The following is a 56,001-nucleotide window of genomic DNA, read 5'->3' on the forward strand; positions in this document are numbered from 1 at the left end:
GTGTCACTTTCGCTTTGGCAGCAGTGTCTTGCCCGATTGCAGGATGAGTTACCAGCCACAGAATTCAGCATGTGGATACGCCCTTTGCAGGCGGAGTTGAGCGATAACACGCTGGCACTGTATGCGCCAAACCGTTTTGTGCTCGATTGGGTAAGGGATAAATACCTCAATAATATCAATGGACTCCTCAATGATTTTTGCGGTGCGGATGCCCCACAGCTGCGGTTTGAGGTAGGCGCTAAGCCAGCCGTTCAGATGCAGAGAGGTACGGTAAGCGTTGCGGCCGCAGCGCCCGCGCAGCAGATCCAGACGGCGCGCGTTGCGCCGACGATCGTGCGTCCGGGCTGGGATAACGTTCCGGCGCCGGCAGAACCGACCTACCGCTCTAACGTCAATGTAAAACACACGTTTGATAACTTCGTCGAAGGTAAATCCAACCAGCTGGCTCGCGCGGCGGCGCGTCAGGTTGCGGATAACCCCGGCGGCGCGTACAACCCGCTGTTCCTTTATGGCGGCACCGGCCTGGGTAAAACCCACCTTTTACATGCGGTTGGTAACGGAATTGTGGCGCGTAAACCCAATGCGAAAGTGGTTTACATGCACTCCGAGCGCTTTGTACAGGACATGGTAAAAGCCCTGCAAAACAACGCTATTGAAGAATTTAAGCGCTATTACCGCTCCGTTGACGCCCTGCTGATCGATGACATTCAGTTTTTCGCTAATAAAGAGCGCTCGCAGGAAGAGTTTTTTCACACCTTTAACGCCCTGCTGGAAGGCAATCAGCAGATCATCCTGACGTCGGATCGCTATCCGAAGGAGATCAACGGGGTTGAGGATCGTCTCAAATCACGCTTCGGCTGGGGGCTGACGGTCGCGATCGAGCCGCCAGAGCTGGAAACCCGCGTGGCGATCCTGATGAAAAAAGCCGATGAAAACGACATTCGCCTGCCGGGCGAAGTGGCTTTCTTTATTGCTAAGCGCCTGCGCTCTAACGTACGTGAGCTTGAAGGGGCGCTGAACCGCGTTATCGCCAACGCCAACTTTACCGGCCGGGCGATCACCATCGATTTCGTGCGCGAAGCGCTGCGCGATCTGCTGGCTTTACAGGAAAAACTGGTCACCATCGACAATATTCAAAAGACGGTGGCGGAGTATTACAAAATTAAGGTAGCGGACCTGCTGTCTAAACGCCGCTCCCGTTCGGTGGCGCGCCCCCGCCAGATGGCGATGGCGCTGGCAAAAGAGCTGACCAACCACAGTCTGCCGGAAATCGGCGACGCGTTTGGCGGCCGCGACCATACCACCGTCCTGCACGCTTGCCGCAAGATTGAGCAACTGCGTGAAGAAAGCCACGATATCAAAGAAGATTTTTCCAATTTAATCAGAACATTATCCTCGTGACGCTATGAAATTTACCGTAGAACGTGAACATTTATTAAAACCGCTGCAACAGGTGAGCGGTCCTTTAGGTGGTCGTCCGACGCTACCGATTCTTGGCAACCTGCTCCTACAGGTTACCGATGGCGCGCTGTCGCTGACCGGTACCGATCTGGAAATGGAAATGGTCGCGCGCGTTGCGCTGATTCAGCCGCACGAAGCGGGAGCTACAACCGTTCCGGCGCGTAAATTTTTTGATATCTGCCGCGGCCTGCCTGAAGGCGCGGAGATCGCGGTCCAGCTGGAAGGCGAGCGCATGCTGGTGCGTTCCGGACGCAGCCGCTTTTCGCTCTCGACGCTGCCTGCGGCGGATTTCCCGAACCTCGATGACTGGCAGAGCGAAGTTGAATTTACCCTGCCGCAGGCGACCATGAAGCGCCTGATCGAAGCGACGCAGTTTTCGATGGCGCACCAGGACGTTCGCTATTACTTAAACGGTATGCTGTTTGAAACCGAAGGTAGCGAACTGCGCACCGTGGCGACAGACGGCCACCGCCTGGCGGTCTGCTCGATGCCGCTGGAAGAGTCCCTGCCCAATCATTCGGTGATCGTGCCGCGTAAAGGCGTGATTGAGCTGATGCGTATGCTCGACGGCGGCGATACGCCGCTGCGCGTGCAGATCGGCAGCAATAATATTCGCGCTCACGTTGGCGACTTTATCTTCACTTCAAAGCTGGTGGATGGTCGTTTTCCTGACTATCGCCGCGTACTGCCGAAGAATCCGGATAAGCATCTGGACGCCGGCTGCGATATTCTCAAGCAGGCCTTTGCCCGCGCGGCGATTCTTTCTAACGAAAAATTCCGCGGCGTGCGCCTGTACGTCAGTGAAAATCAGCTGAAAATCACCGCCAATAACCCGGAACAGGAAGAAGCGGAAGAAATTCTTGATGTCACCTATGCCGGGACCGAGATGGAAATCGGCTTTAACGTCAGCTATGTGCTGGACGTCCTGAACGCGCTGAAGTGTGAGAACGTGCGCATTCTGCTGACCGATTCCGTTTCGAGCGTGCAGATTGAGGATGCGGCCTCCCAATCCGCAGCATACGTCGTCATGCCTATGAGGCTGTAGAAAATATCGGGCTATCTTACTTGTTATTCTGGCTCCGGGCAGTGCTCGCAATCCTCACGTACTTTAGTACGCTCCGGTTGCTGCGCGCTGGCCGTGACCAGACTAACTGCGCCGATAACGCCCTGCTTATGAGCTGATATGTCGCTATCCCGACTTCTAATCAAAGACTTCCGCAATATTGAAAATGCGGATCTCGCCCTCTCTCCCGGCTTTAATTTCCTGGTTGGCGCCAACGGCAGCGGCAAAACCAGCGTACTTGAAGCTATCTATACGCTCGGCCATGGTCGGGCGTTTCGTAGTTTGCAGATTGGCCGCGTGATTCGTCACGAACAGGAGTCCTTTGTCCTGCACGGTCGCCTGCAGGGTGAAGAGCGTGAAGTATCTATCGGCCTGACGAAAGATAAGCAGGGCGACAGCAAGGTGCGTATCGACGGTACCGACGGGCATAAAGTGGCTGAGCTGGCGCACCTGATGCCGATGCAGCTGATTACGCCGGAGGGGTTTACTTTACTCAACGGCGGCCCCAAATACAGAAGAGCGTTCCTTGACTGGGGATGCTTTCACAACGAAGCCGGATTCTTTACCGCCTGGAGCAACCTGAAGCGCCTGGTGAAGCAGCGCAACGCCGCGCTGCGTCAGGTCAGCCGCTATGCCCAGCTGCGGCCATGGGATCTGGAGCTGATCCCGCTGGCAGAGCTTATTAGCCGCTGGCGGGCCGAATATAGCGCCGCTATCGTCGAAGACATGGCGGATACCTGTCGGCAGTTTTTGCCGGAGTTCGCTCTCACCTTTTCTTTCCAGCGCGGCTGGGAGAAAGAAACGGATTATGCCGAGGTGCTGGAGCGAAATTTCGAACGCGATCGCATGCTAACCTATACCGCCCACGGCCCGCATAAAGCGGATTTCCGCATTCGTGCCGACGGCGCGCCGGTAGAGGATACATTGTCACGCGGGCAGCTTAAGCTGCTGATGTGCGCCCTACGACTGGCGCAAGGCGAGTTTCTGACCCGCGAAAGCGGGCGGCGGTGCCTGTACCTGATAGATGATTTTGCCTCGGAACTTGACGACGCGCGGCGCGGGCTGCTTGCCAGCCGCTTAAAAGCCACGCAGTCGCAGGTTTTCGTCAGCGCCATTAGCGCTGAACACGTTATGGACATGTCGGACGAAAATTCGAAGATGTTTACCGTGGAAAAGGGTAAAATAGCGGATTAACCTAAGATAAAATGAGCGAGAAACGTTGATGTCGAATTCTTATGACTCCTCCAGTATCAAAGTCCTGAAAGGGCTGGATGCGGTGCGTAAGCGCCCGGGTATGTATATCGGCGACACGGATGACGGCACCGGTCTGCACCACATGGTATTCGAGGTTGTGGATAACGCTATCGACGAAGCGCTCGCAGGTTACTGTAAAGACATCGTTGTTACTATCCACAGCGATAACTCCGTCTCCGTCCAGGATGATGGTCGCGGTATTCCGACCGGTATTCACCCGGAAGAGGGTGTGTCGGCGGCGGAAGTGATCATGACCGTTCTGCACGCGGGCGGCAAATTCGATGATAACTCGTATAAAGTTTCCGGTGGTCTGCACGGTGTAGGCGTTTCCGTGGTTAACGCCCTGTCGCAGAAGCTGGAACTGGTCATTCAGCGCGATAACAAAATTCATCGTCAGATGTATGCGCACGGCGTGCCGCAGGCGCCGCTGGCGGTGACCGGCGAAACCGAAAAAACCGGCACCATGGTGCGTTTCTGGCCGAGCTACGAAACCTTCACTAACGTGGTCGAATTCGAATACGAGATTCTGGCAAAACGCCTGCGCGAGCTGTCGTTCCTGAACTCCGGGGTGTCGATTCGCCTGCGCGACAAGCGCGACGGTAAAGAGGATCATTTCCACTACGAAGGCGGTATTAAAGCGTTCGTAGAATATCTGAATAAAAACAAAACGCCGATCCACCCGAATATCTTCTATTTCTCCACCGAAAAAGACGGCATCGGCGTTGAAGTTGCGCTGCAGTGGAACGATGGTTTCCAGGAAAACATCTACTGCTTTACCAACAACATTCCGCAGCGCGACGGCGGTACCCACCTTGCAGGCTTCCGTGCGGCGATGACCCGTACCCTGAACGCCTACATGGATAAAGAAGGCTACAGCAAGAAAGCGAAAGTCAGCGCCACCGGCGACGATGCCCGTGAAGGCCTGATCGCTGTGGTCTCCGTGAAGGTGCCGGATCCGAAATTCTCCTCGCAGACCAAAGACAAGCTGGTCTCCTCTGAGGTGAAATCGGCGGTCGAACAGCAGATGAACGAACTGCTGAACGAATACCTGCTGGAAAACCCGTCTGACGCCAAAATCGTGGTCGGTAAAATCATCGACGCGGCGCGCGCGCGCGAAGCCGCACGTCGCGCGCGTGAGATGACCCGCCGTAAAGGCGCGCTGGACCTGGCGGGCCTGCCGGGCAAGCTGGCGGATTGTCAGGAACGCGACCCCGCGCACTCTGAACTGTACTTAGTGGAAGGGGACTCGGCGGGCGGTTCTGCGAAGCAGGGGCGTAACCGTAAGAACCAGGCGATTCTGCCGCTGAAGGGTAAAATCCTCAACGTTGAGAAAGCGCGCTTTGACAAAATGCTCGCGTCTCAGGAAGTAGCGACGCTGATTACCGCGCTGGGCTGCGGCATTGGCCGCGATGAGTACAACCCGGACAAACTGCGCTACCACAGCATCATTATCATGACCGATGCGGACGTCGACGGCTCGCACATTCGTACGCTACTGTTGACCTTCTTCTATCGCCAGATGCCGGAAATCGTCGAGCGCGGCCACGTCTACATCGCCCAGCCGCCGCTGTATAAAGTGAAGAAAGGCAAGCAGGAACAGTATATTAAAGACGATGAAGCGATGGATCAGTACCAAATCTCCATCGCGCTGGATGGCGCAACCCTGCACACCAACGCCAACGCGCCGGCCTTAGCCGGCGAGCCGCTGGAGAAACTGGTTGCCGAGTATAACGCCACGCAGAAAATGATCGGTCGTATGGAGCGTCGCTTCCCGAAAGCGCTGCTGAAAGAGCTTGTCTATCAACCGACGCTGGCGGAAGCCGACCTGAGCAACGAGCAGGCGGTGACTCGCTGGATCAATACCCTGGTGAGCGAGCTGAATGAGAAAGAGCAGCACGGCAGCCAGTGGAAATTTGATATCCGCGAGAACGCAGAGCTGCAGCAGTTTGAGCCGATTGTTCGCGTGCGTACCCATGGCGTGGACACCGACTACCCGCTGGATCACGAGTTCATTACCGGGCCGGAATACCGCCGTATCTGCGCGCTGGGCGAAACGCTGCGCGGCCTGATTGAAGACGATGCCTTTATCGAGCGCGGCGAGCGCCGCCAGCCGGTTGCCAGCTTCGAGCAGGCGCTGGACTGGCTGGTAAAAGAGTCCCGTCGCGGCCTCTCTATCCAGCGCTATAAAGGTCTGGGCGAGATGAACCCGGATCAGCTGTGGGAAACCACTATGGACCCGGATAGCCGCCGCATGCTGCGCGTGACCGTGAAGGATGCGATTGCCGCTGACCAGCTGTTCACCACCCTGATGGGTGACGCCGTTGAACCGCGCCGCGCCTTTATCGAAGAGAACGCCCTTAAAGCGGCGAACATCGACATTTAATCGTTGTTACACCGCCAGACTCAGGCCGCGCGTTTAGCGCGGCTTTTTTATGGGCGCAGGCATATCCAGCGACATCGCGGACGGTAAACGGCTGGCGAGCGTATCGACGGCAATTCGCACCCTCAGCGGTAGATGCGGCGTCTGTTGCCAGACCGCGTGAATGTCGAAGCGCACATCCGGCGCCTGCTTTAACAGCGGGACGAGTTTTCCCTCATGAATGTCTTTGCTGACCATCCAGCAGGGCAGCCATGCAATGCCGTGTCCGGCCAGCGCAGCGTCGCAGATCGCCTGCAAATCATCCATATTGAGCGATGAATGGGGTGTAAAGGTATGCGAGGCACCTTCGTTATCCATCAGCTGCCAGGATAGCACTCTGCCTGCCTGCAGATAGTTAATGGCCGCATGATGGGGCAAATCATCAACGCTTTGCGGGGTACCCTTCTTCTGCAGATAATCCGGCGCGGCGCACAGTACCATGCGGTGTTCTCCCAGCCTTCTGGCGACCAGAACGCTGCTGTCCTGAAGCGTGCCGTTACGTACCGCCATATCAAACCCTTCCTCGACGAGATCCACGACCCGGTCGCTGAATGACATCTCCAGCTCAAGGCCTGGATGTTCCTGCGCCAGCGCGATCAGCAGCGGGGCGACGCACTGGCGACCAAACAGCACCGGCATGGCAACGCGCAGGCGGCCGCTGACCTGCTGTTTGCCCGTTTCCAGCAGCGATTCTGCGCCCCGAATTTCCTCCAGCGCCCGCAGGCAACGTTCATAAAAAAGGGCGCCGTTGTCGGTCAGGCTTTGGCTGCGGGTCGTACGTTGAAACAGACGTACCCCCAGTCGTTCCTCAAGGCGAGCGATGCTCTTTCCCACCGCCGAGCGCGACAAATGTAAACGGATTGCGGCCTGCGCAAAACTGCCCGCCTCAACGGCGGCTACAAAAACCGGAATATCCTTCAGCGTATTGGACATAGATTGTTTCTTTTCTGGCGTCAATAGTGGGAAAAGTTATCGCCACTGGTGACGCTGAGTCAACGGTAGACTGTCGATACTGAAGCTTATTTGATGCCAGGAGAAAAAAATGACAGAGACAATGCAGCGCTGGTCGATGAACGCCCTCGGGCGCGAGAATCTCAAACTCACCCAGGCGCCCGTGCCGCAGCCAGGGCCAGGAGAAGTCCGCGTACGGGTGAATGCCGTTGCGCTCAACTACCGCGATAAAATGGTTATCGAAGGCTCCATGCCGATCGCGCTTTCCTTCCCGTTTACCCCGGCATCCGATATGGCAGGCGTGGTGGAAAGTACGGGAGAGGGCGTCACGCGTTTTAAACCCGGCGCTCGCGTCATCTCGACCTTTTTCCCTGAGTGGATCGACGGTAGGCCAACAGCGGACGCCCGCACTTTGCCCTATAAAACGACCGGCGGTTACTTTCAGGGGATGCTGGCTGAGTACGTGATTGTGAATGAAAACGGGCTGGTGGCCGCCCCGGAAACCCTGGATGACGCAGAGGCCAGCACCTTACCCTGCGCCGGGCTTACCGCATGGTTCGCGCTGGTGGAGCGCGGTCATTTGCGCGCCGGACAATCGGTGCTGGTGCAGGGCACGGGCGGTGTGGCGATATTCGCTTTGCAAATTGCCAAAGCGCAGGGGGCGGAGGTTTTTGTCACGTCGGGAAGCGATGAAAAACTGGCGCGGGCCAAACAACTCGGCGCCGATTATGGCATCAACCGGCTTAAAGGCGACTGGGCTGAAGGGATATACGAACTGACAAACGATCGCGGCATTGACCATATTATTGAAACCGTTGGTGGGGAGAACCTGAGGCATTCCCTGCGCGCCGTGGCGGTTCATGGGCGTATTTCGGTCATCGGCGTGCTGGCCGGCAGTGAAATCTCGCTGTCCGCGGGCGAACTGTTGCTGAAATCCCCCGTGATTCAGGGGATTGGCGTCGGGCACCGTCGTGCGCTGGAAGATTTCGTTCGCGCCGTTGACGTGACCGGGTTGAAACCTGTGATCGAGCACCGTTACCGCTTTAACCAGCTTGAACAGGCGCTAGAACACCTCGATCGCGGCGCGTTTGGTAAAATTGTCCTCACCCGCGAGTAATATCTCGTCCCCGGGTTTTGCCTAAAAGGGGGGATTCTGCTGTGCAATGTAGCTCTATTTTTGTGGGCTTAATCGCGTTAGCATGAGTAAGGACTCATCTTACCCGGGGATTTCATGGCTATTAAACTGATTGCAATCGATATGGACGGCACGCTGCTGCTGCCTGACCATACTATCTCTCCTGCGGTGAAAACTGCGATTGCCGCAGCCCGTGAACGCGGCGTCAACGTGGTACTGACCACCGGCCGCCCTTACGCTGGCGTGCACAGCTATCTGAAAGAACTGCATATGGAGCAGCCAGGAGATTACTGCATCACCTATAACGGCGCTTTAGTGCAGAAGGCGAGCGACGGCAGTACCGTTGCGCAGACCGCGCTGGGCTACGACGACTACCGCTATCTGGAACAGCTGGCCCGCGATGTCGGCTCCCACTTCCACGCGCTCGATCGCAACACTCTGTACACCGCGAACCGCGATGTGAGCTATTACACGGTACATGAATCCTATGTGGCGACGATCCCGCTGGTTTTCTGCGAAGCCGAAAAGATGGATCCGAATATCCAGCTGCTGAAAGTGATGATGATCGATGAGCCGGCGATTCTGGACAAGGCTATCGCCCGCATTCCGGCTGAAGTGAAAGAGAAATACACCGTGCTGAAAAGCGCGCCGTACTTCCTTGAAATTCTTGATAAACGCGTCACCAAAGGCACCGGCGTGAAATCGCTGGCCGATGCGTTGGGTATCAAAGCGGAAGAGGTGATGGCGATTGGCGATCAGGAAAACGACATTGCGATGATTGAATACGCTGGCGTCGGCGTGGCGATGGACAACGCGATTCCGGCCGTCAAAGAAGCGGCAAACTTTATCACCAAATCCAACCTGGAAGACGGTGTGGCATATGCTATTGAAAAGTATGTCTTAAACTAAAGATCTCTTTCTGAAAAACCCGCGTTTATCGCGGGTTTTTTTATGCGCTGAGTTTACCCCACCGCAAAATCCCCAAACCGGATTGTCGTTTTTGTGATCTAAATTGTAGTACAACATGTTTGTATTGTACTACATTGTGTCCATGGCGATGACGAGTGGTATCACGTTAGTACTACAAAGTTGCGGTTAAATCCGCCGGTCGCGGTAAAGTAGAGGGAGATATCCAGAGCACAAGGACTCTCCATGACTCTCAATAAAACCGATCGCATCGTCATCACGCTGGGCAAGCAGATTGTCAGCGGCAAATACGTTCCCGGCTCTGCGCTGCCCGCGGAAGCCGACCTGTGTGAGGAGTTTGCCACCTCGCGCAATATCATTCGCGAAGTGTTCCGTTCGTTGATGGCTAAGCGGCTGATTGAAATGAAGCGCTATCGCGGCGCGTTCGTTGCGCCGCGTAACCAGTGGAATTATCTCGACACCGACGTTTTACAGTGGGTGCTGGAGAGCGATTACGACCCGCGGCTGATTAGCGCGATGAGCGAGGTACGTAACCTGGTTGAACCCGCGATTGCCCGCTGGGCGGCCGAGCGCGCGACGTCGAGCGACCTGGCGCAAATAGAAGAAGCGCTCAACGACATGATCGCCAACAACCAGGACAGGGAGGCGTTTAACGAAGCGGATATTCGCTATCACGAGGCGGTGCTGCAGTCGGTGCATAACCCGGTTCTGCAACAGCTCAACGTGGCGATCAGTTCGCTACAGCGGGCGGTATTTGAAAGGACCTGGATGGGCGATGAGGCCAACATGCCGAAAACGCTCCAGGAACATAAGGCGCTGTTTGACGCCATCCGGCATCAGGACAGCGAAGCGGCGGAGCAGGCGGCGCTCACCATGATCGCCAGCTCGACACGAAGGTTAAAGGAAATCACATGACATCTCGCTACATCGCAATTGACTGGGGATCGACCAACCTGCGCGCCTGGCTTTATCAGGACGACCAGTGCCTGGAGAGCAGGCAATCGGCAGCAGGCGTCACGCGTTTGAACGGAGAATCCCCCGCGGCGGTGTTTAGCGAAATAACCCGGGGCTGGCGCGACGGCGCGACCCCGGCGGTGTTGGCAGGAATGGTCGGTAGCAACGTCGGCTGGAAGGTGGCGCCCTATTTGCCCGTTCCCGTTGATTTCTCCGCCATTGGCCAACAATTGACGTCCGTTGGCGACAAAGTCTGGATTATTCCCGGGCTGAGCGTCTCCCGCGACGCTAACCAGAATGTGATGCGCGGCGAAGAGACTCAGCTCCTCGGCGCGCGGATGATTGCCCCTTCTTCCATCTACGTGATGCCCGGCACCCACTGCAAATGGGTGCAGGCCGACCGCCAACAAATTAACGACTTTCGCACGGTGATGACCGGCGAACTGCATTATCTGCTGCTGCGCCACTCGCTGGTCGGCGCCGGGTTACCAGAGCAGGTCTCCGCTCCCGGCGCGTTTAACGCCGGGCTTGAGCGCGGCCTGCATTCGCCAGACATCCTGCCGCGGCTTTTTGAGGTGCGCGCTTCGCACGTGCTGGGGTCGCTGCCGCGCGAGCAGGTCGGCGAGTTTCTGTCGGGGCTGCTGATTGGCGCGGAAGTCGCCACCCTGAGCGAACGCTTTCGCGACCCGCAGGTCACCATTGTCGGCGGCGAGGCGCTGGCGAACCGCTATCAGCAGGCCCTGAGCGCCATTGGCCGTCAGACCACCGTGGTGTCAGGTGATAACGCATTTCAGACAGGAGTAAGGAGCATCATCCATGCAGTGGCAAACTAACTTACCGCTTATCGCTATCCTGCGCGGGATTACGCCGGAAGAGGCGCTGGCGCATGTGGGGGCGGTGATTGACGCCGGATTTGACGCCGTTGAAATTCCGCTCAACTCACCGCAGTGGGAAAAGAGTATTCCCGCCGTTGTTGAGGCTTATGGCGATAAAGCCCTGATTGGTGCAGGCACCGTGCTTAATACAGAACGGGTGGACCAGCTTGCCCAAATGGGCTGCAGGCTTATCGTCACGCCCAATATTCAGCCCGAGGTCATTCGTCGTGCGGTGAGCTACGGCATGACGGTTTGTCCGGGATGCGCGACGGCGACGGAAGCGTTCGCCGCGCTGGACGCCGGGGCTCAGGCGTTGAAAGTCTTCCCTTCTTCGGCTTTTGGCCCTGACTACATCAAAGCGTTAAAAGCCGTTTTGCCGCCGGAGGTTCCCGTTTTTGCGGTGGGCGGCGTGACGCCGGAAAATCTGGCGCAGTGGATAAAAGCAGGCTGTACCGGCGCCGGGCTGGGCAGCGATCTTTATCGCGCCGGCCAATCCGTAGAGCGTACCCAACGGCAGGCGGCAGCATTTGTTAAAGCGTATCGAGAGGCAGTGCAATGAAAATAACCAAACTCACCACGTATCGTTTACCCCCGCGCTGGATGTTTTTAAAAATTGACACCGACGAAGGCGTGGTTGGCTGGGGCGAGCCCGTGATTGAAGGGCGCGCGCGCACCGTAGAGGCGGCGGTGCATGAGCTCGGCGATTATTTGATAGGCCAGGATCCGGCGCGGATTAACGACCTGTGGCAGGTGATGTACCGCGCGGGCTTTTACCGCGGCGGTCCGATTTTAATGAGCGCCATCGCCGGTATCGATCAGGCGCTGTGGGATATTAAAGGCAAAGTGCTGAACGCGCCGGTCTGGCAGCTGATGGGCGGCCTGGTGCGCGACAAAATCAAAGCCTACAGCTGGGTTGGCGGCGACCGTCCGGCAGAGGTGATTGATGGCATCAAGAAGTTGCGCGGTCTTGGTTTTGACACCTTTAAACTCAACGGCTGCGAAGAGCTGGGGCTTATCGATAACTCTCGCGCGGTGGATGCGGCGGTGAATACCGTCGCGCAAATTCGCGAAGCGTTCGGCAATGAAATTGAGTTCGGCCTCGATTTCCACGGCCGCGTTAGCGCGCCGATGGCGAAAGTACTCATTAAAGAGCTGGAACAGTATCGTCCGCTGTTTATTGAAGAGCCGGTGCTTGCCGAGCAGGCAGAATATTATCCCCGGCTGGCGGCGCAAACCTCGATTCCTATCGCGGCGGGCGAACGCATGTTCTCGCGCTTCGAGTTTAAACGCGTGCTGGAAGCCGGTGGGCTGGCTATTCTGCAACCCGACCTGTCGCATGCCGGCGGTATTACCGAGTGCTATAAAATCGCCGGAATGGCCGAAGCCTACGACGTGGCGCTGGCGCCGCATTGTCCGCTGGGACCCATTGCGCTTGCCGCCTGCCTGCACGTCGATTTTGTCTCTTATAACGCTGTCTTCCAGGAGCAAAGTATGGGTATTCACTATAACAAGGGCGCGGAATTACTCGACTTTGTGAAAAATAAAGAGGACTTCAATATGGAAGGCGGTTTCTTTAAACCATTAATGAAGCCCGGACTTGGCGTAGAAATAGATGAAGCGCGGGTTATGGAATTAAGTCAGAACGCGCCGGACTGGCGTAATCCATTGTGGCGTCTGGAAGACGGTGTTGTTGCTGAATGGTAGTATCTTAATTAGTTCATTAGTTTCTCAATATCAATCTCTGCCTTCTGTCAGAGGGATTCTTACTGCTGAAGGCAGGATGATGAGGTAATAATTTATGAGCATTGAACTCTATACATCTACACTAAAAAAACTCAATAGCAAAATAATACCTTTTGTGATTATTTGCTATTTTGTTGCAAACCTTGATAAAACCAATATTTCTATTGCGGCCTTACAAATGAATGCGGATTTAGGTCTGACAGCCAGCATGTATGGTCTCGGGGTGGGAATGTTCTATATCTCCTATATTATTTTTGAAATTCCCAGTAATGTTATTATGACCCGCATAGGTGCCCGTATTTGGATTGCGAGAATAATGATAACCTGGGGTATTGTAAGCGCAGGGATGTCGCTGGTACATACCCCAACGCAGCTCTATGTGATGCGCTTTTTGTTGGGAATGGCAGAGGCTGGGTTTACCCCCGGGATTATTTATTATATTTCCTGCTGGTTCCCTAAAAGTAATCGAGCTCGCGCTATGTCATTCTTTTATATGGGGTCGGTTCTGGCATCAATTATTGGTTTACCAATATCCGGGTTTATTTTGAATATGCACGGTATTGCTGATATCGCTGGTTGGCGTTGGTTATTTGCGATAGAAGGAATCCCGGCTATTATCCTTGGTGTGATGGTTTTATGGTTGCTGCCATCGAGTCCTGAAAAAGCACACTGGTTAACGGGTTCAGAAAAAGAATGGTTAGTATCACAATTAGAGGAAGATAATCGAAATGTAATGGTCAATAAAAATCATTCGTGGCTGAGCGCTTTGAAAAATAAAGTTGTGCTCTTATTAAGTTTGGTGTGGTTTTTACAAGCTTTCGGTTCTATTGGTATTACCTTGTTTTTACCTTTGATTCTAAAAAGCATCGCCAGCGAGCAAAGCAATTTTGTTATTAGCTTACTATCCGCGGTGCCGTTTATTTTTGCCTGCTTATTTATGTATCTTAACGGCCGGCATTCCGATCTCACCAAAGAGCGATCGTTGCATATGGGGTTACCATTGATTCTTGCCGGCGTATCGCTGGGGGTGGCTATCTATTCAGATAACCTACTGATCTCTTATATCCTGCTGGTGCTTACCGTTGGGTTCAACTTTGCTCTGACCCCCGTTTTTTGGGCGGTCACCACTGAAAAGCTTGCTGGCGTTGCAGCAGCAGCCTCAATTGCTTTTATTAACACTATCGCGAATTTTGTTGGCTTAGGCCTGCCTCCTGTTTTAGGCAAGATTAAAGATGTGACCCATAGCTATCACTACGGCCTGCTTATTGTTGCTATCGCACTGGTATTAGGAGGAATTATCGGTATAGCCGTTTCGCGTACTGGTAAAGATACCTCCTTAAAGCACTCTGCCCACTCTTCCTTATAAGCGAATAGATAAGTATGAAACTGAAAATATTAAAGCAAGCATCATTGCCTGACCAACTTACGGCGGAGCTGAACAGTCTGTATGAAGTTTATGAATATGAGGCGCTTACAGGCGAAGAGTTGGCAGTCCTGGCTGAACAATTCACTATTATGATCACCAATGGTGAGGCCACCGTAACGCGCCAGCTGATTTCCAGCCTACCCTCTCTGGAGCTTATTGCTGTGTTTGGCGTGGGTTATGATGGGGTTGATGTTCGTGCTGCGGCAGATCATCGTGTGGCTGTCAGCCATACGCCGGGCGTATTAACGGATGATGTTGCTGATTTAGCGATGGGGCTGATGTTGGCGACATCGCGACAAATCGTTTCTGCACAGAAGTTTATTGAGGCGGGAGGCTGGCGTCAGGGGGGCTTTCAGTGGACGCGTAAGGTCTCGGGCTCGCGTGTTGGGATCGTTGGGATGGGGAGAATTGGGCAGGCAATAGCCCGACGCTGCGAAGGGTTTGCGATGCAGATTGCTTATAGCGATCGGAAAGCAATACCGGGGCTGGATTATCCGTGGATTGAGGATATTTCAACACTGGCGTCACAAACAGATTTTTTAGTGATATGTACGCCAGGAAGTGCGGAAAACCAGGCGCTTATTGATGAACGGGTACTCTCGGCTCTGGGCGCGAGCGGCATTTTAATCAACATTTCTCGCGGCAGCGTTGTTGATGAATTTGCTCTGATAAAAGCCCTCGAACAAGGAATTATCGCCGGAGCAGGATTGGATGTTTTTAGCCGGGAGCCAGAAGTGCCGCAGGCGCTCCTGCGCCGCGCGAACGTGGTGGTCACGCCACATATGGCAAGCGCGACCTGGAGTACCAGGGAGGCTATGTCCAGGTTAGTTCTTGAAAACGTGTCGGGATGGGCAAAAAATAAGACTTTGGTTACGCCTGTTCCCGCGCTTGAACCATAGTCATTTTTTGGCGGATCAACTACTCTGAAGCGCAACTTAGGCTTCAGAGTTTATCTCCCATGAAACAAGTCACCTTTGCTCCCCGCCATCATCAGCTTACCAACACCCGCACCTGGACGGCGGACAGCCGGTGGCTGGTTTTTGACGTTCGCCCCTCTGGCGCCTCCTTTACCGGCGAAACGATCGAGCGGGTGAATGTCGAGACGGGAGAGGTTGAGATCCTCTACCGTGCCGGACAAGGCGCGTACGTTGGCGTGGTGACCGTTCATCCATCGGTAGATAAATATGTCTTCATCCACGGTCCGGAAAACCCGGATGAGCGCTGGCATTACGATTTTCACCATCGCCGCGGCGTGGTGACGTATCAGGGGGAAACGCGCAACCTTGATGCGATGGATATCACTCCGCCCTATACCCCCGGCGCGCTGCGCGGCGGCAGCCATGTGCATGTTTTCAGCCCGAACGGCGAGCTCGTCAGTTTTACCTATAACGACCACGTGCTGCATGAACGCGATCCGGCGCTGGATTTACGCAACGTTGGCGTGGCGGTTCCCTATGGCCCGGTAATACCCCGTGGGGATCATCCACGGCAATACGGCGGCAGCCACTGGTGCGTGCTGGTCAGCCGCACAACGTCGTCCCCCGCGCCGGGCAGCGACGAGATTAATCGCGCCTATGAAGAGGGCTGGGTCGGTGACCGGGCGCTGGCGTTTATTGGCGATACGCGAGCGATAAACGGCGACAAAGTGCCGGAGCTGTTTATTGTCGAGCTGCCGCAGAGCGAGCAGGGCTGGAAGCAGTCTGGCGAGGCGCCGCTTGCTGGAACGGACGACACGATGCCGGCTCCCCCCGCCGGCGTGGTCCAGCGCCGCTTAACGTTTACCCATGAACGTCGTTACCCGGGGCTGGTGAATACGCCGCGACATTGGGTGCGGGCCAACCCGCAGGCAACGGAGATTGCTTTTCTGCTGCGCGACGATGCCGGGGTGGCGCAAATGTGGCTTATCTCGTCGCAGGGTGATGGGCTGCGGCAGCTGACCCACAACCGCTCTGATATCCAGTCGGCGTTTAACTGGCATCCGTCGGGGAAATGGCTGGGCTTTGTGCTGGAAAACCGAATCGCGCTTTGTGATGCGCTGAGCGGGGACATCCTCTTTTTGACCGACGAACATGCCAATCCGCCATCGGCCGATGCGATCGTCTTTTCGCCAGACGGCAAACAGCTTGCCTGGATGGAGGAGGTAGACGGTTACCGCCAGCTATGGGTAACCGCAACGGGGCGCTAAATTACTGATTAGTCATCCGCGCTGGCGGGATCACGGAGTTGGTCGCCAGCGTCTCTTTCTCGCTCTTTTCAACGCGCGATTTGACCGAGCTGTCGGTGCGGAACATATCCCACGGCAGCAGCAGCGTGTCCATTACCGCCGTAAGGGGCATATCCAGCGCCACAAGGGATTTCGTTCCCCAGTTGGCATCGCTATCTCCCAGCATTTGCGCGCTGGCGCGCGTTCCCGGATAGGTTCCTTCCTTACCGCCGGTATGTGACATCACGCTGGAGCAACCGCCTAAACTTATCATCCCGCTAAACAGGACCAGCTTTAACAGACCGTTTTTCATCATTTTTCCGTCATCGTTACGGGCGTTGATAGAACCTTCAATGTACAAAAATTTCAGAGCGCCGCCGGTAAAGACGCGGTCTGAAGAATGGCGTACATATCGGTTATATCGGGCCATTCCATGGATGCATAGTGCGATTGCGCCGCACTGTGGCAGGCGTCGCACTTTGCCTTTTGTGCTGTCACTCCAGTCTAAGCAATAGACCGCAAACTGCAAAAAAAATTGCCCTCTTCACCTTGAAAAGGGCATGGATATACCCATTTTAGGAATGTGTCACTCAGAGAATACGCCGAATGGGTATTCCGCTTAATAACGACCTGTCCATGATGGAAGGTCAGATAATTCTCGCTGATTTCAGGAGCTATGTATTATGCGTAATTTCGATCTCTCCCCGCTGTATCGTTCTGCTATTGGTTTCGACCGCCTTTTCAATCTGTTAGAAAATAATCAAAGCCAGAGTAATGGCGGCTACCCTCCGTACAACGTTGAGTTAGTAGACGAGAACAACTACCGCATCGCGATTGCGGTGGCCGGTTTTGCCGAGAGCGAACTGGAAATTACCGCTCAGGATAATCTGCTTATCGTGAAAGGCGCCCATGCCGCCGAACAGAAAGAGCGTACTTACCTCTATCAGGGCATCGCTGAACGCAATTTTGAGCGTAAATTCCAGCTGGCGGAAAATATCCATATTCGCGGCGCCAACCTGGTAAACGGCCTGCTGTATATCGACCTCGAGCGAGTGATTCCCGAAGCGAATAAACCGCGCCGTATCGAGATCAACTAATTTCCTTGGGCCGCCAACGCGGCCCGGTATTAATGCAAAAATCTGCCTGCCGTCAGGGGGCAAATGCGAATCCGCAGGATTTGCAGCTAACCACTCGCTTCTTAGAAGGAGAAACACAATGCGTAACTACGATTTATCCCCGCTGCTGCGTCAATGGATCGGTTTTGACAAACTGGCCAACGCGCTGCAAACCGCCGGTGAAAGCCAGACCTTCCCGCCTTATAACATCGAAAAAAGCGACGATAACCACTATCGCATTACCCTTGCGCTGGCCGGTTTCCGTCAGGAAGATTTGGATATCCAGCTTGAAGGCACGCGCCTGACGGTAAAAGGCGCGCCGCAGCAGCCGGAAAAAGAGACCAAATGGCTACACCAGGGGCTGGTTAACCAGGCGTTTAGCCTGAGCTTCACGCTCGCCGAAAATATGGAAGTCTCCGGGGCTACCTTTACCAACGGCCTGCTGCATATCGATTTGACCCGCAACGAGCCGGAACAGATCGCCCCGCAGCGCATCGCCATCAGCGAGCGCCCCGCGTTAGATAGCTAATTAAGCTAACCACTCATAAAGCCCCGATTTTCGGGGCTTTTTTGTGCGCGGGAGCGCATTAAATCCCCTTGCTGCAACGGATGTTTCAGTTTGAAAAATAATCAGATTTTATAGGCTCACTGAAACAAAGGATCTGTAATGAACGAACAGCAGCCATTCGAAGCGATCAAAAATAGAGATGAGGCGGGGAGAGAATATTGGTCTGCCCGAAACCTTGGCCATTACTGGACTATAAAGAGTGGAGAAATTTTCAAAAGGTAATCTCAAAAGCGATAATTTCATGTGAGGCGAGCGGTCAGCTACCCTCAGACCATTTTGTTGAGTCCAACAAAATGGTCGAATTGGGTTCCGGTTCCAGCAGGAATCTTGAAGACATTCATCTATCCCGCTACGCCTGCTATCTGGTTGTGCAAAATGGCGATCCGTCGAAACTGGTCATTGCCGCGGGGCAAACCTACTTTGCGTTGCAAACCCGGCGTCAGGAACTGAAGGACGATCAAACCTTTAAATCTCTACGAGAGGATGAGAAGCGGCTATTTTTGCGCAATGAGCTGAAAGAACATAATAAACACCTTGTTGAAACGGCCCAGCTAGCGGGCGTACAGACAACGCTGGATTTCGCTATTTTCCAGAACCATGGCTATAAAGGCCTCTACGGTGGTCTGGATCAACAAGCGATTCATGAGCGTAAAGGGCTAAAGAAAAGCCAAAAAATTCTCGACCATATGGGGTCTACTGAGCTTGCAGCCAACCTTTTCCGCGCTACCCAAACGGAAGAAAAACTGCGCCGGGATGAGGTCGATACGGAGCAGCTGGCCAATCAAACCCATTATGAAGTTGGCCAAAAAGTGCGTCAGACGATTAACGATCTTGGCGGTACGATGCCTGAAGCGCTCCCTTCCCCGGAGAAAAGTATTCAGCAGCTGAAAATTGCGGCGAAAAATAAAGGCGTGCCTGAATAGCAAACCCGATCCCGTGATTATTGTGCGCCAGGCGGCATACAGCCTGGTCGCTACCGGTCATAATCCTCTTTATTCGTAATGTTATTCACAGGGAAGAGACGATGAGTGATATAGCATTGACCGTTAGCGTATTGGCGCTGGTGGCGGTCGTCGGATTGTGGATCGGCAATGTAAAAGTGCGCGGCGTCGGCTTCGGTATCGGGGGCGTGCTGTTTGGCGGCATCATCGTCGGCCACTTTGTGGACCAGGCGGGCATTACGCTCAGCAGCCCAATGCTGCACTTTATTCAGGAATTCGGCCTGATTCTCTTTGTGTATACCATCGGTATCCAGGTCGGGCCGGGCTTCTTCGCCTCGCTGCGCGTCTCCGGCCTGCGGCTGAACCTCTTCGCTATTCTGATCGTCATTCTCGGCGGCCTGGTCACCGCGGTCCTGCATAAACTGTTCGATATCCCTCTTCCCGTGGTGCTCGGTATCTTCTCCGGCGCGGTAACCAACACGCCTGCGCTGGGGGCCGGACAGCAGATCCTGCGCGACCTTGGCGTACCGCTTGATACCGTCGATCAGATGGGGATGAGCTACGCCATGGCCTATCCATTCGGCATCTGCGGCATTTTGCTGACCATGTGGCTGGTGCGACTGTTTTTCCGCATTAACGTCGAGAAAGAGGCCCAGCAGTTTGACGAGATCAGCGGCAACGGCCATGCGCATCTTCAGACCATCAACGTGCGGGTCGAAAACCCGAACCTGAACAATATGGCGATTCAGGATGTGCCGATGCTCAACAGCGACAAGCTGATCTGCTCGCGCCTCAAGCGTGAGGAGATGCTGATGGTGCCCGCGCCAAATACCCTGATTCAGCTTGGGGACCTGCTGCATCTGGTCGGGCGGCCGGAGGATTTGCACAATGCCCAACTGGTGATTGGCAAGGAAGTTTCCACTTCGCTCTCCACGCGCGGTACCGATCTGAAAGTCGAGCGCGTGGTGGTCACCAACGAAAAAGTGTTAGGTAAAAGGATTCGCGATCTGCACTTTAAACAGCGCTATGACGTGGTGATCTCGCGCCTCAATCGCGCCGGGGTTGAACTGGTGGCCAGCAGCCATGCCAGCCTGCAGTTCGGTGATATTCTCAACCTGGTCGGCCGTCCGGAGGCGATTGACGCGGTGGCCGCCGAGCTTGGCAACGCCCAGCAAAAACTGCAGCAGGTGCAGATGCTGCCGGTATTTATCGGCATTGGCTTAGGCGTGCTGCTGGGCTCTATTCCGCTGTTTATTCCGGGGTTCCCGGCGGCGCTGAAGCTGGGTCTGGCCGGAGGGCCGCTGATTATGGCGCTGATCCTCGGGCGTATCGGCAGCATCGGTAAGCTGTACTGGTTTATGCCGCCCAGCGCCAACCTCGCGCTACGCGAGCTGGGTATTGTGCTGTTCCTGGCGGTGGTTGGGCTGAAATCCGGCGGCGACTTTGTGGCGACGCTGATTGAAGGCGATGGTATGAGCTGGATTGTCTACGGCATTTTTATCACCGCGATCCCGCTGCTGGCGGTCGGTATTCTGGCGCGCATGTTGGCGAAGATGAACTACCTGACCCTGTGCGGCATGCTGGCCGGTTCAATGACCGACCCTCCGGCGCTGGCTTTTGCCAACAACCTGCATGCCACCAGCGGCGCGGCGGCCCTTTCATACGCGACGGTTTATCCGCTGGTCATGTTCTTACGTATTATCACGCCGCAGCTACTGGCGGTGCTGTTCTGGGGGATAGGTTAACGGATTCTCCGCGCGGACGCGCCGCAGGTGGTAGTCCACCTGATAGACGCTGGCGTTACGGAACATCACCGAATAGTTAAGAAACTCGCCGCTGTCGCTGTAGGAAAGAGAGGTAATACGCAGCAGCGGCGTCTGTTCCGGCACGTTCATCGACTGCGCCAGCTGCCTGTCCGCCAGCACCGGCGACAGCGTTTCATAGTTACCGCTGATGGTTAACCCGCACTCCTTCTCGATGTAATCGAACTTCGATCCCTCCAGATGCGCCAGCGACAGATTGCGAAACAGCTTTACCGGCATATAGCTGTCTTCGAGCATGAGCGGCTTGCCATCGACATAGCGCACCCGGCGCGAGAAGTAGATCCGTTCATCAATTTGTATCCGCAGCAGGCTGGCGATAGCCGGAGGGGCGGGCATGACCTCGAAAACCAATACCCGGCTGATCACCTCTTTACCCTGCTTGCGCAGCACTTCGGCCAGCCCGGTCAGATTGGTGGTTTCATGATGCAGGTCTTTACGGGCGACATAGGTGCCGGAGCCGTGCCGACGCACCACCAGCCCCCAGGCGACCAGCAGATCTATCGCCTTGCGGATGGTCATGCGCGCGACGCCAAACTCTTCCGCTAGTTTTTTTTCCCCAGGAAGCGGGCTGCCGACCTCGAAATCGGAGGAATTCAGCCGCAGACGCAATCTGTCGGCGATGGATTTGTAGATCACCAGTAGACCTCTATTCACTCAGTTGAAAACGATTGAGCATGAATTATTCACTATAAAAATACAGTAAATACATGTGAATAAAGACTATTCGTTATAGCGCCTTAAACAGCGCAATTCATCATGTCTAATTTTTAATTAAAAAGTAGACAACATTGGCGTAATTAAAACCATGAAAGCGATCACGAATCGCAACGGCGCCGCATGTTGTTGGAGGGGCAAATTTCTATTCTCATCTCAGGCCAGTACAAATAGTTACCCTGAATAATTCACCGCGGCAGGTGAAGCATGGCGGGTATGAATAAGGCCACTCACCCTATGAGTTGTTACATGAGGATTATCAAATGCTCAGTCAAATACAACGCTTTGGCGGCGCCATGTTTACCCCGGTTTTACTCTTTCCTTTCGCCGGGATCGTGGTGGGTATCGCCATTATGTTGCGCAACCCGATGTTCGTCGGCGAAGCGCTCACAGCACCCGACAGTTTATTTGCTCAGATCGTTCACATTATTGAAGAGGGCGGCTGGACCGTCTTTCGTAATATGCCGCTGATTTTCGCCGTCGGTCTACCGATCGGCCTGGCGAAACAGGCCCAGGGCCGTGCCTGCCTGGCGGTGCTGGTTAGCTTCCTCACCTGGAACTACTTTATTAACGCGATGGGGATGACCTGGGGCCACTTCTTCGGCGTCGACTTTTCCGTTGAGCCAACGGCAGGCAGCGGCCTGACTATGATGGCCGGGATTAAAACGCTTGATACCAGCATTATTGGCGCGATCGTCATTTCCGGGCTGGTGACCGCCCTGCATAACCGCTATTTCGATAAGCCGCTGCCGGTGTTTCTGGGGATTTTCCAGGGCTCCTCGTTTGTGGTGATTGTTGCCTTCCTGGCAATGATCCCCTGCGCCTGGCTGACCCTGCTGGGCTGGCCAAAGGTGCAGATGGGTATTGAATCGCTGCAGGCCTTTTTACGCTCGGCCGGCGCGCTGGGCGTCTGGGTATACATTTTCCTTGAGCGCATTCTGATCCCGACCGGGTTACACCATTTCGTCTATGGCCCGTTTATCTTCGGCCCGGCGGTGGTGGAAGGGGGGATTCAGGTTTACTGGGCGCAGCATTTACAGGCGTTCAGCCAGAGCACCGAGGCGCTGAAAACCCTGTTCCCGGAAGGCGGATTCGCGCTGCACGGTAACTCGAAGGTCTTTGGTTCGGTGGGGATTGCGCTGGCGCTCTACTTTACCGCCGCGCCGGAAAATCGCGTCAAAGTTGCCGGGCTGCTGATCCCCGCCACGCTGACCGCCATGCTGGTAGGTATCACCGAGCCGTTAGAGTTCACCTTCCTGTTTATTTCGCCGCTGCTGTTTGCCGTCCATGCGGTACTGGCGGCCACTATGGCAACGGTGATGTATATCTGCGGCGTGGTAGGCAACTTCGGCGGCGGCCTGCTGGACCAGTTCCTGCCGCAAAACTGGATCCCGATGTTCCACAACCACGCGTCGATGATGTTTATCCAGATCGGCGTTGGCGTGTGCTTCACCGCACTCTACTTCGTCATCTTCCGCACGTTGATTCTGCGCCTGAACCTGAAAACGCCTGGCCGTGAAGAGAGCGAAATTAAGCTCTACAGCAAAGCGGATTACCAGGCCGCGCGCGGTAAAACTAGCGCCGCCGGGGCAGCGGACACCAAACTGGGCCAGGCCGCCGGCTTCCTGCAGGCGCTGGGCGGAGCGGGCAATATCGAAAGCATCAATAACTGCGCCACCCGACTGCGCATCGCGCTGGTCGATATGGCGAAGACCCAAAGCGACGACGTTTTTAAAGCGCTGGGCGCCCACGGCGTAGTCCGCCGCGGCAACGGGATTCAGGTCATCGTCGGCCTGCACGTTCCCCAGGTCCGCGACCAGCTCGAAACCCTGATGAAAGATTCTCTACAGACCGAACAAACCACCATGACGGAGGCAGTATCATGAAAAAATTCTCAGTTGTTATCGCAGGCGGCGGCAGTACCTTTACCCCGGGCATCGTGCTGATGCTGTTAGCGAACCAGGATCGCTTCCCGCTGCGGGCGCTGAAATTTTACGACAACGACGGCGCGCGTCAGGAGACCATCGCCGAGGCGTGCAAGGTGATCCTTAAAGAGCAGGCGCCGGAGATCGCGTTCAGCTACACCACCGACCCGCAGGCGGCCTTTACCGACGTTGATTTCGTGATGGCGCATATCCGTGTGGGCAAATACCCGATGCGTGAAAAAGATGAAAAAATCCCGCTGCGCCACGGCGTGCTGGGCCAGGAAACCTGTGGCCCTGGCGGGATCGCCTACGGTATGCGCTCCATCGGCGGCGTCCTGGAGCTGGTGGACTATATGGAAAAATATTCGCCGAACGCCTGGATGCTGAACTACTCCAATCCGGCGGCCATTGTGGCGGAAGCGACCCGTCGCCTGCGTCCGAACGCTAAAATTCTCAACATCTGCGATATGCCGATCGGTATCGAAGGACGGATGGCGCAAATCGTCGGCCTTAAGGACCGTAAGCAGATGCGCGTGCGCTACTACGGGCTGAACCACTTCGGCTGGTGGACCTCGATTGAAGATCTGCAGGGTAACGATTTGATGCCGAAACTGCGCGAATATGTGGCGAAATACGGTTATGTTCCGCCGTCAAACGACCCGCACACCGAAGCCAGCTGGAACGACACTTTCGCCAAGGCGAAAGACGTACAGGCGCTGGACCCGGATACGATGCCGAATACTTACCTCAAGTACTACCTGTTCCCGGACTACGTCGTGGCGCACTCCAATCCGGAACGCACCCGCGCCAATGAGGTGATGGATCATCGTGAGAAAAACGTCTTTAGCTCCTGCCGGGCGATTATTGCGGCGGGCAAATCCTCCGCCGGCGATCTGGAAATTGACGAACACGCTTCCTACATCGTCGATCTGGCGGCGGCGATTGCCTTTAATACCCAGGAACGGATGCTGCTGATTGTGCCGAACAACGGCGCGATTCATAACTTTGACGCCGATGCGATGGTGGAAATTCCGTGCCTGGTGGGCCACAACGGACCGGAGCCGCTGACGGTCGGCGACATTCCTCACTTCCAGAAAGGGATGATGAGCCAGCAGGTGGCGGTGGAAAAACTGGTGGTGGATGCCTGGGAACAGCGCTCTTACCATAAGCTGTGGCAGGCCATCGCGCTGTCGAAAACCGTGCCGAGCGCATCGGTTGCCAAAGCGATTCTTGATGATCTGATCGCGGCCAATAAAGCGTACTGGCCGGAACTGCATTAATCCCGCTGACCGGCATCCGTGCGGTGACGGTCATTCATTTATCGGCCTGATAATCTGACGTTAAACGGTTATCAGGCCTGAACTTTTTCTGCACGGGGCGATTATTGATGCCTTCCGCTTTGGCTGTCAGGTAGAATCGGCGGTATTTTACGCAATCGGCAACCCATCACGGAGTCATGATGAAAATATCCCGCCTTGGCGAAGCGCCGGATTACCGCTTCTCGCTGGCGAATGAACGTACCTTTCTGGCGTGGATCCGCACTTCGCTTGGCTTTTTAGCCGGCGGCGTCGGCCTGGACCAGCTGGCGCCGGATTTCGCGACGCCGCTGATCCGCGAAATTCTCGCTCTGCTGCTGTGCCTGTTTGCCGGCGGCCTGGCGATTTACGGCTATATACGCTGGCTGAGCAATGAAAAGGCGATGCGGCTTAAACAGGACCTTCCCTATACCCGCACCCTGCTGCTGATCAGTATTCTGCTGACTATCGTTATCGTGGTGGTCATGGCGCTGGTGCTCTATGCCGGATAATCGCCGGGCGCGCCGCGAGAACGACCCGGGCCTACAGCCGGAGCGCACGTCGCTGGCCTGGTTTCGCACCCTTTTAGGCTATGGCGCGCTGCTGGCGCTGGCGATTAAGCACCACTGGCATCAGGCGGGGCTTCCGTTCTGGATTTCGCTGTGCATATTGCCGTTCGTCGCCGTCATCCTCTGGCGCTATACCCGCAGCCGCAATGTGATGGACGTTGAGCACAGTGATTTCGTCCAGCGGCAGGCGGTTCGTGACAAATTTTTGATCGCATTCGCAGTACTTTCCCTGTCATTGTTGTTTGCTGTAACCCATATACGACAAGTGATTTTGTTTATTAAGGATGTGATATGACAGGATGTCAGGCCGATTACGGTGACGATCGGCACTGCGGTAACTGCCAGTCTCTGGCGAGCGATATCCCGGTACGGGAAGTGATTATCCATCGTCAGGAGTGTGAGCGCCCAGAACGCGTCTACCACCAGCTCAGCGCGCAGGGGGCAGCGGCTATCAAGTTTATTCCCCATCTGCAACCTTCCGACGCCCGGCTGTGGGGGGATTTTCTCTGCGCGGTGTTTGCTATTTGGATCAAAGAAGACGCTAACCGCATCGTCGTGCCGCTGTTTGAGGCCACGCTGCGCGCCTGGCGCGGTGAGACAGTACGTTATGAGAATAATCCGCCGGGACCGGCCTGCGCGGGCTGCGCCTGGCTAAGATTATGCGGTGGCGGCTGCCCGCAGCTGCGACTGGAGGATGGCTCCAACGCGCTATGCGAAGGATACCGGCAGTTTTATAGCTGGAGCGCCCCCTATATGCGCGTTCTTCGCGATTTACTCAACCAGCACCGCTCGCCGGTTGAGCTCATGCATCTGCTGCGCTAAAAAAATGGCGACGAGAGAGCCTTCGTCGCCATGGTGTTTACCTGCCGGGAGGCTTACCGCCCCTTCGCCAGATACTGCGCCATCTCCTCTTCCGGCACCATGCCGCCGCCGGTCGCCCACACCAGATGGGTCGCATTGCGCATCTGCTCCGCGGTGAAACCGTGCATCCGCTGATACGCCTCGCTGGCGCAGACCCGCTGCGGCCCGGCCATGCCGGCCAGCGCGGATGGCTCCAGGCGAATACCTTCTTCTTCGGCTAACCAACCCAGCATATCGTACATAGTCTGGTCATCGAGAGAGTAGAACCCGTCCAGCAGGCGCTCCATTGCCCGGCCCACGAAACCGGAAGCGCGGCCGACCGCCAGACCGTCGGCGGCGGTCAGATTATCGATCCCCAAATCCTGAACTGAAATCTGGTCATGCAGGCCGGTATAGACCCCCAGCAGCATGCAAGGGGAGTGGGTCGGCTCGGCGAAGAGGCAGTGGACGTGGTCGCCAAATGCCAGCTTCAGGCCGAACGCCACCCCGCCGGGGCCGCCGCCCACGCCGCACGGCAGATAAACAAACAGTGGATGACCGGCGTCCACCACGCGCCCTTCGCGGGCAAACTGCGCCTTTAGCCGCTCGCCGGCCACGGCGTAGCCGAGGAACAGGGTGCGCGAGTTCTCATCATCGATAAAGAAGCAGTTCGGGTCAGACTCGGCGGCTTTGCGCCCCTGCTCAACCGCCACGCCGTAATCCTCTTCGTACTCCACGACCGTCACGCCGTGGCTGCGCAGTTTGGCCTTTTTCCACGCCCTGGCGTCGGCGGACATATGGACCGTCACCTTAAAGCCGATGCGCGCGCTCATAATGCCAATCGACATCCCCAGATTACCGGTGGAGCCGACGGCGATGCTGTACTGGCTAAAGAAATCCCTGAACTCAGGAGTCAGCAGCTTGCGATAGTCGTCGGAAGTTTTTAATAACCCCGCGCCGATCGCCAGTTTCTCCGCATGGGTCAGCACCTCATAAATGCCGCCGCGGGCCTTAATAGAGCCGGAAATCGGTAGGTGGCTGTCTTTTTTCAGCAGCAGATCGCCGCTAATCGGCTGGCTAAAAGTTTTTTCCAGCCGGGCCTTCATTACCGGAATAGCCACCAGCTCAGACTCGATAATACCGCCGGTGGCCGCGGTTTCCGGAAAGGCTTCGGCCAGATAGGGCGCAAAGCGATCGAGCCGGGCGTGGGCGTCCTGAACGTCTTCTGTCGTCAGGCCAACGTAGGGTAACCCTTCCGCCAGCGACGTCGTTGACGGGTTAAACCAGGTAGTTTCTTTCAGGGCAATCAGCTCCTCCAGTAGAGGAAACTGTGCGAGTAAAGTGGTCATGTCAGCGTTTTTCATATTACGTCTCTTTGCGCTCAGATGATGAAAGAAAGCAGGAATGTACCGGCCAGTGCAAGCAGCGAAGCGATAAAGGTCGCCGTGGTATAGTATTTGAACGTTTCGTTAAGGCTTGCCCCGCAGTATTGTTTAACCAGCCAGAACAGGGAATCCGTTACGATAGTGCAGCCAATCGCGCCGGAGCCGATGGCGATAGCGATGATTTCCGGGCTCACGCCGGGATAGAGCGGCAGCATCGGCGCGACGATGGCGGTTGCGCCCATCATTGCGACGGTGGCGGAACCGACCGCGGCGTGCAGAATCAGCGCCACCAGCCAGGCCAGCAGAATCGGGTGCATATCGAGGTTCGATAGAATTACCGCCAGCGTATCGGCCAGGCCGCTGGTTTTCAGGATGGCGTTGAAGGCCCCGCCTGCGCCGATAATCAGCAGAATGTTGGCAATCGACCCGAAGCAGTTTTCCGTATGCGTCAGCAGGGTACTCATCCCCATATCCTGGCGGATACCCAGCACGTAGTAGGCCACGAAGACGGCGATAAACATGGCGGTGATCGGGTTGCCGATAAACTCCAGCAGCATATACAGCGTGCCGCCTTTGGTCATATTCAGTTCGGCGATGGTTTTGACCAGCATCAGGCCGATCGGCAGCAGCACCGTAAACAGCGTGGCGCCCAGCGACGGCAGGGTCTCTTCTTTGCGCACTTCGAGGTTAGCAAATTCAGCCGGAACCGCTTTAAACGGCAGGCGGTTGCCGAGCAGCCGCAGGAACAGCGGGCCGCCGACCAGCGAAGCCAGCAGGCCCACCAGCAGACCGTATACGATCACCGTGCCGATATCCGCGCCCAGCTTATTGGCGACAAACAGCGCCGCCGGATGCGGCGGCACCACGCAGTGCACCGCCATCAGCGCCGTACACAGCGGGATGGCCAGCTTGAGTAGCGACGTGTTGGTTTTTTTGGCAATGGAAAACGCCAGCGGGATCAGCAGCACCACGCCCACTTCAACGAACAGCGTGATCCCGCAAATCAGGCCCACCAGCACCATAATGACGTCAGCGGACAGCCAGCGGCAGCGCTGGAGCGTCAGGCCGATACGCTCAGCCGCGCCGGAGACCTCCATCATTTTGCCGAGAATCGTCCCCAGCCCAATCACCGCCGCCAGGAAGCCCAGCGTGCCGCCAATCCCGCTCTCGATGGCGTTAACCATATCCAGCGGGCTCATTCCCATCATGGCGCCGACGAAAAAGCTGGCCAGCAGCAGCGCCAGAAACGGGTGAAACTTCAGTTTAACGATAGTTAACACAATCAACACGATGCTAATCAGCAGCGTGCTCACAACCCAGATCTGAGATTCCATACCCCACCTCGCCTGTGAATAATCTATGGGTATTGAACAGAAAAACGGCACGTGCTGACAAACGATATAAACGGCTCTTCAGGTGAATCAAATTGAATCAAAAAGGTGATTTCGCTCTAATGTTGCCTATTTATTGTGCTATGAATCACTTTTTTTCATCTTTAAGCGCTCGGCAAGGCGATAATTTTCTTACACTCGGCGAGGAAAATTAAAGGAGTAGGTGATGGAGACGCTAAAAGATCTGGGTAATCGGCTGCTCAACGGCTGGCAGCTTTCGAAGCTGTATACGTTTGAAGTCGCCGCCCGCCATGAGTCGTTCGCCCTGGCGGCGGAGGAGCTGTCGCTGACGCCCAGCGCGGTGAGCCACCGTATCAATCAGCTGGAAGAAGAGCTGGGGATTCAGCTGTTTGTGCGCTCGCACCGCAAGGTGGAGCTGACGCATGAGGGCAAACGGGTGTTCTGGGCGCTGAAGTCCTCGCTGGACAGCCTGAACCAGGAGATTCTGGATATTAAAAACCAGGAGCTGTCGGGAACGTTAACGGTCTATTCGCGCCCGTCCATCGCCCAGTGCTGGCTGGTGCCCGCGCTCGGCGATTTTACCCGCCGCTATCCGTCGATCTCGCTTACCGTGCTGACCGGCAACGATAACGTCAACATGCAGCGCGCGGGCATCGACCTGGCGATCTACTTTGATGACGCGCCTTCCTCGCAGCTTAGCCATCATTTTTTGATGGATGAGGCTATCGTGCCGGTGTGTACGGCGGATTACGCGCGCCAGCATCAGCTGCAGCAGAATCCCGCCAACCTTCGCCACTGCACGCTGCTGCACGATCGTCAGGCCTGGAGCAACGATTCCGGCACCGACGAGTGGTTCAGCTGGGCGCAGAAATTTAGCATCGATTTGCCGCAATCGTCAGGAATTGGCTTCGATCGTTCGGATTTGGCAGTCATTGCGGCGATGCACCACGTGGGCGTGGCGATGGGGCGTAAGCGGCTGGTGCAAAAGCGCGTGGAGAGCGGCGAGCTGATTGCGCCGTTCGGCGAGATGACCCTGGAGTGCCATCAGCACTACTACGTGACGACCCTGCCGGGCCGTCAATGGCCGAAAATCGATGCCTTTATCAACTGGCTGCAGGGTCAGGCGCAATTATGATGACCGGCTTAGTTTCATCCCGGTGGCGCTGCGCTGACCGGGCTACGGGTTTACCGCTGTCTGCCGGTCGGTAGCCCGGACAGCCGCGCCAGGCGCCGCCTCCGGGATGTCCACGAGGCCTTAAACCGGCTGCTGGTGTTGATGAAAGCGCGACGCCAGCGGCAGCCAGCATAGCAGAATCAGCAATCCCATCAGCATCATCAGCAGGCCAAGGCTGCCCTGGCCGGTTTGCGGCATCATTGCCGACAGCCACGCCAGCACGCCGGAACCAATATTCTGCAGTCCGCCCACCAGCGCCCCGGCGGTACCGGCGAGGAACGGGAAGGGCTCCATCGCGCCGCTGGTCGCCAGCGGGAACAGCATCCCGGCGCCAAAAAAGAACAGCGCGGCGGGAACCAGTAGGGTCCAGACGGTCATCACGCCCAGCAGGCCAGGGATCCACATCAGCACACCCGCCAGCAGGCAGCAAATCACCGACTGCCACATCAGCGTCGGGAAGCGTTTGTTCGGCCGGCCGGCAAACCAGGCGCCAAAGAACGCCGCCGGAATCGGTAGAATAAACAGAATGCTGACCGACATGCTGCTCAGACCCAGCACCGCGCCCATCAGTACGCCGGAACAGGCTTCGAATACGGCAATGCCCGCCAGGCCGCCGATCAGCATCAGCAGATAGCAGTTGAACGCGCCGGTACCGAACAGCGTTTTATAGTTGGTGATGAGCCGGGTACGCGGTGCGCCGGTGGGCCGGGTTTCCGGCATCCAGCGCGCCATGCTGAAGGTGACGCCGGCGCAAAGCACCAGCAAGAACACGAAACAGGCCCGCCAGTTCCACAGAGTATCGAGAATGCCGCCAATCAGCGGCGCCAGCAGCGGGCTGACCAGAATCCCCATATTCAGCAGACTATTGGCGTGCCTGAGCTGCGCGCCTTCATACAGATCGCGCGGCAGGGTACGCGCCATGACGCCGCCGACGCCGGTGCCCATGCCCTGCATCGCGCTGGCGGCAATCAGCACCGGCAGGCTATGGGTGGTGATGGCAACCAGCGTCGCCAGCATAAAAATAGACATCCCAACGAGGATCACCGGGCGGCGGCCAACGCGATCGGACAGCGGGCCGTAGAAGAGCTGCGAGACGCCGTAGGTCAGCAGATAAGCGGCCATCACGCTCTGCACCGCGCCTTCGCGAACGTTTAGCGATACCGCCATATCGGCAATCGCCGGAATATAAATGGTCTGCGCCATCTGGCCTACGGCCACCAGCAGTACCAGCATCAACAACAAATTGAAGTTCTTATGCCGTTTCATGTCGATGAATACTTTGTATAAAGTTGAGTATAGAGAATATGTGACTGGCACACCCGCAAAACGATGGAGGAATCTACCACATAATAATGACAGGACAACCACGTGACGGTGATTGTGGGAGGATTTTCAGGCAGGTTTTGTAAACAACAATCGGCAACTAATGTTGCCATGTATTGCTTATGACAGTCGCAGCAAAATCGCCCCGGCGGCGATACCGCAGGCGGCAACGATACGCACTGGAACCATCTTCTCTTTCAACAGGATAAATGCGATAACCGCGCCGAAAAGAATCGAGGTTTCGCGCAGGGCGGCAACCACCGCCAGCGGCGCCTGGGTCATTGCCCACAGCGCCAGACCATAGGAGCCCATGGTGCCGACGCCGCCGACCATGCCTTTCTTCCAGTGCTGGCGCAGATAGCGGCTGGCCTGCGGGCGTCGGGCAATCATCGCCCAGCCCAGCAGGCAGAAGCCGTTCATAAAAAAGGTCCACAGGGTATAGCCCAGCGCGGTTTCTGAAAGCCGTACCCCGGTTCCGTCAACCAGCGTGTAGCCGGCAATGAAGCAGGCGTTGATTAGCGCCAGTACGATACCCTGGCTTGAACTGGCGCGGCCGTTAAAAGCCATCGCCAGAATCGCCAGACAGATGACGCCGATGCCCAGCCACGCCAGCGGGGAAAGATGGTCGCCCAGGAAGATGACGCTGATTATTGCCACCAGTAGCGGCGCGGTCCCGCGCATCAGCGGATAGGTCTGGCTCATATCCGAGACCTGATAGGTTTTTGCCACCAGCACCGTATACACCACCTGCAGCGCGCAGGAAACCGCAAGAAACGGCACGCTGGCCAGCGTCGGCTGGGGAGAAAAGGGGAGCAGAATCAGGGCGATGAGCGACGCTGAGCCACTAACGCCGACCGCCGCGTACAGCTTATCGCCGCTGGCTTTTACGATAGCGTTCCAGCTGGCGTGAAGCAGGGCGGCGAACAGCAAAATAGAGAATACGGTAATGGTCATTGCGGCCTGGCGCTGAGGAAAAAATCGTCACCGGACTGTAACATGCGTGCTTGTCGTCAGCCAGCGGCGGCTAGAGCGAACAGAAGAGACGATGCGTAACCCGGGGCTCATCATGCACCGGGCGAAACCCCAGATTTTCATAAAACGACCAGGCCGTTGACGGCGCATGGGTGTTGAGAAAATCAAAGCTAGCACCGGAATGGGTGATAACCGAGACCAGCAGCTGATGCCCGATCCCCTGTCGACGGTGGCGTTCGCCGATGTATAAATGACGAATGCGGCCAGCCCGTAGCTGCTGGCTAAACGGGTCGGCATTCAGCCCGCACACGCCGACCAGCTGCCCGTAGGCAAAGGCCCCCAGTAGCTTTTCTCCGGGGGCGTTAAAGCGATTTTCCCCATTTTGCCAGTTCTCCGCCAGGCGGCGCAGCATATTCAGGTTTTGCGCCTGGCTTTCGGCGCGCAGTGCCGAAAAACCGGGTTCGTCCGGGGTGATGGCGGCAATCAACAGCGGTGGCATGGTTTTCTCCATCGGGTTAGCCTGTAGAGGGGCGGTTTCCCGCCCCTCCCAGGTGCGACTTGAACCTGAATCAGCGGAACTGCTTCAGGACTGCATCAAGTAGTTGCAACACGGCAACCATGAGTTTCAGGATCAGAACAATGATATCCACTCCGCCCATACGCGTCTCCTCTGGTTCAGGAGCACGACCGGCTGGCGTACCTTTCCGCCGCCTGTTGCCAGCCAGGGATACCCGTCATATTTCAGGCGCCGGCTTGTCGGCGGCGGGCTAAACTATTCGGGGTACTTGTTGACGTAACACAGTGTGCTCTTCTGGGGTTAAGGCGCTGACGGCACCACCCGTTTCAGCCAGGACTTCTTTGCGCCGGTAAAAGTGCGGCCCCAGATTCACCCTGCGTACCCCCTCAGTATAGAATGAATACTGTATGCATGAACAGTATTTTTTGGACAAATTTACGTGGACGATCCATACTCTACATCAGCTAAAACCGTCGTGAAAATTGCGCCTTCTTCGCCGATCGCGTATACTTTTTTCGTTGACGTAATACAGTGTGCTTGCGGCTACCAACCGTAAAAACACCGAACAGAAAACCTCGCCGCGGCGGGGTTTTTTGTTTTTCATCCCTCCGCAAATTAATGTGATCCTTAACGCAGTTTCTTGTGGTTGAAAATAAATCGATTGTGAAATGACACAAGCTGTGTTTGTATAAATTCATTCACTTTTTGAGACAACAGGTCCCTCATGAACGCTACCACGCTGACTTCGACCCTACTACTAACCGCGCCTGCCGCGGTGGTCGTCGTGTCTGTGGTGGTCGTCGTCGGCAACGCGCCGTAGGGTCCGGAACAACACGAATTCCAAACCCCGCCGGCGCAAACCGAGCGGGGTTTTTCGTTTCATGCCCCCCGGTAAGTCGGCCCAGAATAAAAGGACTGGAGCATGGCAAGTTCGGGCACAACATCAGAAAAAATGCGCTTCACTGGCGCACAGTTAGTCGTTCATTTACTGGAGCGTCAGGGGATCACCACGGTCAGCGGCATTCCGGGCGGCTCCATTCTTCCCATTTACGACGCGTTAAGCCAAAGCACGCAGATCCGCCATATTCTGGCGCGTCACGAGCAGGGGGCGGGATTCATCGCCCAGGGCATGGCGCGCACCGAAGGCAAACCCGCCGTCTGTATGGCCTGTAGCGGACCGGGGGCAACCAACCTGATCACCGCGATCGCCGACGCCCGCCTGGATTCGATTCCGCTGGTGTGCATTACCGGCCAGGTTCCGGCCTCGATGATCGGCACCGACGCTTTCCAGGAAGTCGACACCTACGGTATCTCTATCCCCATCACCAAACATAACTACCTGGTGCGCAATATTGCTGAACTGCCGCAGGTGATGAGCGACGCGTTTCGCATCGCGCAGTCCGGGCGACCAGGGCCGGTGTGGATAGATATTCCTAAGGATGTTCAGGCGGCAACCATTGAGCTCGACGCCCTGCCGGAACCCGGCGCCCGCATGGCAGCCCCGGAATTCGATAGCGCCAGCGTACGTGAAGCGGCGGCGATGATTAACGCCGCGCAGCGTCCGGTGCTCTACCTGGGCGGCGGGGTGATCAACGCGCCTGAGCATATTCGCCAGCTGGCGGAAAAGGCCAACCTGCCGACTACCCAGACCCTGATGGCGCTGGGGATGCTGCCGAAAGCGCATCCGCTGTCGCTGGGCATGCTGGGGATGCACGGCGCGCGCAGTACCAATTTTATTCTGCAAGAGGCTGATTTACTGGTTGTTTTAGGCGCGCGTTTTGATGACCGGGCGATTGGTAAAACCGAGCAGTTCTGCCCGAACGCGAAAATTATCCACGTTGATATCGACCGTTCAGAGCTGGGTAAAATCAAGCAGGCGCACGTGGCGATTCAGGGCGACGTTGGCGAAGTGCTGGAACAGCTGATCCCCCAGGTTGAGGCGCAGCCGCGCAGCGCATGGCTGCAGCTGGTGGCCGATCTGCAGCGGGAGTTCCCCTGCACCATCCCGCAGGAGCAAGACCCGCTTTCCCATTATGGCCTGATTAACGCCGTCGCCGCCTGCGTTGACGACGAGGCTATCGTCACCACAGACGTGGGCCAGCACCAGATGTGGGTCGCGCAGGCGTATCCGTTGAACCGCCCGCGCCAGTGGCTGACCTCCGGCGGTCTCGGCACCATGGGCTTTGGCCTGCCTGCCGCGGTCGGCGCGGCGCTGGCCAACCCGCAGCGCAAGGTCATCTGCTTCTCCGGCGACGGCAGCCTGATGATGAACATTCAGGAAATGGCTACCGCGGCGGAAAATCAGCTGGATGTGAAAATCATCCTGATGAATAACGAAGCGCTGGGGCTGGTTTATCAGCAGCAGAGCCTGTTCTACAAGCAGGGCGTGTTCGCCGCGACCTATCCGGGGATGGTTAACTTTATGCAGATTGCCTCCGGTTTTGGTCTGCAAACCTGTGATTTAAATAACGAAGCCGATCCGCAGGCGGCGCTGCAGGCGATTATCGACCGCCCGGGTCCGGCGCTGATCCACGTGCGTATCGATGCCGAAGAAAAAGTGTATCCGATGGTACCGCCGGGTGCGGCCAATACTGAAATGGTGGGGGAATAAGCCATGCAACAAGCGACTCATGAAAACGTTATTCTACAGCTCACCGTGCGCAACCATCCCGGCGTGATGACCCACGTTTGCGGCCTGTTTGCCCGTCGCGCTTTCAACGTGGAAGGCATTCTTTGTCTGCCGATTCAGGACAGCAACCAGAGCCGCATCTGGCTGCTGGTCAACGACGATCAGCGCCTCGGGCAGATGATTAGCCAGATCGAAAAGCTGGAAGATGTTGAGAAAGTGGTGCGTAACCAGTCCGATCCCTCTATGTTCAGCAAAATCGCGGTCTTTTTTGAGTAACTAGTCTTCCCGGCGGGAATATTCTTGCCGGGAAGTAAAGCCTACTCTGAGTTTATTCAGAGCAGATTTTACTGTACTCATTCAAAGATGATGCTTTAGATTTCTTATCCATATCATCAGGCCACTTCACTTCGCGTCCATAAATACCTGGTTTCGTGTTAACGGACATATCTAATAACTCATCGTTAAATTTCATATAATTACTAATCCATAACCACAGCTTGTAGTTAGGCATAAACAGCGCATCCGTACCCGCGTCCGTCGATATCAGGTTAAAGGAATCGATCATAGTGGTACTGATGCTAGAGTCATAAACGACGCAGCGAATTGTGGAGTATGATGAGTGCTTATTGCGTGAATATATACTGATGGCTTGAATCTGGCTCCAGTCATACTCTTTGCATTCAGGTTTAGTTCGTTTATAAAAAGGATGATGCCACCAGAAAGTATAGGTTAATTTATAAGTGATACTATACATAACGTAATCGTAAACATAAACCTTGCCGGTTTTTCTATTAAAACGAACCGGATAATGCTGGGGCGCGAAGATAAAATAGTTTACGATGGCTGCGAAAATAAACGTCATGAAAAATGAAATAAAAAATCCAAAACATAGTAAAAGATAATCGCCCGACCTGGAATTCCAGCTTTCAACATGTCGTTCAAAATTGAATGTTATATCATATAAGGAAAATAAAATACCCACAAAACACAAAATAACAACAGGCAAGAAAAGCACAATGCCCAGGATGTTCATCCCATAAAATGAAGTGTAATTACGCGTTATCTCACAGTAGTCATCGTTGATATAAGCTAATTTTTCGCTGTGCGATAACTTCTCCGTTTTACTCTGCGTTTTTGTATTTAGCTGGTTAAGCAAACGTGCATCGATCGTTTGCTTAGCTAAATGAGGTCGTTGGTGCATATATATTCCCTTGCTGATTTTACAGGGACGATATCATTTAGGTTACTTCCTGTACATAATGGATGTAGTGATCTTAGGCAATAATGGCATCAATATATTTTACATGTGAATAATTGGCAGCGTTATATTGCGATTGTAGCCATAACACATAGAGATTAAATATCTCACCCGCCGTTGTGAATGACTTGCTGGCAACTCAATCAGTCGTGCCATCAAGGCGGCAAGTCTGCGCAGAGGCAGCTTGAAGGATGAAGTGTATATCGTTAAGGTAAGCGCGTTTTTTAACCCGTCAGGAAACGCCATGACTACTATCGCCCTTATTGACGATCACCTTATCGTCCGCTCCGGCTTTGCCCAACTGCTGGGGCTGGAAGCCGATTTTCAGGTCGTTGCCGAATTCGGTTCCGGGCGCGAGGCGCTGGCGGGGCTGCCCGGTCGCGGCGTGCAGGTCTGCATCTGCGATATCTCGATGCCGGATATCTCCGGGCTTGAATTATTAAGCCAGCTGCCGAAAGGGATGGCGATCGTCATGCTGTCGGTACACGACAGCCCGGCGCTGGTGGAGCAGGCGCTGAACGCCGGGGCGCGCGGTTTTCTCTCCAAGCGCTGCAGCCCGGATGAGCTGATCGCCGCCGTGCGCACCGTGGCGGCTGGCGGCTGTTACCTGACGCCGGATATCGCCATGAAGCTGGCGGCCGGACGACGGGACCCGCTGACCAAACGCGAACGCGAGGTGGCGGAAAAGCTGGCACAGGGGATGGCGGTAAAAGAGATTGCCGCCGAGCTGGGCCTGTCGCCGAAAACCGTCCACGTTCATCGCGCTAACCTGCTGGAAAAGCTGGGCGTCAGCAACGACGTCGAGCTGGCGCGCCGCATGTTCGATAGCTGGCAATGAAAGCCTTTTTCTCGCGGCTGCTCTCGGTTGTCGGCTGTTGCTTTATCTTTTCCGCCGCGTGGTTTTGCCTGTGGAGCATCAGCCTGCACCTGGTGGAGCGCCCCGATCTTGCGGTGCTGCTTTTCCCCTTTGGCCTGCGGCTTGGCCTGATGCTGCAGTGCCCGCGCGGCTACTGGCCGGTTCTGCTGGGCGCGGAGTGGCTGCTGATCCTCTGGCTGGCGCAGGAAGTGGCGCTGGCGCACCCGATAATATTGATGACCGGAAGCCTCTTGACCCTGTTGCCGGTGGCGCTGATTTCCCGCTATCGCCAGCAGCGCGACTGGCTCACCCTGCTGCGTCAGGGGGGCGCGCTGATCGCCGCCGCGCTGCTCCAGTCGCTGCCGTGGCTGCTGGAGGGCAAAGAGGGACTAAACGCGCTGCTGCTGACCCTGACCGGCGGCCTGACGCTGGCGCCCACCTGTCTGGTTATCTGGCACTATCTCACCAGCACCGTCTGGCGGCCGCTGGGGCCATCGCTGGTCTCGCAGCCGGTGAACTGGCGCGGGCGGCATCTTATCTGGTACCTGCTGCTGTTCAGCGTCAGCCTCTGGCTCCAGCTGGGGCTGCCCGCCGAGCTCTCACGATTTACGCCCTTCTGCCTGGCGCTGCCGATTATCGCTCTGGCCTGGCACTACGGCTGGCAGGGAGCGCTGATCGCGACCCTGATGAACGCCATCGCGCTGATCGCCAGCCAGACCTGGCACGATCATCCGGTGGATTTACTGCTTTCGCTGCTGGCGCAAAGCTTGACCGGCCTGCTGCTGGGCGCCGGAATACAGCGGCTGCGCGAGCTGAATCAGTCGCTGCAAAAGGAGCTGGTGCGTAACCAGCGGCTGGCGGAACGCCTGCTGGAAACCGAGGAGAGCGTGCGCCGCGAAGTGGCTCGCGAGCTGCACGATGATATCGGCCAGACCATTACCGCCATCCGCACCCAGGCGGGGATCGTCCAGCGGCTGGCGCCGAATAGCGCCAGCGTCAGGCAGAGCGGCCAGCTGATTGAGCAGCTTTCGCTCGGCGTCTACGATTCCGTGCGCCGCCTGCTGGGCCGCCTGCGCCCGCGCCAGCTGGACGACCTGACGCTTGAGCAGGCGGTGCGCTCGCTGATGCGCGAAATGGAGCTGGAGGATCGCGGTATGGTCAGCCATCTGGCGTGGCGTATCGATGAGTCGCTGCTGAGCGAAAACCAGCGCGTCACTCTGTTCCGCGTCTGCCAGGAGGGGCTGAATAATATCGTCAAACACGCCAGCGCTAGAGCCGTCACGCTGCAAGGCTGGCAGCAGGAGCAGCGGCTGATGCTGGTGATCGAGGACGACGGCTGCGGCCTGCCACCGGGCTCCGGTCAGCAGGGCTTTGGCCTCACCGGCATGCGCGAGCGCGTCACCGCCCTGGGCGGCACCCTGACCATCTCCTGCACCCACGGCACTCGCGTTTGCGTCAGCCTGCCGCTGCGCTACGCTTGAGGAACGATAATGTTTGCCTTTTTAAAATCCCCGCCCGATGCTCCGCCGATTACCGACAAACAGGCGCTGGACGAGCGCTACCGCTACTGGCGTCGGCATATTCTGCTGACCATCTGGCTGGGCTATGCGCTGTTTTACTTCACCCGCAAAAGCTTTAACGCGGCGGTGCCGGAAATCCTCGCCAGCAACGTTTTGACCCGCAGCGATATCGGTCTGCTGGCGACGCTGTTCTACATCACCTATGGGCTATCGAAATTTTTCTCCGGTATCGTCAGCGATCGCTCTAACGCCCGCTATTTTATGGGCATCGGCCTGGTCGCTACCGGCGTAGTGAATATTCTGTTTGGTTTTTCCACTTCCCTGTGGGCCTTCGCGCTGCTGTGGGCGCTGAACGCCTTCTTCCAGGGCTGGGGCTCGCCGGTATGCGCCCGCCTGCTGACGGCCTGGTATTCGCGTACCGAGCGCGGCGGCTGGTGGGCGCTATGGAACACGGCGCATAACGTCGGCGGGGCGCTGATCCCAATGGTGGTTGGCGCGGCGGCGCTGCACTACGGCTGGCGAACGGGGATGATGATTGCCGGGACGCTGGCGATCCTCGCCGGGCTGTTTCTCTGCTGGCGGCTGCGCGACCGGCCGCAGGCGGTCGGGCTGCCCGCAGTGGGCGACTGGCGGCATGATGAGCTGGAGATTGCCCAGCAGCAGGAGGGCGCTGGCCTGACCCGCAAAGAGATCCTCACCAAATACGTGCTGCTGAATCCCTATATCTGGCTGCTCTCGCTGTGCTACGTACTGGTATACGTGGTGCGCGCGGCGATTAACGACTGGGGCAACCTGTATATGTCGGAAACGCTCGGCGTCGATCTGGTGACGGCGAATTCGGCGGTCACCATGTTCGAAGTGGGCGGTTTTATCGGCGCGCTGGTGGCGGGCTGGGGCTCGGATAAACTCTTCAACGGCAACCGCGGGCCGATGAACCTGATTTTCGCCGCCGGGATTTTGTTGTCAGTTGGCGGGCTGTGGCTGATGCCGTTCGCCAGCTACGTGATGCAGGCGGCCTGCTTCTTTACCGCCGGCTTTTTCGTTTTTGGCCCACAGATGCTGATCGGCATGGCGGCGGCGGAGTGCTCGCACAAAGAGGCGGCGGGGGCGGCAACCGGCTTTGTTGGCCTGTTTGCCTATCTTGGCGCATCGCTCTCCGGCTGGCCGCTGGCGCAGGTGATGGAGATCTGGCACTGGAGCGGATTTTTCGTGGTCATCGCCATTGCCGCCGGTATTTCCGCCCTGCTGCTGCTGCCGTTTTTAAACGCCCAGGCGCCGCGAGAAGCGTGACCGACTTCACCTTTCTTCGCCGAATGGCGTAAAACTAAGAAATTTTCCCGGTTTCGCCTGGACGCTGTCTCAGGCGAGTCTCCCGGCTGATTTTTACAATGCCTGCCATTCGCAGGTATTAAATCAGCTCAGGAGTCACCCAATCATGCTGGCCTTCTTAAACCAGGTGCGCAAGCCAACCCTGGACCTGCCGCTCGAAGCGCGGCGCAAAATGTGGTTCAAACCGTTCATGCAGTCGTATCTGGTGGTTTTCATCGGCTATCTGACCATGTACCTGATCCGCAAAAACTTTAATATCGCGCAGAACGACATGATCTCCACCTACGGGTTGAGCATGACGCAGCTGGGGATGATCGGGCTCGGCTTTTCTATCACCTACGGTGTGGGGAAAACGCTGGTCTCCTACTACGCAGACGGTAAGAACACTAAGCAGTTCTTGCCGTTTATGCTGATTCTCTCGGCCATCTGTATGCTCGGCTTCAGCGCCAGCATGGGCGCGGGGTCGACCAGCCTGTTCCTGATGATCGCCTTCTACGCTCTGAGCGGCTTCTTCCAGAGCACCGGCGGCTCGTGCAGCTATTCGACCATTACCAAGTGGACGCCTCGCCGTAAGCGCGGCACCTTCCTCGGCTTCTGGAATATCTCCCACAACCTCGGCGGCGCCGGCGCGGCGGGCGTGGCGCTGTTTGGCGCCAACTACCTGTTCGACGGCCACGTGATTGGCATGTTTATCTTCCCGTCGATTATTGCGTTAATCGTCGGTTTTATCGGCCTGCGTTTTGGTAGCGACTCCCCGGAATCCTACGGCCTCGGTAACGCCGAAGAGCTGTTTGGCGAAGAGATCAGCGAAGAGGATAAAGAGACGGAAGAGAACGCCATGACCAAATGGCAGATCTTCGTCGAATATGTGCTGAAGAATAAAGTCATCTGGCTGCTGTGCTTCTCCAACATCTTCCTGTACGTGGTGCGCATCGGTATCGACCAGTGGTCCACCGTTTACGCTTTCCAGGAGCTGAAGCTCTCCAAAGAGGTGGCGATTCAGGGCTTTACCCTGTTTGAAGTGGGCGCGCTGGTCGGCACGCTGCTGTGGGGCTGGCTGTCGGATCTGGCAAACGGTCGCCGCGCGCTGGTGGCCTGCGTTGCGCTGGCGCTGATTATCGCCACGCTGGGTGTTTATCAGCATGCCAGCAATCAATACGTTTATCTCGCATCGCTGTTTGCGCTGGGTTTCCTGGTGTTTGGCCCGCAGCTGCTGATCGGCGTCGCCGCGGTAGGCTTCGTGCCGAAAAAGGCGATTGGTGCTGCCGACGGGATCAAGGGCACCTTCGCCTATCTGATCGGCGATAGCTTCGCCAAGCTGGGACTCGGGATGATTGCCGACGGTACGCCGATTTTCGGCCTCACCGGCTGGGCGGGCACCTTTGCGGCGCTGGATGCGGCGGCAATTGGCTGCATCTGTCTGATGGCCATCGTTGCGGTGTTTGAAGAACGTAAAATCCGCCGCCAGAAAAAGACACAAACTTTGCAGACTGCCTGAGTCATTGGGTCTGAGTCACTTTGCCCGGCCTCTGCGCCGGGCTTTTTTATTCTTCTTGCCGGGCGGTTTGATGCAGCCGCTCCCCGGGTGGGATCGGTGATTTCATGAACGCGCCAGGGGGCCGCGATAAGTCACATTCTGGTATCTCCGACAGTCGACAGCGGGCAATTTCCCATTATGATAGTGGGGCTGCGATTGAGTGAGAGGATGCATGATCTGGTTAGGACTAGCCACGCTGATAGTGGTATTTGTTGTGGGATTTCGGGTGCTTACCTCTGATTCACGCCGTGCGATTCGCCGTCTGAGCGAACGATTAGGCATTACGCCGGTACCGCTGGAATCGATGATCGATCAGCTAGGAAAAACCGCCGGTAACGAGTATTTACGCTACCTGGAACGGCCTAATGAGGCGCATTTGCAAAATGCCGCGCAGGTGCTGTTGATCTGGCAGGTCGCTATCGTCGATGGCAGCGAGCAGAACCTGCACTACTGGTACCGGTTGATGAAAAAGTCCCGCCTCGGGGCGCCGATTACCGAAGCGCAAATCCGCCTTGCGCAAGGTTTCCTTCGCGAGCTGGAGCCGGAAGTGAGCGAGCTGCACGCTTTGCAGGAGCGCTATAACGCGCTGTTTTTGCCGGAGGATGGCGTCCACTGGCTGCACTGATATCACTTCCCGGTGTACTGTTGGCTTCGTTAAACGTCACGCTGACGAGGCCAACTGTGCAAAAGTCATCACCTCAAAGTGGCATCATGCCAGCACTTTTAACCCATGTTTTTGCACGATATTGAGTAATTTCAATGCCAGCCCACCGGGGCGTTTTGCCCCGCTTTCCCATTTTTGGACCGTGGACACGCTGGTGTTCAGATAGCGGGCAAAAACCGGCTGACTGACGTTGAGTTGGTCACGTAGAGCCTTAATTTCACCAGGTTGGAAATCGCTTACGCGGCTGATGCATGTTTCATCAAAGCTGCGCATCGTCTCCTGCGCGATCGCATCAACACTGTATAAACCTGCGGCAGCGCTATGGATAGCTTCAAAGGCGGGGCTTTTGAATTTAGTTTTTGCAGTCATGACAAATCTCCACCAATTCTTTTCTCTTAACCAATGCCGCCATTTTCTCCTCGCTGAGAAGGGAATAATGCCTGGCTAACTCACGGAACGCCGCGAGTTCTCGGTTATCGATATTGGCGATATCCTGTTTGGCGTATAAAAATGTGTAAAACCAATGCTCAGAACCCTTTGCCAGGATGATTGCGCGATCGCGATTTTTATTGAGGCGTTTTTTGTAAACGCCGCCACCAAGGTTATCTACTTTTCCCTGGAGAGTGGCTTCAATCGCTTTGCAAAGTTCGTCGTCATCAATCGCATGAGCCCGGGCTTCCCTGGTAAACCATTTTGTTTTAAAAATACGCATTGGCTGACATCCTGTAACCATAAATATAGCACCAAGTGCTATGTTATTTCTTCCTCTTACTGTTACGGAATACCTAAAAACGTGATTTTCCGGTTATGCGAGCAGCTACGCAGGTACTTTGCAAAGCCTGAAAAGTTGTCAAAACGTTAAATTCGTCACATTTTAAATGTTACACTGCGCGGCTCCTCCGTATTCAACCATGCAGGTAACTTATGACTCCTTCGAATGCCTCTGCGCCGCAGGCTAATCAGGCGGCGCGACCCAACTGGTCGGCGGTTTTTGCGGTGGCCTTCTGCGTTGCCTGCCTGATTACCGTTGAGTTCCTGCCGGTAAGCCTGCTTACGCCGATGGCGCAGGATTTAGGCATCTCCGAAGGCGTTGCCGGGCAGTCGGTCACCACCACCGCGTTTGTGGCGATGTTTGCCAGCCTGTTTATCACCTCGATCATCCGCAGTACCGATCGTCGCTACGTGGTGATTCTGTTTTCCGTCCTGCTGACCGTCTCTTGTCTGTTGGTCTCGTTTGCCAACAGCTTTTCGTTATTGCTGCTGGGCCGCGCCTGCCTTGGTCTGGCGCTGGGCGGCTTTTGGGCGATGTCGGCGTCGCTCACCATGCGGCTGGTGCCGATGCGCGTGGTGCCCAAAGCGCTATCGGTTATTTTCGGCGCGGTATCGATAGCGCTGGTGATCGCCGCGCCGCTGGGCAGCTTCCTTGGCGGTATTATCGGCTGGCGTAACGTCTTTAACGGCGCGGCGGTCATGGGCGTGGTCTGTACGATTTGGGTGCTGAAGGCGCTGCCTTCTCTACCGGGCGAGTCGACCTCGGCGCAGCAAAATATGTTCGGCCTGCTGAAGCGGCCCGGCGTGATGGCCGGGATGTGCGCCATCTTTATGGCCTTCGCCGGCCAGTTTGCCTTCTTTACCTATATCCGCCCGGTGTATATGACCCTGGCGGGCTTTGACGTCGACGGTCTGACGCTGGTGCTGCTCAGCTTCGGCATCGCCAGCTTTGTCGGCACCTCGCTCTCCTCAATGCTGCTCAAGCGCTCGGTGAAAGCGGCGCTGGCGATTGCCCCGGTAGTGCTGGCTATCAGCGCCGCGGTGCTGGTGCTGTGGGGGGAGAGTAAAATCGTGGCGTCGACGGTGGCGGTGATCTGGGGCTTTGCCTTCGCGTTGATACCGGTAGGCTGGTCAACGTGGATTACCCGCTCCCTGTCCGATCAGGCGGAAAAAGCCGGGTCGATTCAGGTGGCGGTGATCCAGCTGGCTAACACCTGCGGCGCAGCGGTTGGCGGCGTGGCGCTGGATCACCTCGGTTTGCTCTCGCCGCTGGTCCTCTCCGGTACGTTGATGCTGATTACCGGCCTGCTGGTGGCGACGAAAGTGCGGGTGTAATGGGGCTACGGGTTCACCGCAGTCTGCGGTCGGGTTGCCCGGACAGGCGCGCAGCGCCACCTTCGGGAATGCGCACCCGGGTCTGGCTCTTACACCGCGACCCGGGATGGTTTCACTCTTAGAACCACGCTTCAAACATGCCGCCGACGTTCAGCGAATCCAGCTGTTCGTCTTTGGTGCCGTTGACCTTCGCGGTGCGCTTGTTATCCACCTGGCCGCCGGTTACGTAGAAGCGCAGCATCGGGCGGAACTCCGGCCCCATTCCGATGGCGATGTTCTGCGACAGCGTCAGCTTCCAGCCGTGGTTATCGCCGCCCTGGTCGTAGTCGACGCGCTGGTAGCCCGCTTCCAGCCAGGTGGAGTGAACGTCGTTCCAGAAGTACATCGGGCGGACGATGGCGCCGTAGTTTTTACGGTTGTCGGTGTTGTCCTTGCCGTTGTCATAGTCGTGGAAGGCCAGCAGATATTCGATCTGCGCCTGCCGGGTAAATTTATGCAGACCTTCAAAGCTGGCGTAGATAGCGGTCAGGTCATCGGTTTTGTTGTAGACGCTGTTATCCGAGTTATCGGAGTAGCGCAGGATCACTTTATTGACGCCGCTGTCGTTGGTGTGGCTCAGCACCAGCCCGCCCTGCCAGGCGTCGAGACGTTCGTCGCTGTCCACCGCTTTCGAATCGAAGCCGTAGTTGGCGTATACCTCAACGTCGATCGGCCCGGCCTTGATGTTGTGGGTTTTGGTGGTCAGGGCGTAGTGGCCGTTATCGCCGGTACCGGAGCCGCCGGTACAGGTGATGCGCGACGGGTTGGCCTCATCGGCCATCACTTCCGGGCTACAGGACTCCACCTGCGACACCCCCGCCACGTCAAACTGCACGCCGCCGATATCAAAGTTTTTCACCCCGGCGCCCTGGCCATCGTGGTTCATCCAGAAGTAGTCGTTGATCCCCTGCTGCGGACGCTGATGGAAGTCGCGGCCGGCCCAGATATAAGCGTTGGGGTTAGATTCCAGCACGTTGGTGACGCCGACGTAGGCTTTTTTCAGGTTAACTTCATCGCTCCAGTGGTCAAACATGACGTTGATATCCCAGATCGCGCCTTTACTGCTTTTGAAGGCTTTGGTTATCTGGAATTCACCGCCGTTGCCTTCGTTGCCTAAACGACCGATCGCCGAGGCGCCGTTATAGGAGCCATCCACGCCGACAAACTTCTGATCGCCGGTCTGGAACTGCGCGCCGTAGCGGGCGTAGCCGCTGAACTTGAGGCCGAAGGGGATCGCCATATCCGGCGAGGCCGCGGTGGTCTGCGGGTTGGTAATGACATCCACTTTTTTATCGGCGGCAGCGTCGATTTTCGCCTGGCGCTCGGCGAGGGCTTTATCGACGGCCTTCGCCACAATGGCGTCGATCTGTTCCTGCGTAAATTCTTGCGCGAATACGGAAATTGGGCACAGCGCGGCGACGACCGCCATTGCTAATGGCAGCATTTTTACAGTTTTCATAATTATCTCGCTTTTAATAATTCATATATTCAGATAATAGCCATCCCGCCAGGATAAGCTGGTGTATTTATTCCGGATACAGTTGTTAAATATTGATATAAATTAACGCTGGTATAAATGAATTAACTCTTCCGAAAATTCACGGGCGAGCAGTGAGTTCATTAAGTGATCCTGAGCATGGACCATAATTAACGTCATCGGCTGGCGCGCTTCGCCGGCATCCTGCTCGATAAGCCGGGTCTGCATCTGATGCGCCCGACGGGCGTAACCATCGGCTTCATTCAGTAGTAAGCGCGCTTCATCTATATTACCGTTACGGGCGCAATGGAGTGCTTCAAAACACAATGAGCGTGACTGTCCCGCGTTAACGATAATTTCCATTACCGCATCTTCTAATTCAATCATGATAGATCCTGAGGTCATTAACTTTATTATTTAAATAATGCAGCAAAATCCCTTTTCCGCATTATTTATGCCGTCATCTAAAAGATAATATTAAATATATTGCTTCATTATTGGCTGACCGTTTCGGCAACCGGAACCGCGGCTTTTGCTTTTTCAACTTCAGTTTTCATTAAGGAACGTTCATAGGCGCGCAGGAATGGCAGATAGATTAGCGCCGACATCACCATACAAATCAGGCACATGACCACCGGGCTTAACGTCCAGTTTGCGGCCCACGATGCGCCGATAGGCGCCGGCGTTGTCCACGGCGTCAGCGAAACCACCTGGCTGAGCCAGCCGAGACGCGTCGCGCCATAAGCCAGAACGGCGTTGATCATCGGGACAAAGACGAACGGGATAAACATCATCGGGTTCATGATAATCGGCGCGCCGAACAGGATCGGTTCGTTGATATTAAAGAAGCTTGGCACAATGCCCATTTTACCGATGGTACGCAGATGGGTTACGCGGCTACGCAGCAGCAGGAACGCCAGCGGAAGCGTGGAACCGACGCCGCCTATCAGCAGATAGTGATCCCAGAAACCTTGCAGATAGACATGCGGCAGTGCCGCACCGGCCGCCAGCGCGGCCTGGTTTGCCGACAGGTTGGCCATCCAGAAGGGGTTCATAATGCCGGTCACGATCAGCGAACCGTGGATCCCGGCGAACCAGAAAATCTGGCACATCAGGACGGAAAGCAGAATCGCCGGCAGGGAGTCAGAGGCGGAAACCAGGGGCTCCAGCAGGTGCATAATCGCCTGCGGCAGGATCATACCGGTCTGCGCTTCGATAAACAGATTCAGCGGATGCAGGGTCGCGATCACCACCAGTACCGGGATAAGAATTTCAAACGAGCGGGCAACGCCGGTCGGCACCTCTTTTGGCAGGCGAATCGTAATATTGTTCTGCTTTAACCAGGCGTAAACGCGGGTGGAGTAGATGGCGGTGATCAAGGCGGTAAAAATGCCCTGACCGGAGAGGTACTGGGTGGAGATTTTGCCATCGGCGTACGGCGCGGCAACCAGTAAGAAGGCCATGAACGCCAGCAGACCGGACATCACCGGGTCGAGTTGGAACTGACGTCCCAGGCTGGCGCCGATTCCCACCGAAATAAAAAACGTCATTACGCCCATGCTGAGGTTAAACGGCAGCATCAGCTGTTCACGGTACTGCTGGGAGAAATCCAGCCAGCCGCGGGCGAAACCATTCGTGGTATCCGGGGAGAAAGGGGGAAAGATAAATACCAGCATGAATGAGCCGATGATCATAAACGGCAATGCGGCAGTGAAGCCATCGCGAATCGCGATAACGTATTTCTGCTGCCCAAGGCGTCCTGCCAGCGGGGTAATTGATTGCTCGATCACGGCAATCATGGACTGATACAGAGAACTCATTTGCACACCTCTTAATGCGCTGCAATCAGCGACAGGGCATAATCCAGGACGTTATCTCCCCGCTGCATTCCGTAATCCATGGTGTTAATCGGCTGGACCGGAATATTCAGGGGAGCGGCTTTCTCAGATAAGTTTTTCAGCATGTATTTCACCTGTGGCCCAAGAAGCACCACCTGGTATTGCGGAAACTGCATGTCAAATTCGGAAACTCCATAGGCGTCAATCTGCACCGGCAGATTACGTTCCTTCGCGGCATCAACCATCTTTCTGACCAGCAGGCTGGTGGACATTCCGGCAGAGCAGCACAGCATAATCTTGTACATCGACGTTCGTCCTCAAAATGTAAAAAGTTATTGCGTGGATGATTTGATATCAGACGGAAACCGGTTTCCATTTATAAAAAACAGAACTGTGATAACCATCAAGATCTGTCAGTCAAAGGGGCTGTTAATTAGATTTGGCTCACAAATTTTCCTGGTTTTTGCTGCGATTTTCCATGAAATGGAAAATCGGTTTCCAAATAAAAAGGGAAACGGATATACTGCCGCTGGTTATTATTGAAGCGATTCAGGTTTAAGGATTTACAGGGATCGGATTGACCCTGTCAGGGGAAAATAATGTCTACAATCAACGATGTATCACGGTTAGCTGGGGTGTCGAAAGCCACAGTCTCTCGGGTGTTGAGCGGTTCGCGCGGCGTAAAGGAAGCCAGCCGACAGGCGGTACTGCAGGCGGCGGAAGAGCTTAACTACCGGCCGAATATGATAGCGCAATCTTTGCTGAGTCAGACTACCGGCTGCATCGGCGTCATTTGCGCCCAGGACAACATTAATCAAACCACCAGCTATCTCTACGCGCTGGAGAAACAGCTTAGCCAGCACCAGAAGCATCTGCTGCTGCGTTTTGCCAACAGCCGCAGCAGAGTGCTGCATTCGCTGGATGAGTTGACTTGCGGCCTTTGCGATAATGTATTAATCATCGGCGCACGGTTTCCGCTCAATATCGACCGGCCCGACGTAGTACTGATTGACTGCCTGGAAAACGACGGAACGAATAGCATTCAGTTTGACCATGCCTTCGCGGCGGAAACGGCCTGCAACTATCTGATAAGCCAGGGGCGGCGCCAGATTGCGCTGATCCATCCCCAGGCCAGCGGCTTTGCTGACCAGGTTTTGCTGGGCTATAAGCACGCGCTGGAAAAGAATTTTCTGCCGTTCAATCGCAACCTGGTTTTTCTCGACAGCCATTCGCCGTCCGTGGCGGTGCAGGAGCTGGTAAACAACACAACCACCCTGAATTTTAATGCGTTATTGGTGGCCAACGAGCAGCAGGCGCAGCTGGTGGTGCCGCAGCTTCAGGCGTTTAATCGCGCGGTGCCGGAAAAAGTTATGGTGTTCAGCCTTGCGGGCTCGTTACAGCTGCCCGGTATTCCGACCATTCCGGCGATAGAATATTCAATGGACGCGATGGCCAGCCAGATCGTCAACTGGCTGACCGAGAAGACGCAAATACTCGGCAGCAGCCCGCTGCGCGGGGATTTGATCATTCCGAACCGTTGATGGCGACCCTGCAACCGGCGCTAGGGCATGGGGCAAGCTATGGCGCTAATGGCCTTCTGGTAAGCGGCGCTGTTGTTTTTATCCAGCGCCCGCGTCGCGCTTTGTACGGCAGTCTTATTTTCCGCTGATTCCAGTACGCGGTTAGCAAACTGCGTATCGTCCAGCGCGCTGCTTTTAGGGCAGTTTTTCCTCACATCCTTCACTATCTGCTGCTTTTGCTGTTCAAACTTCAGCCCGGAGAGCGGTGCGGCTGTCGCCACGCTGGGGAGCACCAGACAGACGGCCAGCGAAAGCGCAATTTTCATTCTCTTCATCACGGATATCCTTATTTTTATTAAAGCGTTCCTCTAACTATAGACGCATTCCTGAATCAACATTTTGCGTGTTGCTTTCCGCAGGAATGTATCTGTTTCAGTCGCTGAAATTTATCTTCCGTAGCGGCAAGCAAAGCCGTTGATGCGCAGATGCCCGGCGTCGCGGTGATGGATATATTCCAGCTATCGCGTTTCAGGGATGGCGGACCATGACGAAAAAAGGAACGACCTCGACGCCGCACGATGCGGTTTTTAAACAGTTTTTATCGCATCCCGAGTGCGCAAGGGATTTTATCGAGATTCATCTTCCCGCTTCGCTGCGCCAGCTGTGCGACCTGCAAACGCTTAAGCTGGAGTCCGGCAGCTTCATTGAGGCCGATTTGCGCGCCAGCTACTCCGACGTACTGTGGTCGCTGAAAACCAGCGACGGTGACGGCTATATCTACGTGGTGATTGAACATCAGAGCACGCCGGATGCGCACATGGCATTCAGGCTGATGCGCTACGCGCTGGCGGCGATGCAGCGTCATCTGGACGCCGGGCACAAAACGCTGCCGCTGGTGGTGCCGATGCTGTTCTATCACGGCGCGAAAAGCCCCTATCCTTTCTCGCTGTGCTGGCTGGATGAGTTTGCCGATACGGAGGCCGCGCGGCGGATCTATGCCGCCGCTTTCCCGCTGGTGGATATTACGGTGGTGCCGGATGACGACATTATGCAGCACCGGCGCGTGGCGTTGCTGGAGCTGATTCAAAAGCATATTCGCCAGCGCGATTTACTTGGCCTGGTGGAGCGATTAGCCGAGCTGTTGGTTAAAGGTTGCGCTAATGACAGCCAGTTGAAAGCGCTGTTTAATTACATGCTGCAGTGCGGCGATGCGCCTCATTTTGGTGAATTTCTTCACGAGGTCGAGCGGCGCGTTCCTCAACATAAGGAGGTACTCATGACGATTGCGGAAAGGCTACGGCAGGAAGGGAGACAAGAAGGCAAGTTGGAGGGCAAGTTAGAGGGCAAGTTAGAAGGTAAACAAGAGGGTAGAGAAGAAGAAGCGTTGCGTATTGCCCGTTCACTTCTGGAGCAGGGGTTTGAGCGCGAGCTGGTACGGATGACTATTGGGCTCTCGGATGACGATCTGAATGCATTCCAGGATGCATCCCTCAAGATGGGGGAAAATTAATGACGATTGTAGAGAGGCTACCGCTGGAAGAGATACCACAGGAGTTACAACAAGAGTATTTACTGGAATACCTGTTGGAATTTTACCTGGGGTTTTATGAAGGATTTCAGGAAGGGAAACGAGAAGAGGCGTTGCGTATTGCTCGTTCATGTCTGGAACAGGGATTTGAGCGCGAGCTGGTGCAGGTGGTTTGTGAGCTGTCGGATGACGACCTGAAGATGCTGCAAACGCAGGTCGCAGCATCTCCTGCCCGATAATCGTCAGGCCGTTTTAACCCGCCGCCGCGAATCCAGGGCGATCAGCACCACCGACGAGAGGATCAGCAGCGTGCCCAGCCAGTCCGGGAGGGTAAAGGTGATGCCGAGCAGCAGCAGAGAGAGCAGAGCGCTACTCAACGGCTCCGCGCAGCTGAGGATCCCCGCCTTCGCGCCGCCAATCTTCTGCGCGCCGTTCAGGTAGAGGCTAAAGGTCAGCGAGGTGCCGATTACCACCAGGTAGAAAAAGGCCAGCAGCAGGCCGCCGGTCACCACAAAATGGTTGCCCTGTCCGGCGTAGAACGGCAGCAGCATCGCGCCGCCGAGCAGCATGCTCCAGCCGACAATCGGCAGCGTGCCGTAGCGGGCAATCAGCGTCGAAGGGTAAGTCGTATAAAAAGCAGCGGCAAACGCCGAAGCAATCCCCCAGAACAGCGCCGTGGGGGAAATCGACAGCGTCGTCGGGTTACCGTGGGTGACCAGCAGGAAAGTGCCCGCCAGAGAGGTGGCGATGGCCGCGAGCACCAGCGGGCTGGGGCGCGTTTTGCGGGCGATGGCAAACCAGGCGACGATAATCGTCGGCGACAGGAACTGCAGCACCGTCGCGGTGGCGGCGTTGGATTGCTCGATAGTCATCAGGAAGGTGTATTGCACGGTGAGCGCGCCGAACAGCGAAAAGATCAGCAGACTGACGGCGTCTTTGCGGTTTAGCAGGACGCGGAAAATCTTATCGCCGTGAAAGAACGAGAGCATCAGAAGGATCAGGCCGGCGAACAACAGGCGCGTCATGGTCAGAAACGGCGATGACATCTGGCTTTGCTGCATAATATATTGCGCGCAGACGCCGGAACTGCCCCACAGCACAGCGGCGATCAGTACGTTCAGCATCCCTTTTTTGCTGGAGCCCATCTTTCCCTCAGGTGAAAATAGTGCGAAAGCAGCATCATAGCATGAGCACGCGCGGGAAGCGGGGCAGGAAATGGTAGCCGGATCCTTTATCAGATGTACCCTGGCCGACGTTGCCCGGTGGCGGTTGGCGCCTGACCGGGCCGACAGAAACGCAACGCCACGCGCAAAAAATATTCAGCATGGGGCGTCAGTACCTCCCGCCATGCGGCGGATAAACTCACGTTCACCGCCGTGCGTCAGATGCGCGCTCTAGCTCAAATCAACGTTTTTACTGCCGAACAGCCAGGTCAGGGCGAAGCCGCACAGATAAGAGACCGCCAGCCCGGCGGCATACACCGCCATTCCGGCGTAGATCCCGCTGTTGGAGGTCATCAGCGGCAGCGCCACTAGCCCGGACGGGCCAAATACCGTATTCAGGCCGACCGGTAGCCCCATCCAGGCGACAAGCCCGAGGAAGAAACCGCCGCAGGCGCCGCCGAGGCAGGCGGTGATAAACGGCTTCATGCGCGGCAGCGTCACGCCATAAATCAGCGGTTCGCCGATGCCGAGGAAGCCGGGAATAATCGCCCCTTTAATTTGCGTACGCAGCAGAGAGCCGTGCTTCGCCCGCCAGAAAAGCGCCAGCGCCGCGCCGACCTGTCCGGCCCCGGCCATCGCCAGAATCGGGAACAGCGAGTTAAACCCCTGCGCATCCACCAGCGCGAAATAGACCGGCACGAAGCCCTGATGGACGCCGAACATCACCGCCAGCAGGAACAGGCCAGCCAGCACCGCAGAGCCGAACGGGTTGCCGTTAAGGTGCAGGAATAGCCATGACATTCCGGTAAACAGCCAGCCGCCGATCGGCATAATGACGGTAAAAGTGATTGCGCCCATGATCAGCAGCGTCACCGCCGAGGTGAGGATCATATCGAGGTTGGCAGGCATGATGCGGCGCACCTGTCTTTCCACCCACGCGCCGATAATCGAGGCGATAAGCACGCCGATAATATTGCCGCGTGGGTCGATACCGTGGCCGAAGAAGGTCGAAATCCCGGAATAGAAGCCGCTGGTGGCCTCCGGGTTGTAGCCGAGGACAAACAGCGCAGCGATGATGGCCCCGTTGACCCCGGAGCCGCCGAAGGCTTTCTGGGCGTTATAGCCGATCAGGATGCTCAGGAAGGTAAACATCCCCTTGCTGAATACCTTCATGTAGCCGATCAGCGCCACCATCGTCGCGTTCGGATGCGCGTTTTCGAGGACAAATATCTGCTCCGCCAGGGTCGCGAATCCTAACAGCAGGCCGACGGCGATAAAACCGGGGATCAGCGGGGTGAAAATGGTGGCGAATTTAGCGAGGAATTTTTGGATGCCGCTGGTTTGCTTGCTCTTCAGCGCCTGCTTCTTCTCGGCGGCGACATCGGCCAGCGACGGCGTCTCCGCCGGAGCGTCTTCCAGTAACGCATTCATCATTTCCGCCGCGGTTTGCGCCTTGCCGGGGCCAAGCACGACCTGGAACTGCTCATCGCTGACGATAACCCCCATCACGCCCTCAATCTGACGGATGGCGGCGCTATCGGCCCGTGATTCATCGCGCAGAGTCAGGCGCAGCCGGGTCATACAGTTGCCCGCCTGCGCGACGTTACCGGCGCCGCCAACGTGTTGAAGGATCCGCGCTATCATCTCTTTATTTATTTTTGCCATTGCAGATTACCTGTTGGTCAGCGGTCAGGAGTGGCTCAGCGCCTTGCGGATATAGCCGTTATTTTTTGCCAACAGCGCCTGGGCATCCGGGGCGCTTAAATCAGCCAGCACCATCACAATCGCCGTTTTGCAGTGGCGACCGCAGGCCTCCAGCGCGCTCTGGGCGGTTGCGCGATCGCATTCGGTCGCTTCCATGACGATGGACACCTGGCGCTCGATAAGCTTGGCGTTGGTCGCTTCCACATCCACCATCAGGTTGCTGTAGACCTTGCCAATGCGGATCATCGCCCCGGTGGAGATCATATTCAGCACCAGCTTCTGCGCGGTGCCTGCCTTGAGCCGCGTTGAGCCGGTAACGACTTCCGGGCCGACCACCGGCGTAATGGCGACGTCCGCCAGCTGGGCCATTTCCCCGTGCGGGTTGCAGCTGACGATGGCGACGAAAGCGTTCTGGCTGTAGGCATACTCCATGGCGCCGATGACGTACGGCGTGCGTCCGCTGGCCGCGAGCCCGACCAGCACATCGCGGCTGCTAAAATTAATATTCTGCAGATCCATCGCCCCTTGCGCTTTGTTGTCTTCAACGTTCTCTACGGCGCTCAGAATTGCTTTATGGCCGCCCGCGATGATGCCCACCACCTGTTCGGGGCGAGTGCCGAAGGTCGGCGGACACTCGCTGGCGTCAAGGATCCCCAGACGACCGGAGGTCCCCGCGCCGATATAAATCAGTCGCCCGCCCGCCTGCAGCGCCGCTGCGACCTTATCCACGACCTGGGCAATTTGCGCCAGATAGGGGGTGATGGCGTGAGCCACCTGCTGGTCTTCCTGGTTAATCACCGTCAGCATCTCTTCGGTGGAGAGGGTATCAATGTTGGCGCTATTGGCGTTGCGGCGCTCGGTCAGCAGTTTGCTCAGGTCGATACTCATAAGAACCTCTTTATTCACAGTGGCGGGCAGTATAAGGAATTAATTATTCCTTTCATGTGAAGACTATCACGATTAGTGTTGAAGAGATAATAGGAGATTTCAGCGTTGGCGGGAAATATGGCGGTAATAAAATTGGAATATTTTATTACCGCCAGGGGAGGTTATGCGACGGAACGTGGTTTTTTCAGGCCAATCAGCAGCGCGGCCAGATAGCAAAGGGTCATCGCCAGGCTCATTTTGAGCATCGTTTCGCCGCCGAGTCCGGCCAGCGGCGCGGCAATCCCGCCGAACACAAACATCAGCGTGCCCATCAGGGCGGAAGCGGTGCCGGACTGGCGGGCGTGAATGGCGTTCATCGCTTCCGAGCCGGCAACGGTACTGATGCCGCTCATCATGGAAACGGTAAAAAACAGGCCGACCAGCGCCAGCGTCGGCTGCGGTAGCCAGGCGAAGAGCAGGGTGATGGCGGCAAACGCCACCGCCAGCAATTGACCGCCGCGCAGCAGAGATTCGGCGCTGAAGCGGCGCGCCAGGCGGGAAAAGATCAGCGCCGCGATAATCAGCCCAATACCGTTCAGGCCGAACAGCAGGCTGAACTGCATCGCGCTCATGGCATATTCGCTCTGAATAACAAACGAAGATGAGCCGATATAGGAGAACAGCCCGGCCATCATAAAGGCCTGAATCAGGCAGTAGCGCATAAAGCGGTGATTTTTCAGCACCGGCGTCTCATCCTGCCGCTGCGCAACCGATGCGGCGCTTTTTTCCGGCAGCGTTTCGTGCAGCACCGTCAGGCTGAGCAGCAGTAACACCACGCCAATCGCCGCCATCGCCCAGAACAGAATACGCCAGTCGAAGGCGGTGATGATCCAGCCGCCAAGTACCGGCGAAAGCACCGGCGCGATGCCGTTTACGGTCATCAGCAGGGCGAAAAACTGGGTCAGCAGGGTGCCCTGATAGCGGTCGCGGGCGATGGATCGCGACAGCACCGAGCCGCCCGCGCCGGCGAAGCCCTGCAGAA

The 56,001-nt window shown here is 56.3% G+C and carries 55 protein-coding genes, 1 pseudogene and 1 other annotated feature (1 of these 57 only partly in view); of the genes and pseudogenes, 35 read left to right on the plus strand and 21 right to left on the minus strand.

The features are described from left to right. The 4 genes from dnaA to gyrB all read left to right on the plus strand — a co-directional run bounded on the left by dnaA (window position 1) and on the right by gyrB (window position 6,161). A complete protein-coding gene (gene dnaA, locus ACE3MN_RS00005) occupies window positions 1-1,401 on the plus strand; it encodes a chromosomal replication initiator protein DnaA (RefSeq protein WP_004871826.1) in 1,401 nt (466 codons plus the stop codon). Between the two features lie 4 nt (window positions 1,402-1,405). After that, entirely contained in the window at window positions 1,406-2,506 is a 1,101-nt protein-coding gene (gene dnaN, locus ACE3MN_RS00010) for a DNA polymerase III subunit beta (protein ID WP_004107206.1), read from the plus strand. 138 nt (window positions 2,507-2,644) lie between these two features. Further along, on the plus strand, window positions 2,645-3,718 hold the full coding sequence (gene recF, locus ACE3MN_RS00015; RefSeq protein ID WP_004871824.1) for a DNA replication/repair protein RecF: 1,074 nt from the start codon (window positions 2,645-2,647) through the stop codon (window positions 3,716-3,718). Window positions 3,719-3,746: 28 nt separating this feature from the next. After that, window positions 3,747-6,161: a DNA topoisomerase (ATP-hydrolyzing) subunit B gene (gene gyrB / locus ACE3MN_RS00020; protein WP_024360548.1), complete on the plus strand. Its 2,415-nt coding sequence runs from the start codon at window positions 3,747-3,749 to the stop codon at window positions 6,159-6,161. Window positions 6,162-6,194: 33 nt separating this feature from the next. Here gyrB and ACE3MN_RS00025 read toward each other — a convergent pair whose 3' ends face one another. Next, complete coding sequence (locus tag ACE3MN_RS00025; protein WP_024360549.1) at window positions 6,195-7,130, minus strand: LysR family transcriptional regulator; 936 nt, start codon at window positions 7,128-7,130, stop codon at window positions 6,195-6,197. A gap of 109 nt (window positions 7,131-7,239) precedes the next feature. On the opposite strand from ACE3MN_RS00025, the gene ACE3MN_RS00030 reads away from it, so the two are divergent. From ACE3MN_RS00030 to ACE3MN_RS00070, 9 genes are all read left to right on the plus strand, one after another. Continuing rightward, entirely contained in the window at window positions 7,240-8,265 is a 1,026-nt protein-coding gene (locus tag ACE3MN_RS00030) for an NAD(P)-dependent alcohol dehydrogenase (RefSeq protein WP_024360550.1), read from the plus strand. A 114-nt stretch (window positions 8,266-8,379) separates the two neighbouring features. After that, on the plus strand, window positions 8,380-9,192 hold the full coding sequence (gene yidA, locus ACE3MN_RS00035) for a sugar-phosphatase (protein WP_004871821.1): 813 nt from the start codon (window positions 8,380-8,382) through the stop codon (window positions 9,190-9,192). Between the two features lie 243 nt (window positions 9,193-9,435). Beyond that, window positions 9,436-10,125, plus strand: a complete 690-nt coding sequence (dgoR, locus tag ACE3MN_RS00040) for a D-galactonate utilization transcriptional regulator DgoR (RefSeq protein WP_004126932.1) — start codon at window positions 9,436-9,438, stop codon at window positions 10,123-10,125. Next, a complete protein-coding gene (locus ACE3MN_RS00045) occupies window positions 10,122-10,997 on the plus strand; it encodes a 2-dehydro-3-deoxygalactonokinase (RefSeq protein WP_004871818.1) in 876 nt (291 codons plus the stop codon). Before dgoR ends, ACE3MN_RS00045 begins: the two co-directional genes overlap by 4 nt. After that, entirely contained in the window at window positions 10,981-11,598 is a 618-nt protein-coding gene (locus ACE3MN_RS00050) for a 2-dehydro-3-deoxy-6-phosphogalactonate aldolase (protein ID WP_004871815.1), read from the plus strand. The genes ACE3MN_RS00045 and ACE3MN_RS00050 overlap by 17 nt, the downstream gene beginning before the upstream one ends. Next, window positions 11,595-12,743 carry a galactonate dehydratase gene (gene dgoD, locus ACE3MN_RS00055; RefSeq protein ID WP_102650130.1) on the plus strand — a complete coding sequence of 383 codons (1,149 nt, stop codon included), beginning with the start codon at window positions 11,595-11,597 and terminating at the stop codon, window positions 12,741-12,743. The genes ACE3MN_RS00050 and dgoD overlap by 4 nt, the downstream gene beginning before the upstream one ends. Window positions 12,744-12,837: 94 nt before the next feature. After that, the gene (locus ACE3MN_RS00060) at window positions 12,838-14,148 is read left to right on the plus strand and encodes an MFS transporter (protein WP_004871812.1); all 1,311 of its coding nucleotides are present in this window, start codon (window positions 12,838-12,840) and stop codon (window positions 14,146-14,148) included. Window positions 14,149-14,162: 14 nt separating this feature from the next. Then, complete coding sequence (locus tag ACE3MN_RS00065; RefSeq protein ID WP_102650131.1) at window positions 14,163-15,107, plus strand: 2-hydroxyacid dehydrogenase; 945 nt, start codon at window positions 14,163-14,165, stop codon at window positions 15,105-15,107. A 59-nt stretch (window positions 15,108-15,166) separates the two neighbouring features. Further along, entirely contained in the window at window positions 15,167-16,393 is a 1,227-nt protein-coding gene (locus ACE3MN_RS00070; protein ID WP_102650132.1) for a DUF3748 domain-containing protein, read from the plus strand. A 1-nt stretch (window position 16,394) separates the two neighbouring features. Here ACE3MN_RS00070 and ACE3MN_RS00075 read toward each other — a convergent pair whose 3' ends face one another. Further along, window positions 16,395-16,727, minus strand: coding sequence for a YceK/YidQ family lipoprotein (locus ACE3MN_RS00075; protein ID WP_004871809.1), 333 nt, complete (start codon window positions 16,725-16,727; stop codon window positions 16,395-16,397). Between the two features lie 298 nt (window positions 16,728-17,025). Further along, window positions 17,026-17,101: a sequence feature (ROSE (Repression Of Heat Shock gene Expression) occurs in the 5'-region of heat shock genes and acts as an RNA thermometer to modulate expression.), on the plus strand. Here ACE3MN_RS00075 and ibpA point away from each other — a divergent pair. The 4 genes and pseudogenes from ibpA (at window position 17,095) to ACE3MN_RS00095 (ending at window position 20,780) form a co-directional block, all read left to right on the plus strand. Then, complete coding sequence (ibpA, locus tag ACE3MN_RS00080) at window positions 17,095-17,508, plus strand: small heat shock chaperone IbpA (protein WP_004126917.1); 414 nt, start codon at window positions 17,095-17,097, stop codon at window positions 17,506-17,508. It overlaps the preceding feature by 7 nt. A gap of 118 nt (window positions 17,509-17,626) precedes the next feature. Then, window positions 17,627-18,055 carry a small heat shock chaperone IbpB gene (gene ibpB, locus ACE3MN_RS00085; protein ID WP_004126915.1) on the plus strand — a complete coding sequence of 143 codons (429 nt, stop codon included), beginning with the start codon at window positions 17,627-17,629 and terminating at the stop codon, window positions 18,053-18,055. A 138-nt stretch (window positions 18,056-18,193) separates the two neighbouring features. Then, window positions 18,194-19,017: pseudogene (gene dinD, locus ACE3MN_RS00090) on the plus strand (DNA damage-inducible protein D). 101 nt (window positions 19,018-19,118) lie between these two features. Next, the gene (locus ACE3MN_RS00095) at window positions 19,119-20,780 is read left to right on the plus strand and encodes a putative transporter (protein ID WP_004126911.1); all 1,662 of its coding nucleotides are present in this window, start codon (window positions 19,119-19,121) and stop codon (window positions 20,778-20,780) included. On the opposite strand, the gene ACE3MN_RS00100 is transcribed toward ACE3MN_RS00095, so the two are convergent. Next, entirely contained in the window at window positions 20,748-21,494 is a 747-nt protein-coding gene (locus ACE3MN_RS00100) for a GntR family transcriptional regulator (RefSeq protein ID WP_004871803.1), read from the minus strand. The genes ACE3MN_RS00095 and ACE3MN_RS00100 overlap by 33 nt on opposite strands. A 341-nt stretch (window positions 21,495-21,835) precedes the next feature. On the opposite strand from ACE3MN_RS00100, the gene ACE3MN_RS00105 reads away from it, so the two are divergent. From ACE3MN_RS00105 to ACE3MN_RS00125, 5 genes are all read left to right on the plus strand, one after another. Beyond that, entirely contained in the window at window positions 21,836-23,458 is a 1,623-nt protein-coding gene (locus ACE3MN_RS00105) for an alpha-glucoside-specific PTS transporter subunit IIBC (protein ID WP_004871802.1), read from the plus strand. Further along, window positions 23,455-24,777 (plus strand): 6-phospho-alpha-glucosidase, encoded by a 1,323-nt coding sequence (locus tag ACE3MN_RS00110; protein WP_049087034.1) that lies wholly within the window; start codon window positions 23,455-23,457, stop codon window positions 24,775-24,777. Before ACE3MN_RS00105 ends, ACE3MN_RS00110 begins: the two co-directional genes overlap by 4 nt. Before the next feature lie 179 nt (window positions 24,778-24,956). Further along, on the plus strand, window positions 24,957-25,304 hold the full coding sequence (locus ACE3MN_RS00115) for a YidH family protein (protein WP_004126880.1): 348 nt from the start codon (window positions 24,957-24,959) through the stop codon (window positions 25,302-25,304). Continuing rightward, complete coding sequence (locus ACE3MN_RS00120) at window positions 25,294-25,656, plus strand: DUF202 domain-containing protein (protein WP_049087033.1); 363 nt, start codon at window positions 25,294-25,296, stop codon at window positions 25,654-25,656. Before ACE3MN_RS00115 ends, ACE3MN_RS00120 begins: the two co-directional genes overlap by 11 nt. Then, window positions 25,653-26,183 (plus strand): hypothetical protein, encoded by a 531-nt coding sequence (locus ACE3MN_RS00125; protein WP_004871787.1) that lies wholly within the window; start codon window positions 25,653-25,655, stop codon window positions 26,181-26,183. Before ACE3MN_RS00120 ends, ACE3MN_RS00125 begins: the two co-directional genes overlap by 4 nt. A 53-nt stretch (window positions 26,184-26,236) precedes the next feature. Here ACE3MN_RS00125 and dsdA read toward each other — a convergent pair whose 3' ends face one another. Both dsdA and dsdX read right to left on the minus strand, forming a co-directional pair. Continuing rightward, window positions 26,237-27,565 (minus strand): D-serine ammonia-lyase, encoded by a 1,329-nt coding sequence (gene dsdA, locus ACE3MN_RS00130; RefSeq protein ID WP_049099785.1) that lies wholly within the window; start codon window positions 27,563-27,565, stop codon window positions 26,237-26,239. A 17-nt stretch (window positions 27,566-27,582) separates the two neighbouring features. After that, window positions 27,583-28,920 (minus strand): D-serine transporter DsdX, encoded by a 1,338-nt coding sequence (dsdX, locus tag ACE3MN_RS00135; RefSeq protein WP_004126868.1) that lies wholly within the window; start codon window positions 28,918-28,920, stop codon window positions 27,583-27,585. Window positions 28,921-29,143: 223 nt separating this feature from the next. Between dsdX and dsdC the strand changes: the two genes are divergently transcribed. Then, window positions 29,144-30,073: a DNA-binding transcriptional regulator DsdC gene (dsdC, locus tag ACE3MN_RS00140; protein ID WP_102650133.1), complete on the plus strand. Its 930-nt coding sequence runs from the start codon at window positions 29,144-29,146 to the stop codon at window positions 30,071-30,073. 120 nt (window positions 30,074-30,193) lie between these two features. On the opposite strand, the gene emrD is transcribed toward dsdC, so the two are convergent. The 4 genes from emrD to tisB all read right to left on the minus strand — a co-directional run bounded on the left by emrD (window position 30,194) and on the right by tisB (window position 33,066). Beyond that, window positions 30,194-31,378, minus strand: a complete 1,185-nt coding sequence (gene emrD / locus ACE3MN_RS00145; protein ID WP_024360558.1) for a multidrug efflux MFS transporter EmrD — start codon at window positions 31,376-31,378, stop codon at window positions 30,194-30,196. Between the two features lie 177 nt (window positions 31,379-31,555). Further along, the gene (locus ACE3MN_RS00150) at window positions 31,556-32,389 is read right to left on the minus strand and encodes a DMT family transporter (RefSeq protein WP_024360559.1); all 834 of its coding nucleotides are present in this window, start codon (window positions 32,387-32,389) and stop codon (window positions 31,556-31,558) included. 70 nt (window positions 32,390-32,459) lie between these two features. Then, complete coding sequence (locus ACE3MN_RS00155) at window positions 32,460-32,906, minus strand: GNAT family N-acetyltransferase (RefSeq protein WP_004133098.1); 447 nt, start codon at window positions 32,904-32,906, stop codon at window positions 32,460-32,462. A 70-nt stretch (window positions 32,907-32,976) separates the two neighbouring features. Next, window positions 32,977-33,066 carry a type I toxin-antitoxin system toxin TisB gene (tisB, locus tag ACE3MN_RS00160; protein WP_064362772.1) on the minus strand — a complete coding sequence of 30 codons (90 nt, stop codon included), beginning with the start codon at window positions 33,064-33,066 and terminating at the stop codon, window positions 32,977-32,979. Window positions 33,067-33,648: 582 nt separating this feature from the next. Here tisB and ivbL point away from each other — a divergent pair. From ivbL to ilvN, 3 genes are all read left to right on the plus strand, one after another. Continuing rightward, complete coding sequence (ivbL, locus tag ACE3MN_RS00165; RefSeq protein ID WP_004107123.1) at window positions 33,649-33,744, plus strand: ilvB operon leader peptide IvbL; 96 nt, start codon at window positions 33,649-33,651, stop codon at window positions 33,742-33,744. Between the two features lie 102 nt (window positions 33,745-33,846). Next, complete coding sequence (ilvB, locus tag ACE3MN_RS00170) at window positions 33,847-35,535, plus strand: acetolactate synthase large subunit (protein WP_049087029.1); 1,689 nt, start codon at window positions 33,847-33,849, stop codon at window positions 35,533-35,535. A 3-nt stretch (window positions 35,536-35,538) separates the two neighbouring features. Further along, a complete protein-coding gene (ilvN, locus tag ACE3MN_RS00175) occupies window positions 35,539-35,829 on the plus strand; it encodes an acetolactate synthase small subunit (protein WP_004107116.1) in 291 nt (96 codons plus the stop codon). A 52-nt stretch (window positions 35,830-35,881) separates the two neighbouring features. On the opposite strand, the gene ACE3MN_RS00180 is transcribed toward ilvN, so the two are convergent. Then, window positions 35,882-36,754 carry a DUF6708 domain-containing protein gene (locus ACE3MN_RS00180; RefSeq protein ID WP_024360561.1) on the minus strand — a complete coding sequence of 291 codons (873 nt, stop codon included), beginning with the start codon at window positions 36,752-36,754 and terminating at the stop codon, window positions 35,882-35,884. A gap of 301 nt (window positions 36,755-37,055) precedes the next feature. Here ACE3MN_RS00180 and uhpA point away from each other — a divergent pair, with 301 nt between their 5' ends. The 5 genes from uhpA (at window position 37,056) to ACE3MN_RS00205 (ending at window position 42,678) form a co-directional block, all read left to right on the plus strand. Beyond that, entirely contained in the window at window positions 37,056-37,649 is a 594-nt protein-coding gene (gene uhpA / locus ACE3MN_RS00185; RefSeq protein WP_004107112.1) for a transcriptional regulator UhpA, read from the plus strand. A 17-nt stretch (window positions 37,650-37,666) separates the two neighbouring features. Then, window positions 37,667-39,148, plus strand: a complete 1,482-nt coding sequence (uhpB, locus tag ACE3MN_RS00190; RefSeq protein ID WP_162685357.1) for a signal transduction histidine-protein kinase/phosphatase UhpB — start codon at window positions 37,667-37,669, stop codon at window positions 39,146-39,148. A 9-nt stretch (window positions 39,149-39,157) separates the two neighbouring features. Further along, window positions 39,158-40,477, plus strand: coding sequence for an MFS transporter (locus tag ACE3MN_RS00195; protein WP_004133107.1), 1,320 nt, complete (start codon window positions 39,158-39,160; stop codon window positions 40,475-40,477). A 145-nt stretch (window positions 40,478-40,622) separates the two neighbouring features. Further along, complete coding sequence (gene uhpT / locus ACE3MN_RS00200) at window positions 40,623-42,014, plus strand: hexose-6-phosphate:phosphate antiporter (RefSeq protein WP_004126843.1); 1,392 nt, start codon at window positions 40,623-40,625, stop codon at window positions 42,012-42,014. A gap of 211 nt (window positions 42,015-42,225) precedes the next feature. Next, the gene (locus ACE3MN_RS00205; RefSeq protein WP_024360563.1) at window positions 42,226-42,678 is read left to right on the plus strand and encodes a DUF1198 domain-containing protein; all 453 of its coding nucleotides are present in this window, start codon (window positions 42,226-42,228) and stop codon (window positions 42,676-42,678) included. An 84-nt stretch (window positions 42,679-42,762) separates the two neighbouring features. On the opposite strand, the gene ACE3MN_RS00210 is transcribed toward ACE3MN_RS00205, so the two are convergent. Both ACE3MN_RS00210 and ACE3MN_RS00215 read right to left on the minus strand, forming a co-directional pair. Then, window positions 42,763-43,086: a DNA-binding transcriptional regulator gene (locus ACE3MN_RS00210; RefSeq protein WP_049132010.1), complete on the minus strand. Its 324-nt coding sequence runs from the start codon at window positions 43,084-43,086 to the stop codon at window positions 42,763-42,765. Next, window positions 43,070-43,429: a type II toxin-antitoxin system RelE/ParE family toxin gene (locus tag ACE3MN_RS00215; RefSeq protein ID WP_004133114.1), complete on the minus strand. Its 360-nt coding sequence runs from the start codon at window positions 43,427-43,429 to the stop codon at window positions 43,070-43,072. The genes ACE3MN_RS00210 and ACE3MN_RS00215 overlap by 17 nt, the downstream gene beginning before the upstream one ends. A gap of 212 nt (window positions 43,430-43,641) precedes the next feature. Here ACE3MN_RS00215 and nepI point away from each other — a divergent pair, with 212 nt between their 5' ends. After that, the gene (nepI, locus tag ACE3MN_RS00220; protein ID WP_148855790.1) at window positions 43,642-44,823 is read left to right on the plus strand and encodes a purine ribonucleoside efflux pump NepI; all 1,182 of its coding nucleotides are present in this window, start codon (window positions 43,642-43,644) and stop codon (window positions 44,821-44,823) included. A gap of 118 nt (window positions 44,824-44,941) precedes the next feature. Here nepI and ACE3MN_RS00225 read toward each other — a convergent pair whose 3' ends face one another. The 4 genes from ACE3MN_RS00225 to ACE3MN_RS00240 all read right to left on the minus strand — a co-directional run bounded on the left by ACE3MN_RS00225 (window position 44,942) and on the right by ACE3MN_RS00240 (window position 48,482). Continuing rightward, on the minus strand, window positions 44,942-46,321 hold the full coding sequence (locus ACE3MN_RS00225) for a carbohydrate porin (RefSeq protein WP_004133118.1): 1,380 nt from the start codon (window positions 46,319-46,321) through the stop codon (window positions 44,942-44,944). 102 nt (window positions 46,322-46,423) lie between these two features. Next, window positions 46,424-46,726, minus strand: a complete 303-nt coding sequence (locus tag ACE3MN_RS00230) for a PTS lactose/cellobiose transporter subunit IIA (RefSeq protein ID WP_004855598.1) — start codon at window positions 46,724-46,726, stop codon at window positions 46,424-46,426. Between the two features lie 107 nt (window positions 46,727-46,833). Then, window positions 46,834-48,159, minus strand: coding sequence for a PTS sugar transporter subunit IIC (locus ACE3MN_RS00235; protein WP_004133122.1), 1,326 nt, complete (start codon window positions 48,157-48,159; stop codon window positions 46,834-46,836). Between the two features lie 11 nt (window positions 48,160-48,170). Further along, a complete protein-coding gene (locus ACE3MN_RS00240) occupies window positions 48,171-48,482 on the minus strand; it encodes a PTS sugar transporter subunit IIB (protein ID WP_004133123.1) in 312 nt (103 codons plus the stop codon). A gap of 294 nt (window positions 48,483-48,776) precedes the next feature. Here ACE3MN_RS00240 and ACE3MN_RS00245 point away from each other — a divergent pair, with 294 nt between their 5' ends. Further along, window positions 48,777-49,718, plus strand: a complete 942-nt coding sequence (locus ACE3MN_RS00245) for a LacI family DNA-binding transcriptional regulator (protein ID WP_102650135.1) — start codon at window positions 48,777-48,779, stop codon at window positions 49,716-49,718. A 20-nt stretch (window positions 49,719-49,738) separates the two neighbouring features. Here the strand turns inward: ACE3MN_RS00245 and ACE3MN_RS00250 are convergent, their stop codons facing one another. Further along, window positions 49,739-50,032 carry a YicS family protein gene (locus ACE3MN_RS00250; protein ID WP_024359674.1) on the minus strand — a complete coding sequence of 98 codons (294 nt, stop codon included), beginning with the start codon at window positions 50,030-50,032 and terminating at the stop codon, window positions 49,739-49,741. Between the two features lie 209 nt (window positions 50,033-50,241). Here ACE3MN_RS00250 and ACE3MN_RS00255 point away from each other — a divergent pair, with 209 nt between their 5' ends. Both ACE3MN_RS00255 and ACE3MN_RS00260 read left to right on the plus strand, forming a co-directional pair. Further along, window positions 50,242-51,207, plus strand: coding sequence for an Rpn family recombination-promoting nuclease/putative transposase (locus ACE3MN_RS00255; RefSeq protein ID WP_101867990.1), 966 nt, complete (start codon window positions 50,242-50,244; stop codon window positions 51,205-51,207). After that, window positions 51,207-51,464, plus strand: a complete 258-nt coding sequence (locus tag ACE3MN_RS00260; protein ID WP_004133131.1) for a hypothetical protein — start codon at window positions 51,207-51,209, stop codon at window positions 51,462-51,464. The genes ACE3MN_RS00255 and ACE3MN_RS00260 overlap by 1 nt, the downstream gene beginning before the upstream one ends. 3 nt (window positions 51,465-51,467) lie before the next feature. Here ACE3MN_RS00260 and ACE3MN_RS00265 read toward each other — a convergent pair whose 3' ends face one another. The 4 genes from ACE3MN_RS00265 to ACE3MN_RS00280 form a co-directional block, all read right to left on the minus strand. After that, window positions 51,468-52,370, minus strand: coding sequence for an EamA family transporter (locus ACE3MN_RS00265; protein ID WP_004133132.1), 903 nt, complete (start codon window positions 52,368-52,370; stop codon window positions 51,468-51,470). A 249-nt stretch (window positions 52,371-52,619) separates the two neighbouring features. Then, complete coding sequence (gene murP, locus ACE3MN_RS00270; RefSeq protein ID WP_049090423.1) at window positions 52,620-54,053, minus strand: PTS N-acetylmuramic acid transporter subunit IIBC; 1,434 nt, start codon at window positions 54,051-54,053, stop codon at window positions 52,620-52,622. Between the two features lie 24 nt (window positions 54,054-54,077). Next, a complete protein-coding gene (gene murQ / locus ACE3MN_RS00275; protein ID WP_004133138.1) occupies window positions 54,078-54,980 on the minus strand; it encodes an N-acetylmuramic acid 6-phosphate etherase in 903 nt (300 codons plus the stop codon). A gap of 161 nt (window positions 54,981-55,141) precedes the next feature. Further along, on the minus strand, window positions 55,142-56,001 hold the 3' portion of the coding sequence (locus ACE3MN_RS00280) for a multidrug effflux MFS transporter (RefSeq protein ID WP_049090424.1). It continues 307 nt past the right edge of the window; only the last 860 of its 1,167 coding nucleotides appear in the window; its start codon lies off the right edge, out of view; its stop codon occupies window positions 55,142-55,144.

Source organism: Klebsiella grimontii (assembly GCF_042137965.1).
In the GTDB taxonomy this organism is placed as follows: Bacteria; Pseudomonadota; Gammaproteobacteria; order Enterobacterales; family Enterobacteriaceae; genus Klebsiella; species Klebsiella grimontii.

Bases quoted from the DNA above. Each gene is read 5' to 3' on its own strand.
- nepI (WP_148855790.1), top strand. From the start codon at position 43,642: ATGACTCCTTCGAATGCCTCTGCGCCGCAGGCTAATCAGGCGGCGCGA.
- murQ (WP_004133138.1), bottom strand. From the start codon at position 54,980: ATGAGTATCGACCTGAGCAAACTGCTGACCGAGCGCCGCAACGCCAAT.
- ivbL (WP_004107123.1), top strand. From the start codon at position 33,649: ATGAACGCTACCACGCTGACTTCGACCCTACTACTAACCGCGCCTGCC.
- dgoR (WP_004126932.1), top strand. From the start codon at position 9,436: ATGACTCTCAATAAAACCGATCGCATCGTCATCACGCTGGGCAAGCAG.
- dnaN (WP_004107206.1), top strand. From the start codon at position 1,406: ATGAAATTTACCGTAGAACGTGAACATTTATTAAAACCGCTGCAACAG.
- ACE3MN_RS00050 (WP_004871815.1), top strand. From the start codon at position 10,981: ATGCAGTGGCAAACTAACTTACCGCTTATCGCTATCCTGCGCGGGATT.
- ACE3MN_RS00250 (WP_024359674.1), bottom strand. From the start codon at position 50,032: ATGAAGAGAATGAAAATTGCGCTTTCGCTGGCCGTCTGTCTGGTGCTC.
- ACE3MN_RS00110 (WP_049087034.1), top strand. From the start codon at position 23,455: ATGAAAAAATTCTCAGTTGTTATCGCAGGCGGCGGCAGTACCTTTACC.
- ACE3MN_RS00060 (WP_004871812.1), top strand. From the start codon at position 12,838: ATGAGCATTGAACTCTATACATCTACACTAAAAAAACTCAATAGCAAA.
- ACE3MN_RS00205 (WP_024360563.1), top strand. From the start codon at position 42,226: ATGATCTGGTTAGGACTAGCCACGCTGATAGTGGTATTTGTTGTGGGA.
- uhpT (WP_004126843.1), top strand. From the start codon at position 40,623: ATGCTGGCCTTCTTAAACCAGGTGCGCAAGCCAACCCTGGACCTGCCG.
- ACE3MN_RS00045 (WP_004871818.1), top strand. From the start codon at position 10,122: ATGACATCTCGCTACATCGCAATTGACTGGGGATCGACCAACCTGCGC.
- ACE3MN_RS00150 (WP_024360559.1), bottom strand. From the start codon at position 32,389: ATGACCATTACCGTATTCTCTATTTTGCTGTTCGCCGCCCTGCTTCAC.
- dsdA (WP_049099785.1), bottom strand. From the start codon at position 27,565: ATGAAAAACGCTGACATGACCACTTTACTCGCACAGTTTCCTCTACTG.
- ACE3MN_RS00115 (WP_004126880.1), top strand. From the start codon at position 24,957: ATGAAAATATCCCGCCTTGGCGAAGCGCCGGATTACCGCTTCTCGCTG.
- ACE3MN_RS00215 (WP_004133114.1), bottom strand. From the start codon at position 43,429: ATGCGTATTTTTAAAACAAAATGGTTTACCAGGGAAGCCCGGGCTCAT.
- ACE3MN_RS00240 (WP_004133123.1), bottom strand. From the start codon at position 48,482: ATGTACAAGATTATGCTGTGCTGCTCTGCCGGAATGTCCACCAGCCTG.
- murP (WP_049090423.1), bottom strand. From the start codon at position 54,053: ATGGCAAAAATAAATAAAGAGATGATAGCGCGGATCCTTCAACACGTT.
- ilvB (WP_049087029.1), top strand. From the start codon at position 33,847: ATGGCAAGTTCGGGCACAACATCAGAAAAAATGCGCTTCACTGGCGCA.
- ACE3MN_RS00255 (WP_101867990.1), top strand. From the start codon at position 50,242: ATGACGAAAAAAGGAACGACCTCGACGCCGCACGATGCGGTTTTTAAA.
- uhpA (WP_004107112.1), top strand. From the start codon at position 37,056: ATGACTACTATCGCCCTTATTGACGATCACCTTATCGTCCGCTCCGGC.
- ACE3MN_RS00210 (WP_049132010.1), bottom strand. From the start codon at position 43,086: ATGACTGCAAAAACTAAATTCAAAAGCCCCGCCTTTGAAGCTATCCAT.
- ACE3MN_RS00125 (WP_004871787.1), top strand. From the start codon at position 25,653: ATGACAGGATGTCAGGCCGATTACGGTGACGATCGGCACTGCGGTAAC.
- ACE3MN_RS00265 (WP_004133132.1), bottom strand. From the start codon at position 52,370: ATGGGCTCCAGCAAAAAAGGGATGCTGAACGTACTGATCGCCGCTGTG.
- ACE3MN_RS00225 (WP_004133118.1), bottom strand. From the start codon at position 46,321: ATGAAAACTGTAAAAATGCTGCCATTAGCAATGGCGGTCGTCGCCGCG.
- ACE3MN_RS00120 (WP_049087033.1), top strand. From the start codon at position 25,294: ATGCCGGATAATCGCCGGGCGCGCCGCGAGAACGACCCGGGCCTACAG.
- dsdC (WP_102650133.1), top strand. From the start codon at position 29,144: ATGGAGACGCTAAAAGATCTGGGTAATCGGCTGCTCAACGGCTGGCAG.
- emrD (WP_024360558.1), bottom strand. From the start codon at position 31,378: ATGAAACGGCATAAGAACTTCAATTTGTTGTTGATGCTGGTACTGCTG.
- ibpA (WP_004126917.1), top strand. From the start codon at position 17,095: ATGCGTAATTTCGATCTCTCCCCGCTGTATCGTTCTGCTATTGGTTTC.
- ACE3MN_RS00155 (WP_004133098.1), bottom strand. From the start codon at position 32,906: ATGCCACCGCTGTTGATTGCCGCCATCACCCCGGACGAACCCGGTTTT.
- ACE3MN_RS00235 (WP_004133122.1), bottom strand. From the start codon at position 48,159: ATGAGTTCTCTGTATCAGTCCATGATTGCCGTGATCGAGCAATCAATT.
- ACE3MN_RS00030 (WP_024360550.1), top strand. From the start codon at position 7,240: ATGACAGAGACAATGCAGCGCTGGTCGATGAACGCCCTCGGGCGCGAG.
- ilvN (WP_004107116.1), top strand. From the start codon at position 35,539: ATGCAACAAGCGACTCATGAAAACGTTATTCTACAGCTCACCGTGCGC.
- ACE3MN_RS00065 (WP_102650131.1), top strand. From the start codon at position 14,163: ATGAAACTGAAAATATTAAAGCAAGCATCATTGCCTGACCAACTTACG.
- ACE3MN_RS00025 (WP_024360549.1), bottom strand. From the start codon at position 7,130: ATGTCCAATACGCTGAAGGATATTCCGGTTTTTGTAGCCGCCGTTGAG.
- tisB (WP_064362772.1), bottom strand. From the start codon at position 33,066: ATGGGCGGAGTGGATATCATTGTTCTGATCCTGAAACTCATGGTTGCC.
- ACE3MN_RS00105 (WP_004871802.1), top strand. From the start codon at position 21,836: ATGCTCAGTCAAATACAACGCTTTGGCGGCGCCATGTTTACCCCGGTT.
- yidA (WP_004871821.1), top strand. From the start codon at position 8,380: ATGGCTATTAAACTGATTGCAATCGATATGGACGGCACGCTGCTGCTG.
- gyrB (WP_024360548.1), top strand. From the start codon at position 3,747: ATGTCGAATTCTTATGACTCCTCCAGTATCAAAGTCCTGAAAGGGCTG.
- dgoD (WP_102650130.1), top strand. From the start codon at position 11,595: ATGAAAATAACCAAACTCACCACGTATCGTTTACCCCCGCGCTGGATG.
- ACE3MN_RS00195 (WP_004133107.1), top strand. From the start codon at position 39,158: ATGTTTGCCTTTTTAAAATCCCCGCCCGATGCTCCGCCGATTACCGAC.
- ACE3MN_RS00075 (WP_004871809.1), bottom strand. From the start codon at position 16,727: ATGATGAAAAACGGTCTGTTAAAGCTGGTCCTGTTTAGCGGGATGATA.
- ACE3MN_RS00180 (WP_024360561.1), bottom strand. From the start codon at position 36,754: ATGCACCAACGACCTCATTTAGCTAAGCAAACGATCGATGCACGTTTG.
- ibpB (WP_004126915.1), top strand. From the start codon at position 17,627: ATGCGTAACTACGATTTATCCCCGCTGCTGCGTCAATGGATCGGTTTT.
- ACE3MN_RS00245 (WP_102650135.1), top strand. From the start codon at position 48,777: ATGTCTACAATCAACGATGTATCACGGTTAGCTGGGGTGTCGAAAGCC.
- ACE3MN_RS00070 (WP_102650132.1), top strand. From the start codon at position 15,167: ATGAAACAAGTCACCTTTGCTCCCCGCCATCATCAGCTTACCAACACC.
- ACE3MN_RS00230 (WP_004855598.1), bottom strand. From the start codon at position 46,726: ATGATTGAATTAGAAGATGCGGTAATGGAAATTATCGTTAACGCGGGA.
- ACE3MN_RS00260 (WP_004133131.1), top strand. From the start codon at position 51,207: ATGACGATTGTAGAGAGGCTACCGCTGGAAGAGATACCACAGGAGTTA.
- recF (WP_004871824.1), top strand. From the start codon at position 2,645: ATGTCGCTATCCCGACTTCTAATCAAAGACTTCCGCAATATTGAAAAT.
- ACE3MN_RS00095 (WP_004126911.1), top strand. From the start codon at position 19,119: ATGAGTGATATAGCATTGACCGTTAGCGTATTGGCGCTGGTGGCGGTC.
- dsdX (WP_004126868.1), bottom strand. From the start codon at position 28,920: ATGGAATCTCAGATCTGGGTTGTGAGCACGCTGCTGATTAGCATCGTG.